General features: G+C 67.2%; 50 protein-coding genes and 2 tRNA genes. 26 read left to right on the top strand and 26 right to left on the bottom strand.

Going from position 1 to position 57,504, the window contains the following annotated elements:
• Nucleotides 1-713 precede the first annotated feature (713 nt).
• The 4 genes from VD997_03975 to VD997_03960 all read left to right on the top strand — a co-directional run bounded on the left by VD997_03975 (nucleotide 714) and on the right by VD997_03960 (nucleotide 5,540).
• Nucleotides 714-1,052: a hypothetical protein gene (locus VD997_03975; protein ID HYE61131.1), complete on the top strand. Its 339-nt coding sequence runs from the start codon at nucleotides 714-716 to the stop codon at nucleotides 1,050-1,052.
• A gap of 69 nt (nucleotides 1,053-1,121) precedes the next feature.
• Nucleotides 1,122-1,640 (top strand): hypothetical protein, encoded by a 519-nt coding sequence (locus VD997_03970; GenBank protein HYE61130.1) that lies wholly within the window; start codon nucleotides 1,122-1,124, stop codon nucleotides 1,638-1,640.
• Between the two features lie 70 nt (nucleotides 1,641-1,710).
• Nucleotides 1,711-2,031, top strand: a complete 321-nt coding sequence (locus tag VD997_03965; GenBank protein ID HYE61129.1) for a hypothetical protein — start codon at nucleotides 1,711-1,713, stop codon at nucleotides 2,029-2,031.
• Nucleotides 2,032-2,195: 164 nt separating this feature from the next.
• Nucleotides 2,196-5,540: a metallophosphoesterase gene (locus VD997_03960; protein HYE61128.1), complete on the top strand. Its 3,345-nt coding sequence runs from the start codon at nucleotides 2,196-2,198 to the stop codon at nucleotides 5,538-5,540.
• On the opposite strand, the gene VD997_03955 is transcribed toward VD997_03960, so the two are convergent.
• The 3 genes from VD997_03955 to VD997_03945 form a co-directional block, all read right to left on the bottom strand.
• The gene (locus tag VD997_03955; protein ID HYE61127.1) at nucleotides 5,527-6,372 is read right to left on the bottom strand and encodes a succinate dehydrogenase/fumarate reductase iron-sulfur subunit; all 846 of its coding nucleotides are present in this window, start codon (nucleotides 6,370-6,372) and stop codon (nucleotides 5,527-5,529) included. The genes VD997_03960 and VD997_03955 overlap by 14 nt on opposite strands.
• 145 nt (nucleotides 6,373-6,517) lie before the next feature.
• The gene (locus tag VD997_03950) at nucleotides 6,518-8,362 is read right to left on the bottom strand and encodes a fumarate reductase/succinate dehydrogenase flavoprotein subunit (protein HYE61126.1); all 1,845 of its coding nucleotides are present in this window, start codon (nucleotides 8,360-8,362) and stop codon (nucleotides 6,518-6,520) included.
• 60 nt (nucleotides 8,363-8,422) lie between these two features.
• Nucleotides 8,423-9,367, bottom strand: a complete 945-nt coding sequence (locus VD997_03945; GenBank protein ID HYE61125.1) for a hypothetical protein — start codon at nucleotides 9,365-9,367, stop codon at nucleotides 8,423-8,425.
• A gap of 176 nt (nucleotides 9,368-9,543) precedes the next feature.
• Here VD997_03945 and VD997_03940 point away from each other — a divergent pair, with 176 nt between their 5' ends.
• The 3 genes from VD997_03940 (at nucleotide 9,544) to VD997_03930 (ending at nucleotide 11,264) form a co-directional block, all read left to right on the top strand.
• Nucleotides 9,544-10,158, top strand: coding sequence for a hypothetical protein (locus VD997_03940; protein HYE61124.1), 615 nt, complete (start codon nucleotides 9,544-9,546; stop codon nucleotides 10,156-10,158).
• 112 nt (nucleotides 10,159-10,270) lie between these two features.
• On the top strand, nucleotides 10,271-10,936 hold the full coding sequence (locus VD997_03935) for a hypothetical protein (protein HYE61123.1): 666 nt from the start codon (nucleotides 10,271-10,273) through the stop codon (nucleotides 10,934-10,936).
• Between the two features lie 10 nt (nucleotides 10,937-10,946).
• Nucleotides 10,947-11,264 (top strand): hypothetical protein, encoded by a 318-nt coding sequence (locus VD997_03930; GenBank protein ID HYE61122.1) that lies wholly within the window; start codon nucleotides 10,947-10,949, stop codon nucleotides 11,262-11,264.
• 137 nt (nucleotides 11,265-11,401) lie between these two features.
• On the opposite strand, the gene VD997_03925 is transcribed toward VD997_03930, so the two are convergent.
• The 4 genes from VD997_03925 to VD997_03910 all read right to left on the bottom strand — a co-directional run bounded on the left by VD997_03925 (nucleotide 11,402) and on the right by VD997_03910 (nucleotide 17,179).
• Nucleotides 11,402-13,738: a hypothetical protein gene (locus VD997_03925; protein HYE61121.1), complete on the bottom strand. Its 2,337-nt coding sequence runs from the start codon at nucleotides 13,736-13,738 to the stop codon at nucleotides 11,402-11,404.
• Nucleotides 13,739-14,078: 340 nt separating this feature from the next.
• Nucleotides 14,079-15,737 carry a right-handed parallel beta-helix repeat-containing protein gene (locus VD997_03920; protein ID HYE61120.1) on the bottom strand — a complete coding sequence of 553 codons (1,659 nt, stop codon included), beginning with the start codon at nucleotides 15,735-15,737 and terminating at the stop codon, nucleotides 14,079-14,081.
• A gap of 80 nt (nucleotides 15,738-15,817) precedes the next feature.
• Nucleotides 15,818-16,174, bottom strand: a complete 357-nt coding sequence (tatA, locus tag VD997_03915) for a twin-arginine translocase TatA/TatE family subunit (GenBank protein ID HYE61119.1) — start codon at nucleotides 16,172-16,174, stop codon at nucleotides 15,818-15,820.
• A 93-nt stretch (nucleotides 16,175-16,267) separates the two neighbouring features.
• Nucleotides 16,268-17,179, bottom strand: a complete 912-nt coding sequence (locus tag VD997_03910; protein ID HYE61118.1) for a bifunctional 5,10-methylenetetrahydrofolate dehydrogenase/5,10-methenyltetrahydrofolate cyclohydrolase — start codon at nucleotides 17,177-17,179, stop codon at nucleotides 16,268-16,270.
• Nucleotides 17,180-17,249: 70 nt separating this feature from the next.
• On the opposite strand from VD997_03910, the gene VD997_03905 reads away from it, so the two are divergent.
• Genes VD997_03905 through VD997_03880 form a run of 6 tightly spaced genes read left to right on the top strand, consistent with a single transcriptional unit; the run spans nucleotide 17,250 to nucleotide 21,273 of the window.
• Entirely contained in the window at nucleotides 17,250-17,564 is a 315-nt protein-coding gene (locus tag VD997_03905; protein ID HYE61117.1) for a nucleotidyltransferase domain-containing protein, read from the top strand.
• A 40-nt stretch (nucleotides 17,565-17,604) separates the two neighbouring features.
• Entirely contained in the window at nucleotides 17,605-17,928 is a 324-nt protein-coding gene (locus VD997_03900) for a HepT-like ribonuclease domain-containing protein (protein HYE61116.1), read from the top strand.
• Nucleotides 17,929-17,944: 16 nt separating this feature from the next.
• Entirely contained in the window at nucleotides 17,945-18,205 is a 261-nt protein-coding gene (locus VD997_03895) for a DUF4160 domain-containing protein (GenBank protein ID HYE61115.1), read from the top strand.
• A gap of 3 nt (nucleotides 18,206-18,208) precedes the next feature.
• Nucleotides 18,209-18,475 (top strand): DUF2442 domain-containing protein, encoded by a 267-nt coding sequence (locus VD997_03890; GenBank protein HYE61114.1) that lies wholly within the window; start codon nucleotides 18,209-18,211, stop codon nucleotides 18,473-18,475.
• Between the two features lie 30 nt (nucleotides 18,476-18,505).
• A complete protein-coding gene (gene ligA / locus VD997_03885) occupies nucleotides 18,506-20,731 on the top strand; it encodes an NAD-dependent DNA ligase LigA (protein ID HYE61113.1) in 2,226 nt (741 codons plus the stop codon).
• Entirely contained in the window at nucleotides 20,728-21,273 is a 546-nt protein-coding gene (locus VD997_03880; GenBank protein HYE61112.1) for a class IV adenylate cyclase, read from the top strand. The genes ligA and VD997_03880 overlap by 4 nt, the downstream gene beginning before the upstream one ends.
• Before the next feature lie 168 nt (nucleotides 21,274-21,441).
• Here VD997_03880 and VD997_03875 read toward each other — a convergent pair whose 3' ends face one another.
• Entirely contained in the window at nucleotides 21,442-23,553 is a 2,112-nt protein-coding gene (locus tag VD997_03875; protein ID HYE61111.1) for an OPT/YSL family transporter, read from the bottom strand.
• A gap of 121 nt (nucleotides 23,554-23,674) precedes the next feature.
• On the opposite strand from VD997_03875, the gene VD997_03870 reads away from it, so the two are divergent.
• The 3 genes from VD997_03870 to VD997_03860 all read left to right on the top strand — a co-directional run bounded on the left by VD997_03870 (nucleotide 23,675) and on the right by VD997_03860 (nucleotide 27,346).
• A complete protein-coding gene (locus VD997_03870) occupies nucleotides 23,675-25,936 on the top strand; it encodes a hypothetical protein (protein ID HYE61110.1) in 2,262 nt (753 codons plus the stop codon).
• Nucleotides 25,933-26,418 (top strand): GNAT family N-acetyltransferase, encoded by a 486-nt coding sequence (locus VD997_03865; protein ID HYE61109.1) that lies wholly within the window; start codon nucleotides 25,933-25,935, stop codon nucleotides 26,416-26,418. The genes VD997_03870 and VD997_03865 overlap by 4 nt, the downstream gene beginning before the upstream one ends.
• Nucleotides 26,419-26,707: 289 nt before the next feature.
• Nucleotides 26,708-27,346 (top strand): hypothetical protein, encoded by a 639-nt coding sequence (locus VD997_03860; protein HYE61108.1) that lies wholly within the window; start codon nucleotides 26,708-26,710, stop codon nucleotides 27,344-27,346.
• A 26-nt stretch (nucleotides 27,347-27,372) separates the two neighbouring features.
• Here the strand turns inward: VD997_03860 and VD997_03855 are convergent.
• The 3 genes from VD997_03855 to VD997_03845 all read right to left on the bottom strand — a co-directional run bounded on the left by VD997_03855 (nucleotide 27,373) and on the right by VD997_03845 (nucleotide 28,689).
• Nucleotides 27,373-27,463: transfer RNA gene (locus VD997_03855), tRNA-Ser, on the bottom strand.
• 153 nt (nucleotides 27,464-27,616) lie between these two features.
• Complete coding sequence (locus VD997_03850) at nucleotides 27,617-27,904, bottom strand: hypothetical protein (GenBank protein ID HYE61107.1); 288 nt, start codon at nucleotides 27,902-27,904, stop codon at nucleotides 27,617-27,619.
• A 191-nt stretch (nucleotides 27,905-28,095) separates the two neighbouring features.
• Nucleotides 28,096-28,689, bottom strand: a complete 594-nt coding sequence (locus VD997_03845; protein ID HYE61106.1) for a DUF3553 domain-containing protein — start codon at nucleotides 28,687-28,689, stop codon at nucleotides 28,096-28,098.
• Nucleotides 28,690-28,844: 155 nt separating this feature from the next.
• Here VD997_03845 and VD997_03840 point away from each other — a divergent pair, with 155 nt between their 5' ends.
• Both VD997_03840 and VD997_03835 read left to right on the top strand, forming a co-directional pair.
• Nucleotides 28,845-29,069, top strand: a complete 225-nt coding sequence (locus VD997_03840; protein HYE61105.1) for a DNA-directed RNA polymerase subunit omega — start codon at nucleotides 28,845-28,847, stop codon at nucleotides 29,067-29,069.
• Between the two features lie 51 nt (nucleotides 29,070-29,120).
• Complete coding sequence (locus tag VD997_03835; protein ID HYE61104.1) at nucleotides 29,121-29,741, top strand: flavoprotein; 621 nt, start codon at nucleotides 29,121-29,123, stop codon at nucleotides 29,739-29,741.
• A gap of 127 nt (nucleotides 29,742-29,868) precedes the next feature.
• Here VD997_03835 and VD997_03830 read toward each other — a convergent pair whose 3' ends face one another.
• A complete protein-coding gene (locus VD997_03830) occupies nucleotides 29,869-32,676 on the bottom strand; it encodes an immunoglobulin domain-containing protein (GenBank protein ID HYE61103.1) in 2,808 nt (935 codons plus the stop codon).
• A gap of 234 nt (nucleotides 32,677-32,910) precedes the next feature.
• Between VD997_03830 and VD997_03825 the strand changes: the two genes are divergently transcribed.
• Entirely contained in the window at nucleotides 32,911-34,107 is a 1,197-nt protein-coding gene (locus tag VD997_03825; GenBank protein ID HYE61102.1) for a hypothetical protein, read from the top strand.
• Nucleotides 34,108-34,184: 77 nt separating this feature from the next.
• Nucleotides 34,185-34,272 (top strand) — tRNA-Ser (locus tag VD997_03820).
• A gap of 38 nt (nucleotides 34,273-34,310) precedes the next feature.
• Here VD997_03820 and VD997_03815 read toward each other — a convergent pair.
• The 6 genes from VD997_03815 to atpD form a co-directional block, all read right to left on the bottom strand.
• Entirely contained in the window at nucleotides 34,311-36,749 is a 2,439-nt protein-coding gene (locus VD997_03815; GenBank protein HYE61101.1) for a hypothetical protein, read from the bottom strand.
• Between the two features lie 61 nt (nucleotides 36,750-36,810).
• Nucleotides 36,811-37,629, bottom strand: a complete 819-nt coding sequence (locus VD997_03810) for a hypothetical protein (protein ID HYE61100.1) — start codon at nucleotides 37,627-37,629, stop codon at nucleotides 36,811-36,813.
• A 47-nt stretch (nucleotides 37,630-37,676) separates the two neighbouring features.
• A complete protein-coding gene (locus VD997_03805; protein HYE61099.1) occupies nucleotides 37,677-38,945 on the bottom strand; it encodes a DCC1-like thiol-disulfide oxidoreductase family protein in 1,269 nt (422 codons plus the stop codon).
• A complete protein-coding gene (locus VD997_03800) occupies nucleotides 38,942-39,436 on the bottom strand; it encodes a hypothetical protein (protein HYE61098.1) in 495 nt (164 codons plus the stop codon). Before VD997_03800 ends, VD997_03805 begins: the two co-directional genes overlap by 4 nt.
• The gene (locus VD997_03795) at nucleotides 39,433-40,191 is read right to left on the bottom strand and encodes a sterol desaturase family protein (protein ID HYE61097.1); all 759 of its coding nucleotides are present in this window, start codon (nucleotides 40,189-40,191) and stop codon (nucleotides 39,433-39,435) included. The genes VD997_03800 and VD997_03795 overlap by 4 nt, the downstream gene beginning before the upstream one ends.
• Before the next feature lie 121 nt (nucleotides 40,192-40,312).
• On the bottom strand, nucleotides 40,313-41,752 hold the full coding sequence (gene atpD / locus VD997_03790; GenBank protein ID HYE61096.1) for a F0F1 ATP synthase subunit beta: 1,440 nt from the start codon (nucleotides 41,750-41,752) through the stop codon (nucleotides 40,313-40,315).
• A gap of 1,197 nt (nucleotides 41,753-42,949) precedes the next feature.
• Here atpD and VD997_03785 point away from each other — a divergent pair.
• The 3 genes from VD997_03785 to VD997_03775 all read left to right on the top strand — a co-directional run bounded on the left by VD997_03785 (nucleotide 42,950) and on the right by VD997_03775 (nucleotide 44,861).
• Entirely contained in the window at nucleotides 42,950-43,393 is a 444-nt protein-coding gene (locus VD997_03785) for a hypothetical protein (protein HYE61095.1), read from the top strand.
• A complete protein-coding gene (locus VD997_03780; protein ID HYE61094.1) occupies nucleotides 43,390-43,977 on the top strand; it encodes a hypothetical protein in 588 nt (195 codons plus the stop codon). Before VD997_03785 ends, VD997_03780 begins: the two co-directional genes overlap by 4 nt.
• Before the next feature lie 206 nt (nucleotides 43,978-44,183).
• Nucleotides 44,184-44,861 (top strand): hypothetical protein, encoded by a 678-nt coding sequence (locus VD997_03775; GenBank protein ID HYE61093.1) that lies wholly within the window; start codon nucleotides 44,184-44,186, stop codon nucleotides 44,859-44,861.
• Between the two features lie 71 nt (nucleotides 44,862-44,932).
• On the opposite strand, the gene VD997_03770 is transcribed toward VD997_03775, so the two are convergent.
• The 5 genes from VD997_03770 to VD997_03750 form a co-directional block, all read right to left on the bottom strand.
• Complete coding sequence (locus tag VD997_03770) at nucleotides 44,933-46,084, bottom strand: VCBS repeat-containing protein (protein HYE61092.1); 1,152 nt, start codon at nucleotides 46,082-46,084, stop codon at nucleotides 44,933-44,935.
• A 58-nt stretch (nucleotides 46,085-46,142) separates the two neighbouring features.
• Complete coding sequence (locus tag VD997_03765) at nucleotides 46,143-47,171, bottom strand: hypothetical protein (protein ID HYE61091.1); 1,029 nt, start codon at nucleotides 47,169-47,171, stop codon at nucleotides 46,143-46,145.
• A complete protein-coding gene (locus tag VD997_03760; protein HYE61090.1) occupies nucleotides 47,168-47,758 on the bottom strand; it encodes a sigma-70 family RNA polymerase sigma factor in 591 nt (196 codons plus the stop codon). Before VD997_03760 ends, VD997_03765 begins: the two co-directional genes overlap by 4 nt.
• A 46-nt stretch (nucleotides 47,759-47,804) precedes the next feature.
• Nucleotides 47,805-48,959 carry a hypothetical protein gene (locus tag VD997_03755; GenBank protein ID HYE61089.1) on the bottom strand — a complete coding sequence of 385 codons (1,155 nt, stop codon included), beginning with the start codon at nucleotides 48,957-48,959 and terminating at the stop codon, nucleotides 47,805-47,807.
• 129 nt (nucleotides 48,960-49,088) lie between these two features.
• On the bottom strand, nucleotides 49,089-50,150 hold the full coding sequence (locus tag VD997_03750) for a hypothetical protein (GenBank protein ID HYE61088.1): 1,062 nt from the start codon (nucleotides 50,148-50,150) through the stop codon (nucleotides 49,089-49,091).
• 193 nt (nucleotides 50,151-50,343) lie between these two features.
• Here VD997_03750 and sucC point away from each other — a divergent pair, with 193 nt between their 5' ends.
• Entirely contained in the window at nucleotides 50,344-51,594 is a 1,251-nt protein-coding gene (gene sucC / locus VD997_03745; GenBank protein ID HYE61087.1) for an ADP-forming succinate--CoA ligase subunit beta, read from the top strand.
• Nucleotides 51,595-51,715: 121 nt separating this feature from the next.
• A complete protein-coding gene (locus VD997_03740) occupies nucleotides 51,716-53,203 on the top strand; it encodes an NAD(P)/FAD-dependent oxidoreductase (GenBank protein ID HYE61086.1) in 1,488 nt (495 codons plus the stop codon).
• A 309-nt stretch (nucleotides 53,204-53,512) separates the two neighbouring features.
• Here VD997_03740 and sppA read toward each other — a convergent pair whose 3' ends face one another.
• A complete protein-coding gene (gene sppA / locus VD997_03735; GenBank protein ID HYE61085.1) occupies nucleotides 53,513-54,526 on the bottom strand; it encodes a signal peptide peptidase SppA in 1,014 nt (337 codons plus the stop codon).
• Between the two features lie 111 nt (nucleotides 54,527-54,637).
• Between sppA and VD997_03730 the strand changes: the two genes are divergently transcribed.
• Complete coding sequence (locus tag VD997_03730) at nucleotides 54,638-55,834, top strand: SDR family oxidoreductase (GenBank protein HYE61084.1); 1,197 nt, start codon at nucleotides 54,638-54,640, stop codon at nucleotides 55,832-55,834.
• A 59-nt stretch (nucleotides 55,835-55,893) separates the two neighbouring features.
• Here VD997_03730 and VD997_03725 read toward each other — a convergent pair whose 3' ends face one another.
• Both VD997_03725 and VD997_03720 read right to left on the bottom strand, forming a co-directional pair.
• Nucleotides 55,894-56,400, bottom strand: coding sequence for a DUF5335 family protein (locus VD997_03725; GenBank protein ID HYE61083.1), 507 nt, complete (start codon nucleotides 56,398-56,400; stop codon nucleotides 55,894-55,896).
• A 62-nt stretch (nucleotides 56,401-56,462) separates the two neighbouring features.
• On the bottom strand, nucleotides 56,463-57,504 hold a 1,042-nt coding region (locus tag VD997_03720; GenBank protein HYE61082.1), incomplete at its 5' end, for a hypothetical protein.

Here is a 57,504-nt window from a genome sequence, read left to right as displayed (position 1 = left end):
GCCGCGTGCCCGGGGCCGCAGCCGGGTCCGCGGGGGAAGCCGCAGTTGGCACGGCGAAAGCGGCAGCGGCGACACCCACCGCCGCCGCAACGCGCAAGTTCTGCATGCTTCCCCTCCAGTCCAGTTGACCAGTAGAAGCGGCCGCGCCGCGAGCGTCAAGCCGTCCTCAAGCAAGGACCGAGAACGCGCTGCCCAATAAAAACACCCGCCCTGCCGCCCCAACGCCCCCGCCCGTCCGGCCGCGGGTGTTGCGAGGCTTATGGGGCCCTGCCGTTTGCTCTGCTCCTGGCCCGGTTTGGAGCAAACAGCAGACTATCCGGGCCAAACAGCAGACCTTCCGCCCCGGTCTGTAGACCCTTTGGGGCAGACTGGCGGCCTTCCGGAGCGGTCTGTAGACCTTCCGGACCAGACTGAAGACCCGCCGGGGCAAACTGAAGACCTTCCGGGGCGGTCTGTAGACCTTTTGGGACGGAAGGTAGAGGGTTGGCGACGAACGGTCCGCCGCGTGCGATCAACCTCCGGACGTGCCACCACCCTTTGGCTCTGCAAAGGGTGGTGGAGGAGCGCCGCATCACGCAGTGATGGCCCGCTCCACCCGCGCCCAACCATCACCCTTCCCAGAGCGGAAGGGTGATGGCACGAGGGTGATGCCACCTGTCATTTGACGGCAGGGAAGGTTCAGTTCTGCTCACCCCCATTGGTATGCTCGCGGCATGTACGACCCGAAGATCCACGCGACCACCGATAAAGAGCGGTTCGCCCTGCCGAACGAAACAATCTTCGATCATGTCTACCGCGTGTATGAGAGCTACAGAGCCGACCCTGGCCGGGGGCAGCTCACCTTTGTCGATCTCCCCGCCGACTTCAAGAGAGAGTACCCGGAGGTCTTCGGCCGCTTCAGTGATGAGAGCCTCGGCATCATCTTCTCTCTTGTCTGGCTCTATCTCAAAGGCGCTAAAGGGACGGTCAACGACCGGGTGATCCGAAAGTGGTTCCGCGAGGCCATCGGCGAAGGCCCCGTGCGGGATGCGGCGGGTGGCACCACCGTTTAGAACGTGCCTGGTGCCACCGGCCCACCCCGCCGATTCGGCCGCCCCACGCCGTTAGAATGACCGGCACCTATGAGCAACGCTGACCTCACGACCGGCTCCATCTTCGAGCCGCGCATTCCCGGCCTCGATGTACTCGCGTTCAACGACGCGGTCATCGCCACGCTGCCGGCGCGGGACACGACCGGGCCGGCGCTTGTTCCAGCCATGTTCACGCGCACAGGCGACGACTGGTCGACCGGCTCCGAGAAGCGAGCGCGGGTGCTGCTGGTGGCAGGCTACTTCAACCACTTTTACGACTCACTCGGGCTGTGGCTGGACAAGTTCGAAGCGCTCCTCCGACGCATGCACTGGAATAGCGCCAAGCTCCGCGTCGGTATGGGCTGGATGGGGGCGCTCGTCATCAACTACGACCTGCCCATGGGGAGGGACATCCGCCCGCACTACCACCCCGAAAACCGCAACCCCACGCCGCCGCAGTCGTGGGAGCTGCGATGCTCCTACCCAATCACCAGTGCGGAGGTGCCCGACGACCTGCGCAAACTTGTCTCCGGACGCCCCGGCTATACCGCGAAGGGTTGGGGTGCATGAACGATTGGGGCCGCCGCCGGTTTCGAAGGCTCAGGCGTAACAGCGCCACCCATCCCGTTACACTCCCCCCGTGCAACCCCGCCGCCGCTGGCTCACCGCCCGCAATGTGCTGATCGCCTACGCGGCGCTCGTGGTGGTCAGCACGGTGCGGTTCGGGCTCGAGCGCGGGTTCCGCAACCTGGATCACCACCTGGTGCCCATCGCGTTCCACGCGGTGGTGTGGGGCGGGGTGTGGTGGGCCGCGGCCCGGTACAACCGCCGCCACTTCGGCCCGCCCCCGCCAAACGCCTGCCCCCAGTGCAAGTACCCCCTCGACGACGCCATGCCCCGCTGCCCCGAGTGCGGCCGCCCCACGCGCCCGATCGTGGTGAAGGGGTTTCGGAAGGGTTGAGTGGCTCGGGGCCGAACAGGGCCAGCTGATGAGCGCTCGCACGCTGTCTGCCTAAGGCCGAAGCCGGACAGAGCTCCTGGACGAACGGGCCGAGGGCGCTGCCACCCGCACCACTTCCGACCACCGGTGAACTGGTAGTATGGTTCGGAGCGAGGGGACCCAGCATGCCTGATGTGATCAACTGGCTTCACTTGTCGGACCTCCATCTCGGGCTGGACGGTGACGCGTGGCTGTGGCCCAAAGTGAAACACGACCTTTTCGTCGACCTAGAGAGGATGCTCGCCAGGAATGGCGCCATCGATCTCGTATTTTTCACCGGCGACTTCGTGCAGCGAGGGAATGAGGCCGAGTACGCACAGTTGAACCACCTGCTACAGGAACTATGGGATGTGTTGGGCAAAGGCGGGTCAACCCCTTTTCTTTGCGCCGTGCCTGGAAACCACGACATTGTGCGTCCCGATCCAGGCTCGTCCGTCCTGAAGGCCATGACGTCGCTCTGGTGGGAGGATCAATCAGTTCGCGATCACTTCTGGCGTGATCCGAACGCTGACACTCGCGCGTTGGTTGCCACCGCGCTTGAGAACTACATGCGGTGGCTCGACTCCGTCCCCGTTCCGTTGCTGAGGGATACGGAAGGCTGCATCCCTGGGGATTTCAGTGCGACATTCAACAAGGGCTCGGTATCGCTCGGAATCGTTGGATTGAACACGACTTTCCTGCAGGTCGCGGCGGGGAACTTTCTAGGGAAACTCGACGTACACATGTCGCAAATTGCCCGAGTCTGTGATGGCGATGCGGAGGGATGGGTCCGTGCTAGAACGGCGGCTGTGCTTCTGACTCACCATGCGCCCGATTGGTTCGACCCCAGAGGGCTTCGACGGTTTCAGGACGAAATCTACCCGCCGGGCCGCTTCGTAGGGCACTTTTGCGGGCACTTGCACGAGGCCAATGTCATCGACGCATTCGAGGGGGGCACGGGTGCACGGCGGCTAAGACAGGCCAGCTCGTTGTTTGGGCTTGAAGGCTGGGGCGATGCGCAGGTGCAGAAACGTACTCACGGCTACACCGCGGGACAGTACAGCTTCGACGGCACAGCACTGACAGAGAAGCTTTGGCCTCGCATCGCGGTGCGAGTAAGGGGTGGTGGCTACCACCTCACCGCAGATGCCTCACTTAGACCAGAGGAGGACGGCTCCTTGAGCCGAGTCTTCGAGTCGCCGGGCACCGCGGAGGATCCAACTGGGAAGCCGGAACCGACTCCAGAGCCAGTAGGGGAGGAGTTCCAGCTCCTCACCGCGCCGCCGGGGGAAGCTGATGCGCTACGTATGGTAGTGTCCTGCCCCCGTTTCATTGAACAGCCAGGACCCCAGCACCGCGGCGTACGCTTGGACGAACTCAGCGCTTTCGAACACGCGCTCCGCTCCGATCGATGCGTTTGGCTTGTAGCAGACTGGGGAACGGGGCGCAATGAATTCATAGCGACCGCGCTTGAGCGGTTTAGGAAAGCCACCGTTGCTCTTGAGGCATTCCACCTCAGGTGTGACGAGGCGTCGAGGGTCACAGCATTCGAATCGTTATTCCCCCAACAGTTCGGGCATCCGATTCAGAAGTTCTGCAACATCATCGCTCAGCTACCGAATGCATTCCTATTGCTGGATGACCTACACCCCGAGTTGTTACAGAATGAAGAGCGGCCTAGGTTCGAGCGGTTGATCGGCGCAATACTGGACTATTGCCCCGCGCTCAAGATTGTGATCACAACCCGGCAGCGACCAGGGATCAGCGAATACGACTCTGTCGCGCTGCAACCACTGGAGTTGCCTGACACGCGTACCTACATCACTGCGCATCGGGACGCCCCAGTCTCGGGAGTCGATGCGGAGACGATCGAAGCGATCCACCGGCACTCCGACGGGCTACCGATGCATATCGATCGTCTGCTCAAGGCGATGAAAGTAGCTTCCTTGAGCACAGTGATCGAGGCTGAGTTGGAGGGCTCTCTGCCAGCCGAGTCCCTAGACGGTTCGGATGCAGCTGCGCTGATGAGCGCGGTAAACCGGTTGGCAAGCTCGGAGACTACTAAGAGCAAGCGGAGCTTGAAGCTCCTAAAGGTACTGTCGATGTTGCCCTATGGAGAGACCCTTGAGGTCCTTCGGCACTTTCTGCCGGCAGAGCCCTTCTTCCTTGAGAATGCGGTTGAATTGAACGAGCTCTCATTGTTAGATGTGGTTCCACTTCAGCCGGGTGTCACGGGCAAGAAAAGTGAAAGGGACCTCGCGAAGGTGCTACGGGTGCCAAGGCAAGTCCGCGACTACGTTCAGACACTGTTGAATGAAGCGGAGCGGGAGCAGATCGTCGGATATGGACTCGAGCGGTACTTCGGGCGCGGCTGGCGGGAGGGCAGAGCGAAGGTTCGTGCGCAGGACCTCGCCTATCGCGACTTCATCGGTGGCGGGGCCGGCAACGAGGCGGCACTGGTCCACCAGTACCTGCTGCAGTGCAGGAACAAGGGTGATCAGAGAGGAGTGGGGCAGGCGGCGGCGATGAGTTTGACTTTCGCCCACCATTTGTATGACCTCGACAGGTACCGTGACGCCAGTCTGGTCACCGAACCCCTCCTTGACATGGTCCCTAAGCGGGAGCACGCAGCGTTATGGGCCAGGCTAGTGGCAATACATGGCCGCGCAGTCCGCATGCTCGACGGCCGAAAGGACGAGGCCCTTACTTATCTAAACGAGGCACTGGAGGCCGGGAGCACCTTCCTTTCCAAGGACGAACAGGCATCCATTTGGCTCGGCATCGCGCTGGTGCATGATTTCCAGGGAGACGCTGAAGCTGCTGTCGACGCCGCCAACAAGGTTGTGGAGCTAACATCGAAGAAGGATGCAAAGTACGTCCATGCCCAAGCCATCATCGCTGTGGCAACGCTGTCCGTTGCAGATGCGCGGAAACGACTCGCAGAGCTGGAGGACTCGGCGCGTGCCTCAGGAAAGACCAAGCTGGCGAATATTCTCGCGCTTCAACTCGCAGATTTGAGTGGGTCCGACCGGGAGAAAACAAAGCTGGCGGACCGGGTGATAGACTCGAGAACCCCAGGGTACAACAGGACAAGAGCAATCATCCTGAAGGCAGGTGCGATCCTAGAAAACCCAGGCAAGTCGGTGAGGCCGGGCGAGGTCCAAATCTTGACCACCGCCTACTCATACTTGTACTCGCAGCGGTTTTCGAGTCTGTTCGATCGGTGCCATGATGCGCTCTGGTCCGTCTTCGAAGCGGATGGTGACACCGGTTCGCTCATGCGATTGTTCCGCCACTCATCATTTCTTTGGCGCATCCGAGGTGAGGACGCGAAAGAGGCGGAGTACCTGAGCAAGTTACGGGCTCAGCAGGTAGCCGAGGCGAACGCCGCCGCCGCTGGATGGATCATCGAACTGCGGTACTTCTGGCATCGACTTCGTGTAAGAGTTCTGCCCGGGCCCGAAGCCGGCGACAGTCTCACTTCCCCTTGAACACCCGGAACAGCCTCGTCAGCGGGTCGTAGAACTCGTCCACCACGCGTTCTTTCAGGGGGATGATGGCGTTGTCGGTGATGGTGATGTGCTCGGGGCAGACCTTGGTGCAGCACTTGGTGATGTTGCAGTAGCCGATGCCGTTGCGTTCCTTGAGGTCGGCGACGCGGTCCTCGGTGTCGAGGGGGTGCATCTCGAGGGCGGCGGAGTAGACGAAGAAGCGGGGGCCGATGAACTCGTCGTGCTTGTGGTGGTCGCGGAGGACGTGGCAGACGTCCTGGCAGAGGAAGCACTCGATGCACTTCCTGAACTCCTGCACGCGGTCGACGTCCTGCTGCTGCATGCGCCAGGTGCCGTCGGGGGCGTCGGGCTTGCGGGGCTTGAACGGCTTGAGGCGCTTCTTGACCTCGTAGTTCCAGGAGACGTCGGTGACGAGGTCCTTGATGAGGGGGAAGGCCTTCATCGGTTCGACGGTGACGGGGCCTTCCGGCAGCTCGTCCATCCGGGTCATGCACATCAGGCGGGGCTTGCCGTTGATCTCGGCCGAGCAGGAGCCGCACTTGCCGGCCTTGCAGTTCCAGCGGCAGGCGAGGTCGGGGGCCGACTCGGCCTGGATCTGGTGGATGGCGTCGAGGACGACCATGCCGACGGTGATGGTGGTGGTGTAGTCCTGGAAGCCGGCGTTGGTGGAGTCGCCGCGCCAGACCTTGAAGGTGACGGGGCGGCCGGGGCCGGTGTTCATGGCGACGGGCTTCTCCTTCAGCGGCTGGTCGGGCTTGCCGTCGGAGGCGTCGGGGGTGGTGTAGGACTTGGGGACGGCGGGCGTTGCCATAGGAGCGGGTCCTAGAAAGTGGCAAAGTGGCGAAGTGGCAAAGTGGCAAAGTGGGAAAGGCAAGGGCGCGGGCCGCGTGGGGGCGCTCCTGTCTTCATCACTTTGCCACTCTGCCACTCTGCCACTTTGCCACTCCTGCTTCGATTTACTTGTTTTCCTCGATGATCTGCTGCAGCTCGGCGGGCAAAGGCTTCACGGGCTGGCGGGTGAGCTGCATTTCGCCGTTGGGCCCCAGCTTCTGCACGTGGTTGAACTTGGAGAACTCGTTGGACTTCTCGGGGTAGTCGTCGCGGAACTGGGCGCCGCGGGATTCCTTGCGTTCGATGGCCGCGCGGGTGACGGCTTCGGCGACGGTGAGGAGGTTTTGCAGGTCGATGCAGGTGTGCCAGCCGGGGTTGTACTCGCGGTGGCCGTAGGCGGCGGCGTTGCGGGCGCGGGCCTTGAGCTTCTGGAGGTTCTCCAGGGCCCGCAGCATCTCGTCCTCGATGCGGACGATGCCGACGAGGGCCTGCATCATGTCCTGCAGCTCGTGCTGGATGGCATAGGGGTTCTCGCCGCCCTTCTCGCGGCTGAAGGGGGCGAGGGCGTTGTTGACGTGGTGGTCGATCTGGGCCTTGTCGGCGTCGACGCCGCCGCCCTGCGACTTCGCCCACTTGGCCGCGTGCTCGCCCGCGAGCTTGCCGAAGACGACGAGGTCGCTGAGTGAGTTGCCGCCGAGGCGGTTGGCGCCGTGCAGGCCCGCCGCGACTTCACCGGCGGCGAAGAGGCCGGGGACGGTGGACATCTGCGTGTCGCCGTCGACCTTGACGCCGCCCATCACGTAGTGGGTGGTGGGGCCGACCTCCATGGGCTCCTTGGTGATGTCCAGGCCCGCCAGCGTGATGAACTGGTGGTACATGGAGGGGAGCTTCTTCTTGATGTGGTCGGCAGAGTTGGGGACCTTTTCCTTGAGCCAGGAGACGTCGAGGAAGACGCCGCCGTGGGGCGAGCCGCGGCCGGCCTTGACTTCGCGGTTGATGCAGCGGGCGACGTGGTCGCGGGTGAGGAGCTCTGGCGGGCGGCGGGCGGACTTGTCGCCGGTGACGTAGCGCCAGCCCTCTTCCTCGTTGTCGGCGGTGGAGGAGCGGTAGTTGTCGGGGATGTCGTCGAACATGAAGCGCTTGCCGTTGCTGTTGCGCAGCACGCCGCCCTCGCCGCGGACGCCCTCGGTGACGAGGATGCCGCGGACGGAGGGCGGCCAGACCATCCCGGTGGGGTGGAACTGGACGAACTCCATGTCCATGAGCTCGGCGCCAACGCGGTAGGCGAGGGCCTGGCCGTCGCCGGTGTACTCCCAGCTGTTGGAGGTGATCTTGAAAGCGCGGCCGATGCCGCCGGTGGCGAGGACGACGGCCTTGGCCTTCCAGACGCGGAAGCGGCCGCGCTCGCGGTCGTAGCCGACGCAGCCGATGCACTTCTGACCACCGGTCGGGAGACCGGTGCCACCTCCGGACATCAGCAGGTCGGTGACGGTCATCTCCATGAAGACCTGGATGCCCTTGTGGACGCCGTGGTCCTGGAGGGTGCGGATCATTTCGAGGCCGGTGCGGTCGCCGACGTGGGCGAGGCGCGGGTAGCGGTGGCCGCCGAAGTTGCGCTGCAGGATGCGGCCGTCCTTGGTGCGGTCGAAGACGGCGCCCCAGGCTTCCAGTTCTTTGACGCGGTCGGGGGCCTGCTGGGCGTGGAGCTGGGCCATGCGCCAGTTGTTGAGGTACTGCCCGCCGCGCATGGTGTCGGCGAAGTGGACCTTCCAGGAGTCGCGGTCATCGACGTTGGCCATGGCGGCGGCCATGCCGCCCTCTGCCATGACGGTGTGGGCCTTGCCCAAAAGGCTCTTACAGATGAGGGCGACGGAGCAGCCCATGGCGGAGGCCTCGATCGCGGCCCGCAGGCCGGCGCCCCCGGCGCCGATGACGACAACGTCGTGCTCGTAGGTTTCGTACTGGTTCAAGGCGTAGGTCCTATGGGTCCTAGAGGTCCTCGAGGACCTCTACGACCTATCGCAGTTTGCTCAGGAGATCCAGTGGAGGTCGGTGATCTTCCCCATGCTCACCATCCGCACGTAGAAGTCGGTGAAGCCCACCCAGAAGAGGCTGATCCACGCCCACATCATGTGGCGGCGGTTGAGGCAGCTGACGCAGTCGTACCCGGCCTTGGCCCCGCCCAGCTCACTGAGCGCGTCCTTCTTGCCGCCCACGAGGTGGCGGGCGACGTGGCAGCCGAACGTGTAGCAGCCCAGGAAGATGGGGTTGAGGGTGAGGACGATGGAGCCCACGCCGATGCCGAAGGCCTTGGTGCCGTCGGCACGCGGGAAGCTGTAGGAGATGATCGCGTCGTAGGTGAGCAGCCCGATGAAGATCACCGCGATGTAGAAGAAGTAGCGGTGGATGTTCTGGAAGATGAGGGGGAACTTCTGCTCGCCGCGGTAGTTCCGCCCACGGAACTTGGGCTCGCCCACCGCGCAGCTCACGGGGTCGCCCCAGAAGGCCTTGTAGTACGCCCCGCGGTAGTAGTAGCAGGTGAATCGGAACCCGCCGGGCGCCCACAGGATCAGGAACGCGGGCGTCAGCGGCAGCACGGCCAGCATCGTGGGCAGCCAGCTCGGCCACGCCCCGAACCACGCGTGCCCCGAGACCTGCGCCCCGCCCGTGTGCGGGTCGGGCTTCCACGAGTCAAACAGCACCGGCGAGTACATCGGGCTCAGGTAGTTCGTGCCCTTGGCCCAATAGTGCTCCCCCTGCAGCGCGGCCCACGTCGAGTACACGATGAACGCCGACAGCCCCAGGAAGGTGAGCAGCGGGGCCACCCACCAGTTGTCCTTGCGGAGCGTCTTGCCCGCCGGCCGCAGCTGCGGCAGCGACTGGGGCATGGGGAGGCTCTTGCCGGTGTCTTTCAGGCCCGGGTGCAGGGGGTTCGGCAGGCCCGGGGAGGTGGGGGAAGTGGGGGTCGCGGTCATCAAGGCGGCTCCGGGAGGGGCGGCATCATACCGACTAAGAACGTGCTTAGGCGGGCGTTGCGGGGTTTGTTGGGGGTCGGCGAGGCAAACCGGGAGTTGGTCTGGAGGTTGCGTGCAAGGGGGCCGATAAGGCTGTAGGCCGCGGCCCCGTCGCGCCCCGACCCAAGGAGCCACAGATGCAGATCACGACGTCCACGCAGCCGGTCCTGACGCAGCCCATGCAGCAGCCGCTGACGCCCGCGCCCGCTCCCGCGAGCACGAACCAGACGCCCATCCAGCCCGCCCCCGCACCGGTGGACACCGTCGAGGTCTCCGAAGAAGCCACCAACGCCGCGGCCGGCCGCACCAACAAGCAGGGCAAGGCCACTGGCCATGCCCGCGTCGCGCAGAACATCGAGAAGAACGTGGCCAAAATGATCGAGCGCGAGACCGCGCGGGTCGTGGCCGCGGGCGGCGACGCCGCGAGCGTGGACGCGTTCAAGACCCAGGTCGAGGGTCTCGCCGCCGCCTACACGGCCGACCCCAGCACCCCGCCCGCGCGCGTCCTCAGCCAGATCAAGGACGCCCTCGCCGGCTTCCGCGCCCGCGAGACGGAGACCCCGACCGCGCCCACGGACGGGGAGGTCGTCCCGCCCACCGACACCGAGGTCCCCGCGGTCGATGGCGAGATCACCCCCAACACCGGCCCGCTGCCGACGCCCGCTCCCGCACCTACCCCCGCGCCCACCGACGTGCTGCCCGCGCCCGATGAGCCCATCGTCGCGGACCTCAGCGGCCTGCGGTTGCTCTAGCCCGCAGCCCCGGCTCCCGGCTCCCGTCCGCGCTCGGACCGCACGCAACCCACACACGCCCTGAGCCGCGCCTCACTTCACTCGGGTACCTTCCCCGTGAAAGGAGTGTTGCATGCGCACAGGCATTCTGGCGATGGTGATGGCGGGGCTGGTCGGTGCGGCAGGTGTTCCGGCGATGGCGCAGTCGCGCCCCACGCGCGACACGCAGCCGCAGACGCGAGAAACACAGCAGGCACGCGGCAGCACGGCGGAGCGGGTCCGGCAGGCTTCCCGGCTGCCCCGCAAGGCCGAGGAGGTCCGCAGGAAGGGCGTCCCCGCGGGCGAGATGCGCAAGGCTCTGAAGGCCGCTAAGGACAAGCGGGTCCCTGCCGGCGAGATGTCCGACGTCGCCGACGAGCACTCCCGCGCCATCGACGAGCACGGGCCCACCGACAACTTCGGCGCCTTCGTGCAGGGCAAGCTCGACCAGGGGCTGCGCGGGCGCGAGCTGGCCTCCGCCATCCGCGCCGAGCACGCCGCCCGCGGCAAGGGCAAGGGCCGCGGCAACGCCGACGCCTCCCGGCGCGACCCCGAGACACGCGAGCGTGGCCAGGGCCGTGACGACCGCGACCGCGATGCGCGTGAACGGGACAGGGACGCCCGCGAACGGGACGCCCGCAACCGTGAGAAGGACGCCCGCGACCGCGAGCGCGAGGACCGCGAGCGTGCCGAGAAGGCTGCGAAGGAGCGAGACGTGAAGGACAAGGCCCCCAGGTCCAAGGGCAAGGGTAAGAACTGAGGAGGGTGCGATGAAGAATGTGCTGAAGACAACGGTGGTGTTCACGTGTGCGCTCACGCTGGGCGCGTGCTCGTCGGGCGGCTCGAGTGGGTCAGGGCGTGCCGACAGCGGCACGCGCGCCGAGCCCAGCGGAACGCTCTCCCGCGGCGGCTCCTCCCGCGTGGCGAAGGCCGCCGAGATCGCCAAGGCAGTTGACGCCAACCCGGGGCGGGCCGACGAGATCCTCCGCGAGCACGGCATGACGCTCGAGCAGTACGACGACCTCATGTACGACATCGCCGCCGACCCGGCCATGTCGGCCGAGTTCGAGGCGAGAATGTCGCGGTGAGCGACTCGTCCTGGTGCTGAAAGCAACAACGCTCACCCGCGGGGGTGAGCGTTGTCGTTTCTATCCAGGGTCTGCAGCTCTGCGCTCGCCGCGAAGCGCGGCTGTGTCGCTCCCTGACGGTCGCGGTTCTTATGGGATCAGCAGGGGTTCCCCCCCAGCACCCTGAAGAACGCCTCGATGTCCTGGTCCGTCCCCGCGTCGCCGTCGGCGTTGAAGTCGCTGCCCAGGTGCCAGCACGTATCACAGCAGTGCCCACCGATACAGGCGAAGAACGCCTCAATGTCCTGGTCCGTCCCGGTGTCGCCGTCGCCGTTGTAATCAGCCGTGCCGCAGGCGCTGGTCTCGGCGATGTTCACCGCAAAGCCGCCCGAGCTGCTCGCCATGTACAGCCGGCGCGCCCCGTTCACCGTGAAGCCGTACGCCAGGTCCCGCGGCGCCGGGCCGGGGAAGTAGCCCGTGTCGTAGAAGCTGAACGACATCCCGCCGTCGGTCGACCGCTGCGGGCGCGAGTTACCGAAGGAGTCCATCGCGAACAGCGTCCCGTCGGCCCCGCCGTCGGCCGCGATCGAGCGCGAGTGGCTGGTGTTGCCCTGCTGCGTCCAGTTCTCGCCGTCGGGCGAGCGGAAGATCGCCCCGGCCGCGCCGGTGTTGGGCGTGCCGACGAGGAAGAAGTCGGGCCCAGATCCCAGCGTTACGTCCCATGCGTGCCACGTCGCGGGGAAGCCCACCTGCGCCGGGTTCCAGTTGTCGCCGTTGTCGGTCGAGCGCAGGATGCCGCCGACCTCATCGCTGTAGAAGGACATGAACGCCGCCACCGCCGTGCCGTCATTACGGATCGCCAGCGAGTTCACCTGATCAAAGTGCGTGCTCTCGTACTCCATCGTCCACGAGCCCGCGCCCGCGAGGCCGTACGCGAAGATCTGCCCGTACGGCGTAGTGAACGGGATGTTGCGGCTGCCGCTCATCAGCACCACGCCTCCCGCGGGGTAGGCCGCGATGTCACGCCCCAGCGAGTTCAGCGTGCTGGGCGACGCCGGCGTCAGGTTCGTCCACGTGCCGTTCGCGTTGCGCTTCCACAGCCCGTCATCGGCCCGCCCCAGCGGCCCGTCGTGGCACGCGTACAGCGTGCCGTCAGGCCCGAAGTACACCCGCTGCCACCGCGGCAGCGGCGCCGACGACAGCGTCCACGTTTCCCCGCCGTCGGTCGTCGTGTAGATGCCGCCGTCGTTGTCCCCCACGTACGCCGCGGCGATCTCCAGCGGGTTCATCGGGTTCGCCGCGAAGCTCACGAGCTCCAACCCGCTGATGCCCACCGAGAAGGGCGAGAACGCCGCGCCGCTATTCGTGCTGCGCAGAACCGCAATTGAGCCCATGCCGAGATAGATGGTGGATGCGGAAGTGGGGGAGAACTCAACCGAGTTCACCTGATACGTCGCCGTGCTGCCCGCGCTGTACGTCCAGTCGACGCCGCCGTTGGTGCTGCGGGAAATCCCTCCGCGCGTGGTGCCCACGAGGATGTGCTGCGGGTTCGCCGGATCAACCGCCACCGACGTCGCCGCGCGGCTCGGCCACAGCTGGCTCTCGTCCGACCAGTTCTGCCCGTCATCCGTCGTGGTGTACAGGCCCATCAGCTGATTGCCGAAGTCCTGCCCGCCGACGACGTACGCCTTGCCGTTGCTGAACGCGACATCGTTGATCGGCGCATTGAGCGGCGTGCCCGCCGACCGCTCCACCCAGTTCTGCCCGCCGTCGGTCGTGATCCACAGCTCGTTCGCCCCGCCGAAGTTCGGCGTAAACGCGGCGTACACCCGCTGCGGGTTCGCCGGATCCACCTCGATCGTCGTCGCGCCGTAGCCGCTGGTCACCGGCGGCGAGAGGTTGTCCCACGACGCACCGTTGGTCGTGCTGCGCAGCACCACCACCGGCGACGTGCCGCCCAGGAACTGCCCCAGCCCGATCCAGATCACGTTCGGGTTCGTCGGATCAATCGCGAGCGCCTCGACCAGCGCCTGCCCGCTCACCGGCAGCGTCACCTGCGTCCACGTCTGCCCGCCGTCGGTGCTGGTGAAGAGCCCGTTGTCGGTCGCCGCCCAGCCGCGCCCCGTCGAAGCGAAGTCCAGCCGGTTGATCGCGCGCGTGCCCGTGCCCGTCGTCGTGGACCAGAAGGTGCCCGTCGTGCGGTAGATCGCCCCGCCCCCGCCCAGGTTCACGCCCGTGATCACCACGCCCGGCGTCGTCGGGTGCGCGGCCACCGTCACCGCCGTCGCCCCCGCCGGACCGAACGTCGACCACGCGCCCACAACGGAAGAAGTGGGGGACTCCGGCTCCGCCTCTCCGCGCGGCAGCCCCGGCGCGTACGCGGCCTTATTACCATCAACGTCAACGAGCGTGCGCCCGTCATCCGTGAGACGTGCGGTCTGAGCGGCTGCGGTGGTGGTGAGGGCTGCAAGGATCAACGTGGTACGTGTCAGCATCGAGCTCTCCTGATACGAAATGAGAGATGCGCCGGTCGGCGCGAGTGCGAATGCCCCAGCACGCCCAGCCTACCAAGCTGAGGCGGGTGTCAAGCCTTCGGCACCATCGTCCTTCGAGAAATGGCCGCGAAACAAATCGGTATCTGCGTCCGCCAATGAGGGCGCGCTCATGCACTCGGTCTCCGCATTCTGCAATCAACCGGCGTGACGGCTCCCCCAATCCACTCTCTCTGTGGCTTCCGTTCCCCTCCGCCCCCTCCGTGTTCTGCCCTTTCCCTGCCCTCCCTCCGCGAAACTCCGCCCCTCCCGCGCAACTCCGCGTACCTGCCTTCGTTCACACCTACGGAGAAACGCGAGGATCCTTCCCAACATGTTCCCACGGCCCCCATTCCGTCATCACGATGTTGGCGCGCCCGCGAAGGTGGTGCCTGGCGCCCACGGGGGTTCTCACACCGGGGAGCTTGAGCTTGATCTGCGGGATGTGGAGGTCGGGCATCGTGGTGAGGGTGAGGGGCTCGCTGCCGGCGTCGGCGTCGATCTCTTTGGCGTTCTTGGCGGTCAGCGTGACTGTGTTGCCGGCGTAGATGTTGTCCTTTAGGTGCGGGGTTGCGGGGGCAGGCTGGCCCTTGGGCGGGACGTCCCTGAGGTGCAGGACGACGAGCGGGCGGTCCTTGTCTTTGTCGCGCGTGAAGGGGTGGTCGTCGTTGATGGTGATAGTGTTGTTGGCGATGATGTTGTTGCTGACGCCCTTGTCGTTGGCCTTAACCAGCGGCTTCTCGAGGAGTGCTCCGTCGTCGTCCCACCACAGGTGGAACGCGCAGCGGTTGTTGGTGAACGTGTTCTCGGCGATGGTGTTGTCCGAGCCGTGCTCGATGTTGATGGCCCCCCGCTCCAGCCCGTACGCCATGCCGCCGTTGCCCTCGAACGTGTTGCGGGCGATGATCATGTTCCGCGAGTAACCGCCCCAGATCCCGCAGATGGCGTTCTCGACGAAGCGGTTGCCCAGGATCAGGTTGCCCGAGGAGAACGTCATCTCCAGCCCGTGCGCCGGCGCGTACGAAAAGTCGTTCCCCAAGATCGTGTTGTCGTTGCACCCCGCGCTCGTCGGATCGAACGCCCCGTCCTCCGGGTTGTGCGCCGCCTCCCCCAGCGCCACCCTGCCCGCGAACCCGAACAGCCCGTCCCCGCCGTGCGTCACCGAGTTTTCCGCGATCACGTTGCTGCTGCACTGCTCGAACATCAGGATCCCCGCCGAGTCCTGCCCGCGGTTGTACACCCCCTCGCTGTGCCCGCGCACGCAGAAGTCAAACGCGTTGCGGGCAACGGTGTTCTCGCTGGACCGCCACATCGCCAGCCCCCACCCCGACAGAAACGAGCAGTCGTTGTCGAAGACCTTCGACCCCGTCACGCGGTCAAGGATGATCCCGTTCTGCGTCGCCCGCACCGTGATGTTCGAGAGCGTGCACTCCCTGCTCCGCTCCACAACCACCGCCCCGCCATGCTGCGTCATCCACTCCCGCCCGTCGTTGTTGTGCGGGAACATCCAGTCGTCGTTGTGCTCCTTCTGCGGCGTGGACTTGAGCCTCTGGCGGTAGCAGTCGTGAACATTGAGCCGGTCGAGCGTGAGCCCATCCGCGCGCGTCGCGTGCAGCCCCACCTTGAACCCCGCGATCTCGGCGTTCTTGACCGACACGTTCTTGTGCCCGTCGATGCGGATGCCCACACCCTTCAGCTCGTTCCAGTTGTTGTCGATCTTCGCGCCCCGCAGCACCGCCCCCTTCTCGAACTCCACCGTCACGCCGTCGGCCTTGACGTGCAGCACGCCATTCCCGTCCGTGTCCTCGATGATCGCCCCGGGCGCAATCCGCACCACGCACGAGCGCGTGACCTCGGTGTTGTCGCTCGTCACCTCAAGGACCGGTGTGCCTGCGGGTGCATCCACAGCAGTCTGCGAGGCGAGCGCGGGCGACAGGCAGGCGACGAGGGCGAATGTCAGCATCCGCACACGATACCGCGCCGCAAATGAAAAACGCCCGCCCCCGCGGCGAGCGTCATCATCATCAACTCGGGAACATCGCCTTACCGCCGGTCATCCGCCGGCGGCTCCGTCGCCGGCCGCTCAGCCACCGGCTGCTCGTACCGCTCCCGCGACACCCGCCGATCGTCGTACGCCGCGCCCTGCGGCAGCGGCTGCCGCTCCGCCGGCGGCAGGTCGCGCCGGTCGTCGTAACGACGCTCGTCGTACCGCCGCTCGTCACGCCTGGGGTTGTCGATCTCTTCCTCGACCCCCTTCAGCCCCTTCTTGAACTCGACAATCCCCTTGCCCAGGCTGCGGCCAACCTCGGGCAGGCGCTTGCCGAAAATCAGCAGGGCGATGCCCGCGATGATCAGCAGCTCCCAGCCGCTGAACTGTGGGAAGAAGGCGAGGGTGTTCATCGGGAACTCCAGGAATCCGGCCATCATGGCCGTGTGGGCCGAATCGTATGCACCTGATGAGCCAACGCTCATAACCCGTCGCGATTGCCCCTCCTAGAGCACCGGCGCCGGAGCCGCACGCCTCCCCACCCGCCGCTCCGCCGCCTCCACCACGTTCAGGAGCAGCATCGCCACCGTCACCGGCCCCACACCCCCCGGCACCGGGCTGAGGTGCCCCGCGACCTGCGAAACCTCGTCAAACAGCACATCACCCACCGTCCTCGTCTTCCCACCCTCGCCGGGCACGCGGTTCACCCCCACGTCGATCACCACCGCCCCCGGCTTCACCATCTCCGCGTTGATCAAACCCGGCACCCCCGCGGCCGCCACTAGCACGTCCGCCTGCCGCGTCAGGTCCGGCAGCATCGGCGTGTGCTTGTTGCACGAGATCACCGTCGCCTCCTGCCGCATCAGCAGCACCGCGATCGGCTTGCCCACCACATCCCCCGCCCCGACCACGACCGCCAGCTTCCCCTTCAGGAACGGCGTCTTCCCGTCCACCCCATATACATGCTCGAGCATCTTGACGACGCCCAGGGCCGTGCACGGCGCCAGCGAGCTCCGCCCGTACACGATGTTCCCGATGTTCGCCGGGTTCACGCCCTCGACGTCCTTCTCGTGGTGGATCAGCCCCTGGATGCGGTGCGTGTCCACCCCATCCGGCAGCGGCAGGTGCAGCATCATCGCCGACACCGAGTCATCGGTCGACAGCAGCAGGATGCGCCCCGCGATGTCGTCGTACTGCGCCCCCTGCGGCAGGCGGTGCAGCTTGTACTCGATGCCCATCGCGGTGCACGTCTTCGCCTGGTTCTCCGCGTACACCCGCGCCCCGTTATCCCCCGACTCCACCAGCACCGCATCCAGCCGCACATGCCCACCCACCGCGCGCACGCTCTGCACCCGCGCCTTGATCTGGTCGCGGAAGGCATTACTCAGCTGGACGCCGTCAATGGTGCGGGCGGGCATGCACAATGGTAGAGCTTCAGGTCCGCCGGTTGCACCGGCTGGGTCTCGGTTGACGATACAATGACCGAGCATGGTCGCACCCGCCCTTCCCGGACTGGTCCCCGTCGACGGCGCTGCTCTCGCGGCGTTCTGCCGCCGCCACCGCGTGCGCACAGTGCGAGTATTCGGCTCCGCCGTCCGTGGTGAACTCACCCCCGAGAGCGACCTCGACCTCCTGGTCGAGTTCGAGCCTGGAGTAGACCCCGACCTCTTGGAACTCGGCGGAATGCAGCAGGAACTCAGCGAGTTGTTCAGCCGCGAGGTCGATCTCAAGGTCAGCGAGATGTTCAGCCCCGAGAACCTGCGGCGGATCATGAGCTCATCGGTCATCGGCTATGCGGCCTAAGCGAATCCCCGGACCACAGGACCGAGTGCGTGTCGATCACATGATCGCCCTCATACACGAGGCGATCGCCGAGTTTGCGCCTGTGACCGAAGAGCAGTTCCTGTCGCGCAGGCTCTTTCAGACCTCCGCGGCCTGGTACATTCAAGCTGTGGGTGAAGCCGCGGCACGCGTCAGTGACGAGTCCCGCTCTGTCTTCCCATCGATCCCATGGAATCAAGTCGTGGGGATGCGCAACATCCTCTCACACGAGTACGACCAGCTGATGCCCGCAAAGCTCTGGCGCGTTTTGCGCGTGCACTTCGGAACCATGCTCCAGGAACTCGAGGCCAACGTAGACAAGCTCCCCTGGCCCAAGTCGACCTGAAACATCCCGGAGGCACATGCCAGAAATCAGCCGGTTCTACGGGATCGTGATCACCATCTACCACAACGACCACCCGCCGCCGCACTTCCACGTGCGCTACGCCGGCGCGAAGGCGAAGTTCGCCATCGACGACCTCCGCATCATCGAAGGGTCGGTGCCGCCGCGGGTGCGAGCGCTAGTGGTCGAATGGGCGACCATGCACCTCGATGAACTGCGACGGGATTGGGACCTGGCCCGTGCGCAGCAGCCCCTGCTCCCCATCGCGCTCCTAGAATAAAGCATGGCACCAGACGTCGTGAGCGTGCGGCCCGCCGGCGGCACCTGCCTGGACCTGACCTTCGCGGACGGCTCCGAGCGCCGCGTTGATATCGCGCTGCTGGCCCGCCCTGAGGGCGTGTTCAAGGATCTGCACCGTCCCGAGTTCGTCGCTTCGGCGACCGTGAACCCCGACATCGGCACGATCTGCTGGAGCACCGGCGCCGACCTGAGCCCCGACGTGCTCTTCAAAGCAGGCAAGCTGCTCAAACAGGGCACCAGCGCGGCCTAGCCGGCACCGCGTACCCGTTACCATGCTCCCGTGACCAAGCAGACCCAGCACATGGACAAGGTCGCCGCGCGCGTCAAGGACCTCCGCGACCTTCTCGTCCGCGCCAACCGCGCGTACTACGTCGACAGCGCCCCGATCATGTCGGACGCCGAGTTCGACCGCCAGCTCGCCGAGCTCTCAAAGCTCGAGCAGGAGCACCCCGAGCTCGACGACCCCGAGAGCCCCACCCACCGCGTCGGTGGCGAGCCCATCGAGGGCTTCGAGACCTTCGCCCATGCCCTCCCCATGCTCTCGATCGACAACACCTACGAGGAGGCCACGCTTCGCGAGTGGTACGACCGCGTCCTCCGCGCCCTCGACCTGGGTACCCCGCCGCTCCGCGGCGGCTCGTCCCTTTTCGACTCTGCCGAAACGAAGAACCTCCCAACGCTCGCCTGCGACCCCAAGATCGACGGCCTCGCCCTCTCCCTCCGCTACGAGCAAGGCCGCCTCGTCCGCGCCCTCACCCGCGGCGACGGCGTCCGCGGCGACGACGTCACTCACGGCGCCCGCACCATCCGCACCATCCCCCTCCGCCTCGAGGGCGACGCCCCCGACATCCTCGAAGTCCGCGGCGAGGTCTACCTCCCCCTCAAGGAGTTCAACCGCATCAACGCCGAGCGCGAGCAGGAGGGCCTCGAGCTCTACATGAACCCCCGCAACGCCGCCGCCGGCACCATGAAGAACCTCGACGCAAGGCTCATCGCCGCCCGCCGCCTCGCCTTCCTCGCCCACGGCCGCGGCGTGATCAGTGACGAAGACTTCGCCGCCTCCCATACGGACTTCCTGACCAAGATCAAACAAATGGGCGTCGCCGTCAGCGGCACCATCCCCTGCGAGACCATCGACGCGGCCGTGGTCGCCATCAACCGCTTCGACGATCTCCGCCACAACCTCGACTTCGCCACCGACGGCATGGTCGTCCGCCTCGACCGCTACGACCTTCAGCAGCGCCTCGGCACCACCGCCAAGAGCCCCCGCTGGGTGATCGCCTACAAGTACCCCGCCGAGCGAAAGACGACCAAGCTCCTCCGCGTCGAGCACCAGGTCGGCAAGACCGGCAAGATCACGCCCCGCGCCGTCATGGAGCCCGTCGTCCTCGCCGGCACCAAGGTCCAGCACGCCACGCTCCACAACTACGGCCGCATCCGCGACGCAGCCACCGAGACCGAGCGCGACCGCACCGACATACGCATCGGCGACACCGTCTACGTCGAAAAGGCCGGCGAGATCATTCCGCAGGTGGTGGGGGTGGTGCTGAAGGAGCGCCCGCGCAACGCCGAGCCCATCATCGCCCCGGACAAGTGCCCCGAGTGCGCCGGCCCGGTCGAGGTCGAACCACCCGAAGCGGAGCAGACTCCCAGCCTCGAGACCGCCCGCCGCTGCGTCAACCCCGAGTGCCCCGCCCAGGTCTTCGAGCGCCTCGTCTGGTTCGCCGGCCGCAAGCAGATGGACATCGAGGGCCTGGGCGAAAAAACCATCGAGCAGATCCGCACCGAATCACAGATCCCGCTCAACACTTTCGCCGACGTCTTCCGCCTCAGCGAACACCGTGACGAACTCCTCCAGATCGACCGCATGGGCGAGAAGAAGGTCGACAACCTCCTTGCCGGCATCCAATCCGCCAAGTCCCGCGGCCTCTCCCGCGTCCTCGCGGGCATGGGCATCCGCCACGTCGGCGACGTCACCGCCAAAATGCTCGCCCGCCGCTTCAAGGACATTCACGCCCTCCTCGCCGCCGACGAACGCGAGCTCCGCCCCAAGTCCCTCAGCAAGGACGAGGCCCGCGAGCTCGGCTTCCCCGAGGACCCCGCGCAGCGGCCCGAGACCGGCCTGGGCAAGGACACCGCCCCCGTCGTGCACGCCTACCTGCACAGCAAGGCCGCCCGCCGCACCTTCGAAGACCTCGCGAACGCCGGCGTCGACCTCACCTCCAAGGACTACATCGACCCCGCGAAGGCCGCCAAACCCGCCACCGGCCCCTTCGCGGGCAAGACCATCGTCCTCACCGGCGCCCTCGAGAACTTCGAGCGCACCCAGCTCGCCGAAAAGCTCGAATCGCTCGGCGCCAAGGTCAGCGGCTCGGTCTCCAAGAAGACCTCCCTCGTCATCGCTGGCTCCGACGCCGGCTCCAAGCTCGACAAGGCCCGCGAGCTGAACATCGAAGTCTGGGACGAGCAGCGCCTGCTCAATGCCCTCAAGGAGTCGGGCGAATGAACAACGTCGAGCTCAAGGCCGAGCTGCGCGACCTGCCCCTCGCCCGCCTCATCGCCAAGGCCGTGGGCGCCACCTTCATCCTCTCCTTCGACCAGACCGACACCTACTACCGCGTCCCCAGCGGCAAGCTCAAGAAGCGAGAGACCACCGGCGAGCCCGTCGAGTACATTTTCTACGAGCGCCCGCACAAGCCCACCGCCAAGCTCAGCCAGTTCGTCATCTACAGCGAGGAGCAGGCCCTCGAGCGCTTCGGGCGCGAGCCGCTGCCCGTCTGGGTCGTCGTCAAAAAGACCCGCGAGCTCTACATGCACGCCAACGCCCGCATCCACCTCGACACCGTCGAAGGCCTCGGCACGTTTCTCGAGTTCGAGGCCCTCGTCTCCCGCGTCCACGACATCGAAGCCTGCACCCGCCAGGTGCAGACCCTCCGCGAGAAGTTCGCCCCCGTCCTCGGCGAGCTCATCGCCTGCGGCTACTCCGACCTCCTCGCCAGAGACCAGGACAACACGCAAAGCGTTCGCAACGAGCCCCGAACGCAGTGAGGGGTCTCTTGAACGCGAAGAGCGCGAAGGAAGAACGAAGGCGCGAAGAAGAGCGGAAGTGGGAGAGCGCTGATCCTGCCTGAGCCTGATCACCCACTCCTCTTCGCGTCTTCGTCCCCGCTTCGCGACCTTCGCGTTCAACCTCCTCCGCGCTGAACTTACTTCCGATCACTTCAGCACGAACACCCGCACCAGGATGTCCCCGATCCCCACCAGCGCCGCGCCCGCGATGAGGCCCGCACAGATGGGCTCCTGTGCACCGATCCAGATCCGGTGCCCGATCGATAGCGGCTTCGCATTGACCGGTGTGCCCAGCTCGCCCGCGACCCCGCCGTGCTCGGCCCCGGCGCCGACCGCGCCCTTGCCCGCGTACAGCTTGCCCATGCCCCAGAACAGCAGGGCGCCGAAGCACATCGCGATGGTCGATTCCGGCGGCACCACCACGCCCAGCCCGATCGCCAGGGGCGACAGCGGGAACTTGTTGCGGGTCAGGATGCGCGCAACCTCGAACACCAGCCCCGCCGCCGCGGCGATCCCCATCGACCACTGGATCGACGGCTTCAGGCTCCCGAACCCGTTCGAAATCAGCTCGGAGATGCCGAACCACTGGAACGCGGAGGGGAAGCCGAACTGATCGCTCACCATCACCTCGCGCAGGTTCCCCGCCTCGCCCGGGTCGCCCGGCTTGAACTCCGACAGGAACAGCAGGTGGAACAGCGGCACCGCCGCGAGCGCGCCAGCGATGATCCCGATGCAGTGGCCGATCGCCTGCTGGCGCGGCTTGGCCCCCAGCATGTAACCCGGCTTGATGTCCATCAGCAGGTTCGACGCGTTGCCCGCCACCTCCACGCACATCACGGCCGTCATCAGGTTCGTCGCCGGGTGCTTGGGACGCATCACCCCGAAAATGAACTGCGGGATCTTCGACAGCGACCCCGTGGGCGTGATCCCCGTCAGCGCGGTGGAGTTCACCGCGATCAGCGTCAGCACGATGATCAGCGGGATCGCGAGCGCCCCCAGGTACCAGTCCACGCCGAACCAGTCGTGAGCCATCCATACGCCGATCGCGCCGAAGATCGGCACGCCGACGAAGCTGACCCAGGTGGGCAGCTCGATGTGCCCCAGCACATCCGCCGACGCCGCGCGCTTCTTGAAAATGCCCGTGAACGCCGAGATCAGCAGCTTCGGCTTGGCGAACATCGCCACCAGCGACGCCACCACCATGATCGACACACCCCACCACAGCGCCCAGCTGTTCAGGATCCACACGCGGTCAATTGGCTTGAGCTTCGGATTCGCGGCCAGCATCTCGGCGGTGCGGGGAAGAATCTCACCCTCATGGATCATCCACGGCACGATGATCAGGAAGTTGATCGCCATCCCTAGCAGCATGTTCAGCGCTGGCCGCGCCCCCATCAGCCCGCCCGCGCCCACCATCGCCAGGTCCAGCGCCGGGCTCACCCCCAGCTGCCGCAGTTCCACCCCCGCCAGCTTCGGCGTCGGCCACCCCATCTTCGCCGCCAGCGAGTAGTACCACCCGTCCAGCGAGTGGGGGAGGTGCCACGTCGCGTTGAGCTTGTCCTTGTTCGCGGCCAGCGTGTCGGCCCAAGACTGCCCGGTGCGCAGCATCAGGATGAGCCCATGGATCGCCTTGAGGTACGCCTCGCCCGCAATGAACGAGATCAGCCCCGCGAAACCCGCCGCCATCGCCAGCACCTTCGCTTGAAACAGCCCCGACCGGGCATCCGACGTGTACAGCGTGTCGAGCACCACGCCGCACGCACGCCCCTCGGGGAATGGCTGCTGCTCGTCATTGATGAACCGCCGCTTGAGCGGGAACGCAACCAGCACGCCCAGCACGCTCAGCACCACCATGAACCAGAAGATGTGCCATCCGTCAACGATGCGGTTCTCGATCCACATGTAGGCCGCGAACCCCGCGACCAGCGGGCTGGTCATGTACCCCGCGCTGGTCGCGATGCTCTGCATCGCGTTGTTCTCAAGGATGGTGAAGTCCCGTGCCCCCATCCGGCTCAGGATCTTGAACATCGCGAACGCGAGGATGACGCTCGTGAGCCCCACGCCCAGCGTCCACCCCGTCTTTGCGCCCACGTACAGGTTCGTCGCCGAGAGCAGCCCGCCCAGGATGAACCCCGTGAGGGCCGAGCGGAACGTCAGCTGCGGCATGTCCCCGCGGTACACGTTTGCCAGCCACCAGCGGTCCTTCTGCTCGAGTGACCACGTACGAACCTGCTCGTCGGTAAGGTGCTGAAGCGCCATAGGCGGGAACCTTACCACCAACCCCGCTCGCGCGCCTCCCCCATCCCTCTTCCTCCGCCTGTCCCATCCGACCCCTCAGTCTCATCTGTCCCATAGGTCCCATTTCCTCTACCATCCCTCCATGCGCACCGCCCTCCCCCGCACCGCCTTCCTCCTCGCCCTCCTCCTCACAGCCGCGACCTGCCTGGCCCAGGGAGACGCCGGGGCGCTGAACAAGCTCCTGGAGCGCATGACCGCCGCGGCCCAGAAGGCCGACAAGGAAGGCTTCCTCGCCTGCCTTGACCTTTCCGACCCGTTCTTCAAGCAGGAGCAGTCCGCCTGGTGCGACGACCTCGTCAAGAACGGCGTCAAGGACGTGCGCTTCTCCACCAAGGGCGGCCCCACGGTCACCGATGACGCCCTCACCGCCGACCTCGTCATCAACTACACCAGCAACGTCGGCGCGGCCACCAAGGGCACGCAGGCCTCCTGGCCCGCCCGCTTCACCAAGAAGAACGGCAAGCTCCTCTACGCCGGCGAAGACTGGCAGGAGCTCAAGGGTGACAACTTCCGCGTCCTCTACTGGAAGGGCGACGAGCACGCCGCCCGCCTCTCCCTTGAAGCCTTCCCCCCCGCCCGTGAGCACGTGAACCAGGGCTTCAACGTGAACCCCGGCTTCCAGCAGATAAAACTCTTCACGAGCATGGACCACCTCAAGGCCACCGTCTACCTCAACCAGCCCGACCCCATCCTCATGGGCTGGAACGAGCCCGGCGAGTCCATCAAGTTCATGCACAACTACGCCCGCGACGTGAAGGGCTGGACCGCCGCCTACGGCCACGAGTACGGGCACGTCGCCACCTGGGAGTACGGCCCCGGCATGAAGCACGCTCCCTGGTGGGTCAGCGAGGGCGTCGCCGAGCTCGCCGCCGAGGACCTCATCCCCCGCAAGCGCGAAGCCCTCGAGCGTCAGATCCGCCGCATGGCCGCCAACGGCACCCTCGTCAAGTGGGACGAGATCGCCAGCTACGACAATGCCGCGCAGCCCGTGAAGCGCATGGCCTACACCCAGGGCCACCACATGCTCGGCTACATCAGCGAGAAGTGGGGGCGCGAAGGCCGCACCCGCTGGCTCAAGGCCATGGGCGCGGGCAAGTCACTCGACCAGGCCACCATCGACGTCATGGGCCTCTGCTTCGCCGACCTCGACCGCGAGTGGCGCGGCACCCTGCCCCACCCCGACCCCACCGACGACGAGATCGCCGCCGCCGAGGAAGGTATCGACGCCACCCTCGCCGCCATGGAGCAGGCCTGCCTCAAGGGCGACGCCGCGGCCTACATGAAGAACATCTACGAGGGCGACCGCGAGTTCGTCTACGAGCAGAAGTACTTCGCCAACGACGCCTCCAAGAAGCCCGCCCACGAGATCGAGCTCACCTTCAGCGACCTCACCCTCCGTGGCGACGTCGCCGAAGCCAAGCTCACCTGGACCTGGAAGATGGCCGCGGACAAGAACCAGCGCACCGTCTCCTTCGACGCCCGCTTCATCCGCGAGGACCGCGACGGCAAGCCCGTCTGGCTCTACGCCGGTGAGGTCTGGCAGCGCAAGGTCGCCCCCGGCGCCGTCGTCATGTACGACGACGGCCTCGACCAGTCCGGCGAAGAAGCCCTCAAGGGCTTCGCTCTTGTCCGCGAGCACGTCGAGACCGGCTTCAACATGCGCGGCAAGGACCTCCCCAACCGCACCCAGAAGATCAAGCTCTACGCCTCCATGAAGCACCTCCAGCTCTCCATCTGCCTCTCGTACGAGAACGGCCTGGGCGGCTGGAACGAGCCCAACGAGCCCATCAAGCTCCTGGTCCGCCCCGGCAGCCGCTCCGGCGGCCTCCGCAACGTCATCGCCCACGAGTACGGCCACTGCGCCACCTTCGAGCTCGGCCCCAAGGCCAACAACATGCCGTGGTGGATCCTCGAGGGCGTCGCCGACCTCGCCGCCGAGAAGTACTCGGGCAAGGGCGGCCAGTTCATCGAGCGCCAGGCCAAGGCCGGCAAGCTCGCCCCCTGGGATGAGCTCGCCGACTTCGAAACCGTGAAGCCCCAGTACCAGATGTACGTCTACCAGCAGGGCCACCACATGCTCGGCTACATCAGCGACCGCTGGGGCCGCGACAAGCGCGTCGCGTGGCTCACCTCCATGGCCAACGGCAAGACCCTCGACGAAGCCACCCGCGAAGTCCTCGGCCGTCCCTTCGCACAGCTCGACCAGGAGTGGCGCGCCTCCCTCCCCCAGCCCGAGCCGAAGAAGGACGACGCGGACGAGGACAAGGCCGAAGCCGCGGCCCCCGCGAAGAAGGCCGACAAGGAAGCACCCAAGCCCGAGACCGCCGGAGCCGGCGCCCGATGAGGATCGTGGAAGCCGAGTCCGGCCCCGCGCTCGCCGACGCCGCGCTCCTCTTCCGCGAGTACGCCGCCAGCCTCCCCTTCTCCCTCTGCTTCCAGGGCTTCGAGCACGAACTCGCCACCCTCCCCGGCCGCTACGCGAGGCCCGCCGGCCGCCTCTTCATCGCCTACGACGACGCCAACCAGCCCGCCGGCTGCATCGCCCTCCGCGACATCTCGCAACAGGTGAACGCCGCCAACACCTGCGAGATGAAGCGCCTCTATGTCCGCCCGCAGCACCGCCGCGCCGGCCTCGCCCGCAGCCTCTGCGACCTGCTCCTCACCGAAGCCCGCGCCGCCGGCTACACCACCATGAAGCTCGACACCTCCAGCGACATGCACCCCGCCATCACCCTCTACCGCTCCCTGGGCTTCACGGAGTGCGAGCGCTACAACGACGACCCCATGGACGACACCCTCTGGTTCGAGTTGAAGCTCTTGTCTTGAGAGGTGGATCGTGGGGATCAACTGGATTGACCCGTTCCAGTACCGTGCTCTTGCTCGCGCATTCAACACGGGCCTTGAAGAGGTCGGTTACTCGATTCCGCCTGGTTGTCGGCTGCTTCAGGTTGTCAAGGTGGCATCGCGATAGCCTGACATCCTTCGCAATGCCAAGGCCGACCATGAACCCGATGTACTGACGGGCCACGCGTGCATCAATGACATCCGTCAGCTCGCCCCCATCATTCCACTGCTACGGTCAAATCCTCGGGGGTGGTGGCCCACCTTCAAGAGGATGTACTCGGGAGCACTTGAACTCATCGATGAAACACCGGCAACGAGCGATGCTCGGAACGCGCAGTTCGAGTTGGTCACCGCGGCATCTCTCCATCATGCGGGTATTGACGTCCGCCCCGCTGAGCCGGACTTGAAGTGTCGCTTCGGTGGAATGACATTCGTGGTTGCCTGCAAACGTGTGCAGGTGCCGCAGAAGCTCGATCGCGCCTACAGCGACGCGTCTCACCAGATCGAGAAGTCCAAGTTCTTCGGGTTCGTCTCGATCGACATGACCTGTGTGTTCTTCGCGACTCTTTACGGAGGAGAGGCGGTCAAGAAGTCGAACGCCGCGAAACACTGCGTCTTCGAAATACGGGGCGATCCCACCGCGAGGGTGCTCCTGGAGGCGCTGCCCGCGGTTGACGACGACGTGCGAGCTTCGCTCTGGAGAATGAGCGACCGCGTGCTCGGAGCTTTGAATTTCCTGTTTGCCCAGACGAGGAGTTCGGCCCCGATCCACTTTGGTACGTGGCGATCTTCGCGGCTTGTGCCCCGCATGCCCCAGTCCGACCCCAAGATGAGGATCATCCGCTTGCTCTCGAGCGCCCTCAGCGAAGGCATCGCCTCTGAAGAGCGACTCATGTCCGGGCAGCCTTAGCCCGGGTCGCCCAAAGCGGAAAAAAGCGGAGAGGGGGGGATTCGAACCCCCGATACGGATTTTGGTCCGTATAACGGTTTAGCAAACCGTCGCCTTCAGCCTCTCGGCCACCTCTCCGGCGATCAGTCGTTGGGCGGAAATATAGCCCCGTACCCACCCCCCGGGCGTCCCCAACAGAAAACCGGGGCCGCAAAGCCCCGGTTCTCTGGTGCGTGTCTGCGAGTGTGTGAATCTCGCTGGAAGGTTCAGTCTCTCGGTCTCTTCCCGGCCTTACTCGGCCTCGTGCTCCTCGCCGCCCCCGCCGGTCTGGGTGTCGATCAGCTTGCGGAGAAACTCGTTCTCCCGCCGCGTCGCTTCCAGATCGAACACCAGGTACTTGATGCTCAGTCGCAGGTAATCCAGCGACTCCTGCAGGTCGGCCACCGTCTTCTTCATCTGATCATGGCGGGTGCGGGTTTCCGCGGCTAGCTGCTCGATCGGGCCCCGCTCAGACTCGGGCAGGTTGCTGATCTGGCTGATGAGGTCGCCAAGCTTCTGCTGGAAGTCCTGCTCGTTCATCCCTCTCTCCTTTTCAAGTCTTGTGTTGTGGTCGGCTGACGTGGATGAACATGCCCGCACTTGAGCGGGAAGCCAGCCCTTGAAGAACTTGAAGCCGGGGAACAGCAGCCGCCGCCCGTCACAGACGGAACCGCCGGATTCGCCGGGACAGACCCGCCCGGGTTTGAATGGGGAATGGAAGCGCCCCGCGCCTACCGCATCTCCACCCGCCGCACCGCCGCCTTCCCCGCGGGGTTCGTCGTCGCCAGCACCGCATCGATCGTCGCGGGCTCCTGCTTCCGCACATCCCGCAGCAGCTTCCTGAGGTGGTTGTCCAGTTCAATCTTGAACTTGACGAACCACTGCTCCAGCTCGTGCCGGTTGAACCGCGACAGCGGATCCTTCAGCCCCGTCTGAATCGCCGCCCAGTCCAGCAGCGCCCCCCCAGACTCCGTAAACCGGTACAGGTCCAGCGTCGCCGTCAGCCGCGACCGCAGACTGGAGAACGGGTCCGTCGCCCGGTCCGGCAGGCGCGTCATCAGCTCCTCGACATTCGCGTTCAGGGCCGCCTGCGCGATCGGGTCCGGCTCTTCCTCCGGTGATTCCAGCAGCCGGGGCATGTCCGAGGCCGGCCGCAGATCCGCAAACGCCGTCGAGATCGACTTCGTACCCGCCCGGTCGAACCGGATGCTCAGCCGCTGGGCAGGCTTGCCCTCATGCAGGTAGCTCTCCGCCGACAGCACCGCCCCGGCGCCCCACTCGGGCCTGCCGGCATGCACGACACGATCGCCTTTGGAGAAGGACATGGGAGGGGTCTGGCCCGGTCTAAGATGCCCGCACAGAGCAGAGAACGTCAGGATTGTCCCGCGGGTCTGATGAGAATAGCATCACGGCCGCACAAGTGCCGGGCTCGTCGCCCCTTTCCAGGGGGGGCGGGCCGGTGAGGAGTTTGGCCCAGATCATGATTGAGGCACTCAAGAGCGACGAGATCGTCAACAAGGTCGGGGGCCGCTTCAAGCTCTGCTCGCTGATCCAGCGCCGCCTGGTCCAGCTCATGGAGGGCGCCCGCCCGCTCGTCCCCCGCGACGGCCGCAGCGACCTGGAGCTCGCCATCGAGGAGATCCTGCAGGACAAGATCACCCTCGACTTCGACGCCGCCCAGCTGGACCACACCAGCAACACCTGATCGGCGTGCCACCGAGATGTCCTCATCTCGGTGCTCAGCAAACAGTGACCCATGACCGACGCCGCACCCACCCCCGGAGCACCGCAGCCCGGGGCCTTTGACATGCGCCTGCTCGAGCCCGCCCGCGGCAAGCGCATCCTCGTCTGCCTCACCGGCGGCATCGCCGCCTACAAGACCTGCACCATCGTCAGCCGCCTCGCCCAGGCCGGCGCCAACGTGCACGTCGCCATGACAGAGAGCGCCACCCGCTTCGTCACCCCCCTCACCTTCCAGGCCCTCTCCGCCAACCCCGTCTACACCAGCGCCTGGGACCACATCGAGAGCAAGGACCCCCAGCACGTCTCCCTCGCCCGCGACGCCGACCTCGTCCTCGTCGCCCCCTGCACCATGGACTGCATGGCCCGCCTCGCCCACGGCCTCACCGACGACGTCGTCACCCTCATCATCTCCGCAGTCGACCGCGCCAAGACCCCTGTCCTCCTCGCCCCCGCCATGAACGCCGCCATGTGGGGCCAGCCCTCCACCCAGCGCAACCTCGCCACCCTCCTCGCCGACGGCTTCAAGACCATCGGCCCCGGCACCGGCTGGCAGGCCTGCCGCACCGTCGGCGAAGGCCGCATGACCGAGCCCGAAGAGATCCTCCGCGTCGTCGCGCAGACGCTCCGCGCCTGATCCCGACTACGCGCCTGATCGCCCAAACCAAACAAGAGGCTCCCAAAAATGAGAGCCGGGCCATCCGCCGTGAAGCGGACGACCCGGGCTCAGGGGGATTGGTTGTGTTCAGTAGAGGTGTTGTGGTTCAGCAGGTCCCGCCGCCAAGCACGCGGAAGAACGCCTCGATGTCCTGGTCGGTCCCGGTGTCACCGTCGCCGTTGAAGTCGGCGCCCGCCGGCCAGCACGCCTGGCAGCACGTTCCGCCCAGGCACGCGAAGAACGCCTCGATGTCCTGGTCCGTCCCGCTGTCGCCGTCGCCGTTGAAGTCCTGCGGCCCGCAGCACGCCGTCGGCGTCCCCGTGATGTTCAGCTGGAACGCGCCGCTGTTCGGAGCCGACGCCCCGCTGCTCGACACGCGGATGATCACATCCCCGCCCACCACGAGGTCCGCGATCCGGGCCTGGTTGCTGGTGCAGCCCGAAACGCCCGAGCCCACGTTGTCGTGGCACGCCAGCAGGATGCCGGAGCACCCGCTGAACACGTGCAGCATGGGGTTGGTCATGGTCGAGCCGCACGTATCGATCGTGTACGTCCCGCCGCACCCCGCGCTCAACCGGAAGTACACGTCGCGCGTCGAGGTGCTCGCGCTGCCCCCGCCGCACACGTCCACGCCGATCTGCATGTCCTCCGTCGCCTCGCCCAGGTTGAAGTACGCGCTCGGCGTGCTGTGCGTCCCCATCGCGATCGGCAGCGCACCCTCGCACTGATCATTCGGCGGCGCCACCGGCGCCGCGCCGATCGTGAGCGCCCCGCTCGTGCCCGAGTTCGTGAAGGGCGTTCCCAGCGCGCCCACCCGCACCAGCACCGCTTGCCCCGCCGTCACGCTGTGATCCACCACGCTGCGATTTGAGTTGCAGCTCACGCCCACCAGCCCCCGCTGCCCAACGTCGTTGTTGCACGCCAGCAGGCTGCCGTTGCAGTCCGAGTACACCTGCACCGTCGTGTCGAACGTCGAGCCGCACGTCTGGAACCGCGCCGGCCCCGTGAACGTCGGCGTGTACCGGAACCACACGTCCGCGGCCTCCTGGTTGCTGCACGCCGCGAACCCGTCATCCACGTACGCCCCGCACACGTTGAAGTTGGCCGTGCCCTCCCCGATGTCCTGCGCCGTCTGGCAGGTGTCGTTCGCGGGCGTCGGCATCGCCGCGTCCGGAGCCACCGTCGCCGCCACGGTGGTCGCTGTCTGCCCGTTGCAGCCCGTGATCACGCACGTGTACGCGCCCGCATCCGCCGGCATCGGCTTATTGATCCTCATCTGGAACGTCGTCGCCCCGGTCACGCTGGAGCCCGACGCCGTCGTCCCGTCATTGATCGCCACGCCGTCCTTGAACCACTGGTACGTGAAGGGCGCCGTGCCCGACGCGAACGCCGACAGGCTCACGAAGTTCAGCGTGCTCCCCACCGAGCACCGTGAGAAGCTCGCGTTCGAGGGCTGCTGCGTGATCGTCGGCGCCACGCACGCCGTCCCGCCGGTCATCTGCACCAGCCACGGCGTCGCCCCCGGGATCCGCAGCGTCCCGCCCTGCAACCCCGCCACCGCGTTCCCGTCCTGCGAGATCGCCGTCGGGTAGCCCAGCCGCGGCAGGCCGCGTGCCGGGTCGCCGTTGTCACCGATCGGCCCATAGTTCTCCGTGATCCCCGGGGTGCTCGCCGCAACGAGGTAGTCGTACCAGTCCTGGATTGGCCCGTCGAACACCTTGATGAACCCGCCCGACATAAAGCTGCCGCACGTGCTGTACACCGCCGTCCCGACAATGGTCTGGCCGTCCTCGCTCATGCCCGTGGGCGTCAGGTTCGGGGGAATCGCGCACGAGGTGACGCTCCCGGGCAACCAGCTCGCCGGCGTCGTCAGGTTCGACCCCAGGTTCTCAGGGCTGCTCCAGCTCGAGGTCGCGCTGTTCCACGTCCATCGGCCCAGGTACATCCCCGACGCGTCCGCCGCTCTGGCGACGATGATCGTGCCCGCGCTGTTCATCAGCACCGTTCCGGCAGTCGTGCTGTACGTGATCGGGAACCCGCCCGCGTCAACCCCGTTGGGCAGGTACGACATCGTGTACGCGCTGCCATCCCACCGCCACACCACCAGCCGCCCGCCATCCGGATCGACCGCGCCCGCCGCCGACACATTGTGCTCCTGCGCACCCACGATCACGGTTCCATCCGAGCTCACCGCGTACGCCGTGCCCGTGCGCCGCCGCCATGTGTTGCTCGAGGTCCGCATCGGTGTCGGCAGCACCGTGAACGACCCCGCCCCGCCCGCGCCCTGCGCGTCCCACACAAACGGCCGCCAGTTGAAGGTCGACGCCGAGATCGTGTTCCCGCTGGAGTTGCTGTAGCTCGAGATGTACGCCTGCCCGACCACGAACCGTCCCGTGCTCGAGATGAAGTGCGGCGTCATGAACGAACCCGTGCTGCTGCCGCTCGATCCCGAGCCGTACACCATCAACTCGGGGACAATCGGAAGCCCGCCCAGCCGCTGCAGAGACCCCCCACCGAAGCTCCACCGCCCCGCACCAAACTCCGTGCTCGCCGGGTCCGTCGTGGACGCAACCAGTGTCGGGGTGGTGCTGAACGTGGGCGTCACACCCGTCGCCGTATTGCCGAACACGCGAGCGGTGTTGTTCAGCACCACCGCCGTGCTGAACGCGCCATCCGCAGAGATGAACCCGCCGCCACTCGTCCCCGTCGCCGAAGCGCCGCTCAGCGATCCGCCGCTCAGCGTCCACCTCGACGCCCCGCCCCCGCCCAGGCCCGAGCCGCCCACGTACAGCGTGCTCCCGTTCTGGCCCAGCGAGTTGGGCGTGCCGCTGCCCAGCGAGGTGATCACCGGCTGTGCCAGCGCCTGACCCGCCACCATCGCGACAACCGCTCCGACCGTGATGAAACGCTTCATAACGCTGCTCCGTGGAAGGACCGGGGAACCAATGGAAAACGCCGCGAGGTGGACAATACAGCCGGGTCGCCGTGTCTTCAAGATTGTTTGTAGTGAAAATCTCGGAAATATCATCGTCCGTTGTCACCCTGCGGTTTAGAACCGCCGAAACCGTGGTATGATGCTCCCAGTCGGGGTGGCACCGGAACGAGTGGGTGGTCAATGAGTGTTGTTTCCCTAGCAAAACCCGTTCAGTTGGTCGAAGACACCCGCAACGCCCTCCAGGGCGTCCGCCGCTCCCTCATCGAGCTCTACGCCTCCATGGGCGCCGACCCCGGCTCCCCCCAGGACATCTCCCGCAAGTACGGCGTCAACCGCAACCTGACCTGGAAGCTCTCAAAGGTCATCAACGCCCCCTCCCCCTTCGCCAGCCTCAACCACCTCCCGGGCCAGCAGGGCCTGGAGCTCGCAGTGGGGGCCTTCGAGAACGCCGGCGCCCCCAAGCCCGCCGTCGAGCAGGTCCGCGCCGCCATGAAGCACTTCCTCGCCGTCGTTGAATCCCACGCCGGCGACCGTGAGCACCTCGAGCTCACCCTCGAGAGCATGGGCGTCTTCGAGCGCGAGTCCACCGGCGACACGGGGCGCGAGCTCGCCTTCCGCGGCAACAGCGCCGTCTGGGGCGTGCAGGCCCGCACCCGCGTCACCGCCGCGTTCCTCGCGCCGTCTTCACTCGGCGCCGACACGCACAGCGTCGCCTTCGTCTCCGGTCTCGTCGGCTTCCGCCGCCTCCGTCCCAACGTCGAGTGGCGCCTCTTCCGCTCGCAGGCCCACGACGACAGGGGCGGCGAGCTTTCCGGTGGCCGCGAAGAGCTCGAGCCCAAGCGCCCCGGCGACCAGCCCCTCCTCATCAAGGAGTTCAGCTCCGCCAACATGCCGCCGCTGAGCTATATGGACACCCCCGCCGGGCGCGAGTTCTACCTGCCCTCCGGCGAGGTCGGCAACCGCGCCGTCTTCGACTGTTTCTACGGCTACGTGATGCACGGCCTGCCCGCGTACCGCACCCCCGACGACAGCGTCGGCTCCTTCGCCGTGCCCATCACGCTCCCAGCCGAGAACCTGATCTTCGACATCATCTACCACCGCGAAATCCCCATCGGCGAAACCGTCGAGGCGCTCCTCTACGGCTTCCCCCACGGCGGCCCCGACGATGTCACCGAGCAGACCATCCGCAACCAGCTCCCGCTCAGCGAAAAGCCCTCCGAGCTGGCCGGCTCGCCGCCCGCGGTCGCCACGCCCCTCGCCCCGGTGTTGCACCGGATCGCCGAGCGGGTCTATGCCCGGATGCGGTGGAACCCCGCCGACTTCCGCGGCATCCGCCTGCACGTCCCACACCCGCCCATGTCCTCGCGGGTCGTGCTCCGCTGGAAGCTCAGCGAGCGCCCGCAGGCCTGAACCCGTGTGAACACACGTGGTCGCACGCCCCAAGGGTTGACCCACGCCCTCCGCGGTCCAACGATCACTTTCCGCTCGGAGAGGTGGCAGAGCGGTTGAATGCGCTGGTCTCGAAAACCAGTATGGGGCTCGTCCTCATCGGGAGTTCGAATCTCCCCCTCTCCGCTTTCCCCTTCCTACGCGTCATACGGCTCCTCTGAGTCCTATGGCCGCGCGCCGCGACGCAGCAGCTGCGACAACGCGATCAACGCCACACACCAGATCACCGGAATGAACGGCACCCCGAAGCGGTCCGTCGGCGTCCCCACCACGAACGCCGCGGCAAACGTCGACAGCAGCACGATCCCGCCCACCGCCGCCAGCGATACGTCGCGCCGGTACACCGCCAGCCCCACGCCGACCAGGAACAGCCACCCCGCGAACGGGCGCAGGGCCCGCGAGGTGTAGAACCACTCGTTGAACAGGCGCGTCAGCGGCTGGTCCTCCAGGTGGTCGATCCCGCGCCGGTTGTCCGCCACCAGGAACAGCAGCCGATCCTTGCGTGGCTTCAGACGCGCGTTGTTCACCGCCACCACCGTGTCGCTCGGGAAGTTCGTCGGCGCCGCGATCGGCTCCCCGCGCAGCGCCCGCGAGTAGTACTCGTCCGACGGCGCTACCGGCTTCATCGCCCCCGTCTGGATGTTCCACAGCCCCAGCTGGCTGACGAACGCCCGCACCGACGCCCTGTAGAACGCCAGCGGCTCGCGCGCGGTCGCCTCTTCCATGAACGCCCTCTGCTGCTGGTCGCCCTTGTTGGGCCCGGTGAAGCGCGCATCGGTCGCCAGCTTGGACCGGTTGAGCAGCGCGCTCAGGTCGTTGTCCACGAGCGCCCGCTTGAGGTGCTCGTTGCGGAACGTGAGCCACTGCTCTTTCGTAAAGAACTCCGCGAAGTTGGCGTCGTGCGCCCGGTTGCCCTGCGCCGCCAGCAGGCGGTTGTAGTGGATCTTGGGCCGCACCAGCGACAGGTTGCCGTACACCCTGCGGATCGAGAGCACCCCCGGCAGCACGATCAGCGCCGAGACCACGCACACCACGACCGCCGGCACCGCCCGCCGCCGCAGCGTCCCCGCCCCCGGCAGCAGCAGCACCAGTGGCACAATAAACGCCAAGATCTGCAGGTTCTCGCGGGTCGCCGCCCCCGCCGCGCACAGCAGTGCCAGCGACAACGTCCACCCCCACGCCACGCCCAGCCCCTTGCCCAGCCGGTCGCGGATGGTGAGGATCCCCAGCGACACCGCCATCATGATCGCCGCCGAGGGAAGTTCCCGCAGCAGGTGCGCCTCGTACGTGATCAGCGAAGGGTGCACACCGACCACCAGCGCCGCCCCCACCGCCCACCCGTGCGACGCCCGCGCCCGCACGAAGTGGTACGCCATCAGGCTCGTGCCCACCGCCATCAGCGCCATCATCCACGCGAAGGTGTCCAGGAAGTGGTTGGACACCTTCATCGCCGCCGCGATCAGGATGCTGAGCCCAGGCGCCTTGTAGTCGGGGAAGTTCGCAAACCCCTTGCCGTTGGCCAGCCCGTCCGCGGCGTCCATGTAGTCCATTCCGTCGCTGGTGATCAGCGTCGGCACGAACACCGCCACAAGCGTGTGCACCGTCAGCACCAGCAGCGCGATGACCACCGTCGGCGTCCCGCGACACCGCAAAACCGGCGGCACCAAACGGATCACGCCGTACAGCCCCGCGCACACGACAACGAGCACCCCGAACATCGCCAGCGAGCCGGCCGCAAACGCCACCGGCCCCGCCGCGTGATCGACTATGAATCGCACCGTCGGGCGCGCCCCGGTCACGCGCCACGTCGTCTCGTCCACCCGCTCGATGTCCTCCACCGGCTCCAGCGTCGCCCCGCGGCTGAACACCCAGCGGTTCGCGACCGCAAACGTCAGCCGCGCCCGCGTGATCGCAAGCGTGTCCCCCGGCGACGCTGCGCACGCAAACGTCACCTCACCGGTGTCATACACCGGCAGCCGGCGCGTCAGCGTCCCCGACGGCGGCCGCCGCAGGTCGCCCGGAATCACAGCGATCTCCGACCCGCCCGCGCCCCCGGTGGGCAGCGTCACCACCTCGCCGCGGAACCGCACCGTCACCTTCCCGGTCCGCGGGGTCTTCCCGTACCCGACGGCGATCACGCCCGTGTCCACCGGAATCCGCAGTGTTCCCGGCCCCGGTCCCACGTACAGAATCCCCGGCCCGTGCTCGTTGGGCACCCACCCTTTCGCCCGCCCGTGATCGGTCAGCTTCACCAGGTTGTACTTGGTGTCAGCGTCAGTCTTGAGCGAGTACAACCAGAACTCATACGGCTGGTCCGGCGCATCCTCACGCGGCTCGACCGTGATCTCCACCACCCGCGACTGGTGGTCGTCGAGCTCCACGTACGCCCCGTGCCGTGTGCCATCGTCCGCGCGGGTCCACTCCACCGTCCAGTCGCGGGCGGTGGGCGCCGTTACTTCGGCGAACACATGCCGCCGCAGCAGCACCGGCCCGAACCACGCCCACGCGCCGATGCTCGCGAGCACAAGGGCAACAAACATCAGCACCCGCCGGTTGCCGCGGGTGTCGTCCGGGATACGCATGAATCGGTTCGTGGGCGTCAAGCCCGCAGGATAGCGGGAACCCGACCATCCTTGCACCCGCCCTGTGGCCCATCAGCCCCCATCAGGAGGATGCCACGGCCGTGAGCACCACGTCATGATCCCGCACCGTGAGCGTCCCCGGCCCGTTCATCCCCGCCGCGAACACGATCCGCACCTGCGGCGCGCCCGTCGGGTAGAACTCGCCATTCCCAAGGTGGAACAGCCGTCGCGCCGGCTGGGGCTTGCGCTGGAGGTGCAGCGCGCCCTTGTCGATCTTGATCTCGATCAACACGCCCGCCGCGCTCCCCGTCCCTGCATAACTCCCTACGAGCCGCTGCATCTCACCCTCGCTCAGCGGCTCGGACTTCGGCCCTTCGCCCGCATCCTTGAGCGACAGCAGGTACTCGTACACGCCCTTAGCCGCGTCCCCGCCCGCGCGGGCATGATCCAGCAGCGGAATCCCGTGCGGCCCCGGTATCCGCTGGATGCCCGGGCGAGCCTCGATCATCGCCCTCACGCTCGCAAGGTCCCCCAGCATGGCGAACGTGAACAGGTCGGGCCGCGCCCCGTGCTCGATCAGCAGCATCGCGATCTCGCGGTTCCCCACGTGCGACGCCGCGCCCAGCGCAGACTCCCAGTCCCCGAACCCCCAATCCCACGCGCCTTTGGCCAGCGTGGGATGACGCGTCACAAGCTCCCTGACCCGTGCAAGGTTGCCGTGCGACGCGCCCACCATATCCCGAACCAGGTCCGGGTTCTGCCTGGGGAAGTGCTCGAAACTCACCGCCGGCTCCGCACCCTTCGTGCCCGAGCCGGGCTGCATCGCAAGGGCCGCCGGCGCAAGCCCCAGCAGCGAGGACACGGCCAGCATCGAGCGGCGTGACAGTTGATCGGTGCTCATGGTTCGCTCCGTTCTACTAACTAGGAGACCACCCGCCGCCATTCCCGTCACGGCAGCATCCGCGCCCGCAACCCCGGCGGCAGCAGCGGGCACGCCTCTTCCGGCCTCCCCAGCCGACGCCGGTTCCGGGCGACAATGTCGTACGCCGCGTCCGCGATCGGTCGCGGAACAGCGGCGAGCACCACTGAAGCCACCCGCCACAGCCCTCCCAGCGCCCCCAGCACTCGCCCAACCGCCGCCGATCGTGCCAGCAGCTGACCGTCATCGCCGAGGACCGTGAGACTGTCGGGGAGCGTCGCACCCGCGGATGAAACCCGGTCCCGGAACGTCTCCCCGTCCAGCGGGGCGAACACAAGGCCACCGCGGCGGTCCTCCGCCAGCGCGAACCGCACGAACCCGTGGCACAGCCCGCAGTGCCCATCAAAGAAAACCTCCAGCGGCCGCCCGCCGCGTCGAGCCGGAATCCACGCGGGGTTGAACGTGAACAGGTGCAGCAGCACCATCCCGAAGCTCAGGTCCGCGAAGTCGATGAGCACCATCAGGCTCACGTGCATCATGAGCATGGCCAGCCAGATGAACGGCCGGATGCGGCGGATGATCGCCAGCGGCGCAAACGCAAGCTCCAGTCCCAGCCCGCCCCACGTCGCCCACTGAAGCAGCTCCGCCGGCAGTGACAGGAGGAACTCGCGCAGCCACGTCGGGCGTGCCAGCGGGTTCTCCAGCACGTGGTGCAGCGCGGAGCCGTCGACCCACGAGGGGCTGATCAGCTTGGTGTAGCCGCTGTAGGAGTATCCAAGCGCCATCAGGACCCACGCCCCCGCGAAGATTGCCGGCGGGAACCGCCACGATCCCGCTGGGTCCACCCGCCCGCGGGCCACGAGAGAGCCGTACGGCACCACCGGCAGGCACGCGTGCGCCAGCAGCATCCACCCCACGAACGGCAGGCTGGGATTCGCGGTCATCGGGTTGCGCCCGAAAAGACACGCGAGCACGTACCACATGAGGATGGCCGCGACGCGGTCGCGCCACCCCAGGAGGAACGCCACCGCCGCCGCGCCCGCAATGGCCAGCAGCAACTGCACGAACGCCGGCGAGTCATTGATCAGCAGCACGCTGGGAAACAGCTTCATCAGCGGGCTCGCCGCGCCCTCGGGCAGCATGCCCGCGTTCGAAAACGTCTCGCCCGCCCAGGGAATCAGGTGCACGAAGTGCACAAGCAGGTACGCGCCGACAGTGGCGCGGATCAGGCTGTACTGCCCCCCGGTCCAGCCGTTCTCGCCCAATGGACGCCTCGCGGCGGTGGTGGGGGTGCTCATCGCGGAGCCTCCAGCAGCAGCGGAAGGCTCTCGACTCGCTCCGGGTGCAGCGGCGTGTAGCGGATGCGCACGGGCGAGCCCCGCCCGGTGTCGTCGATTCCAAGCTCCTTCAGCAGCGGGGCATCACCCGCGAGCGCATACTCCAGGATTGGCCACAGCATCGGCTCGAGCGCCGGCTCGGTGGTCATCACCGGCGCGAACGCCAGAACCGCACCGTACGCGTTCCGCCGGTTGTACGGCCCGCGCATGTTCGTGTAGATCTCCGGCGTGAGTTCCACCGTCACCAGCGTCCCGTCGCCCCGGTTCCACTCCAGCGCGAATCGCGTCGAGAACGTCTCCAGCCCCTTGGCCGCGGAGAAGACCTTGGGCGCCGGCGACGCGCCCGTGGCCGCGGCCACCCCCTTCAACGCGGGTACACGGAAGATGTCGCCCGCCATCTGCGCGACACCCAGCCCCACAAGAGCGCACGCGGCGATGGTCTCGCGCTTCACGGCTTGCTCCCCTCCATCGGCACCGGCTGCGTCGCGCCCACGCTGGTCACGTCCACGCCCAGCAGCATGTCACCCAGCCGCTGCTCCTGCTCGCCGAACCCGCAGCGGAAGTCCACGTCGCGCGGGTTGTGGAATGTGCCGAACAGCATGTCCCACAGCGGCAGGTCGGAGAAGTTGTAGTGGTGGATGCCCTCCCGGTGGTGCACGCAGTGGCTCTCGGGCCGCTGGATGATGTATCCCAGCCAGTAGGGCGTCCGCACGTTCCAGTGGTAGAACAGCTCCGCGAGCCCTGTCAGCAGCACCGCCCCCGCGGCCTGCTCGGCGTTCAGTCCGCACACCAGGTATGTGATCGTGCTCGAGAGCACGCCGTTGATGAACAGCTCGATCGGGTGCTTGTAGAAGCTGGTGATCACCTCGATCCGCTGCGGGCTGTGGTGCAGCTGGTGCACCCAGCGCCACAGCAGCGGCACCTCGTGCCGCCACCGGTGCCACCAGTAGTACACGAACGTGATCACGAAGTAGCCCAGCAGCGCGCCCCCCACGCGCCCCAGCGGCTCGGCCGACCACGGCTGCCACTGCTTGAACCACCGGTCCCACAGCAGCCCCGCGATGAACACGAACCCCACCTGCACCAGGTTCACGAAGATCGCCCGTGGCCACCACCCCTTCACCCTCGGCCAGTTGCGGGCCGGGCGGAGCGCCTCGACCAGGATCATCACGACGGCGAACGCGAGGACGGTGATGAAGACGAACATGTGGCGGAGTGTATGTTAGTGCATACTAGTCTGTCAAGGGATGTCCTGGGAAATGGAAACGGGCCGCGCCTGTGGAGCGCGGCCCGTGGTGGTTGACGATTCGAAACCCCCGCGAATCGGATCAGCTCGCGGCCATCTTCGCGGCCTTGGCCTTCGCGTCATCCAGCGTGCCGACGTACATGAACGCCGACTCGGGCAGGTCGTCGCCCTCGCCGTTGCACAGCCGCTCGAAGCTGTCGATCGTTGACTCGAGCGTGGAGTCCACGCCCTTGAAGCCGGTGAACTGCTCGGCCACGTGGAAGGGCTGCGACAGGAACCGCTCGATCTTGCGGGCGCGGGACACGGTCCGCTTGTCCTCTTCCGAAAGCTCGTCGACGCCGAGGATGGCGATGATGTCCTGGAGGTCCTTGTAGCGCTGCAGGATGCGCTGCACCCGCATCGCAACGCCGTAGTGCCGCTGCCCGATGATCTGCGGGTCGAGGATTCGGCTGGTCGAGGCCAGCGGGTCCACGGCCGGGTAGATGCCCTTCTCGGCGATACCACGCGCCAGCACGATGAACGCGTCAAGGTGGGCGAAGGTGGTGGAGGGGGCCGGGTCGGTCAGGTCGTCGGCGGGCACGTAGATGGCCTGCACCGAGGTGATAGCGCCCTTGCTGGTCGAGGTAATGCGCTCCTGCAGCTGCCCCATCTCCGTGGACAGCGTGGGCTGGTAACCCACGGCGCTGGGCATACGCCCAAGGAGGGCCGACACCTCGGAGCCCGCCTGCGTGAAGCGGAACACGTTGTCCACGAACATCAGCGTCTCCTTACCGGAGGCGTCGCGGAACTCCTCGGCCATGGTGAGGGCCGAGAGGGCGACGCGGAGACGCGAGCCCGGCGGCTCGTTCATCTGGCCGAACACCATGGCGACCTTGTCGAGCACGTGAGCGGTCTTGCCGTTCTGGTCGGTGTAGCTGGCTTCCTTCATTTCGCGCCAGAGGTCGTTGCCCTCGCGGGTGCGCTCACCCACGCCGGCGAACACCGAGTAGCCACCGAAGTTCTTGGCCACGCGGGCGATCATTTCCTGGATCACGACGGTCTTGCCGACGCCGGCGCCGCCGAACAGACCGATCTTGCCGCCGCGGACGAAGGGGCACAGCAGGTCGATGACCTTGATGCCCGTGGGCAGGATTTCGGTGTTGGGGTTGAGCTGGCTGAACTCGGGCGGCTGCTTGTGGATGGGCGAGGTCTTGGTGGCGTGCACCGGGCCGGCCTTATCGATGGGGTGGCCGAGCAGGTTGAACACGCGACCGAGCACGCCCTCGCCAACGGGCACGGAGACGGGGCCGCCGGTGTCAACGCAGGGCATGCCGCGCCGGAGGCCGTCGGTGGAACCGAGGGCCACAAGGCGGACGCGCCCGCCGCCCAGGTGCTGCTGAACCTCGCCCACGAGGTTGAGGTCGCCGACCTTGGTCTGGGCCTTGATCTCGACGGCGTTGTAGATCTCCGGGAGCTGGTCCTCGGGGAACTGGGCGTCGAAGGTCGAACCAATCACCTGCGTAATCGTGCCGGTCGTGGCCATTTCGGGCGTTCCTTTGCCCCTGGGATGGCCCTGCGAACGGAGCCTGTCCGGTGGGGGGCCAAAGGGTAGGTGTGTTGGGGGCGGGAGGCTAGGGCCGCAGTGCCGTCGCCAATCGCCAACGACGTCGCCACCAGCGGTGGGATCCCCAAGCCATGACTCCTCTTCACTCCTCGGATAGCCCAGGCGGTCTGCCCATCGAGCGAAACCCTCTCGACAGCACGGTTAGTGTTCACTAGGCTAACCCGATGTCCCACCCGTTCCGGTGCAGCACCGTTCGCCTCGTCGTCCTCGCCACGTTGCTGCTCGCCCTCACCGCATGCAGCGGCCCTTACAGCGCTGGCTGGGGCGATGCTGGGGCGCTGCACCGTGCGGCGCATCGCGGGGATGTCCGCGCCGTCGAGGCGGCGCTCGCGATGGGAGCCGACCCAAACGAGGAGGCGCAGATTCCGCGGCGTGACTACACGGGACGAAAGCCCGTTGCACCGGTGGCGCCATTGACGCTAGCGATCCAGAACGGCAAGGTTGTCGCCGCGCGCGCGTTGATGAAGGCCGGGGCCGAGGTGAAGCCGTTCGTCATTCCGCACGCTGTGTCTCACGGGGAACCGATGATCCGCGCGTTGCTGGATGGCGGCCTAGACCCCAACGCCCCCGTTCCCGGGTCGCCCTTCGACGGCGCCACCGCGCTCCACTGGGCCGTGTACTACGAGAACCCTGGCGTGGTGAAGTTGTTGCTGGAACGCGGCGCAGATCCAAATGCACGCGCGAAGGATGGCGAGACGCCGCTGATGTGTTTCTGGTGGCATGAGACCAAACGAGGACCGACGGTTGCGAGGCTTCTCATTGCCGCGGGAGCCGACCCCGCGGGCGAAGAGAATCCGGCCAGCCTCGCCCCGGGGTGGCGTCCACGTCCACGCCGCTCAAGCACGCGCGCGCTTTCAACCGTGGCGACATCTAGCAGGTGCTGGTCGAGGCCATTGAGAAGGGCAAGGCGGAGTCGCGGCAATAAGCGCGACGAGAAACCTGGGGGAGGAAGCATTCATGAGATTGCTAGTCGCCATGCTGTCCGCGGTTTGTGTCACACTCGCTGGCTGTGGCGGGACGACGCTCTACGGTCACCCCTACATCCCCGACGCGATAGACCCAGCGACGGTACCGGAAGCGTGGGCGAGGGCGCCGCTCCCGGGTAACTCCCGCGGGGTGCTGAAGCCGGTCGGCGTGCGGCTGCTGGAGCCGAACCTGCTGATTGTCGACACCCTCTACGTGAGTCGCAGGTGGGACACAGTGAGTTCGCAAGCCCGCGTCGCGAGGTACATCTACAACGGCGAACTGTGGGGAGCCATGGCGGGCAAGGGGCTGACGCTCGAGATGTGCGACGGGGCGCGCGTCGAGGTGCTGCCGATCGATATCTCCTCGCCGTCGAAGTACAGCCGCGACGGGTTCCTGCCCAAGACACTTGAGACGAGCACGCCGGCCCGCATCTACACGGTGTTCCCGCTCGTCTATAGAACGGCGCGGCCGCTTGAGGTGGGGCAGTGTGTGACGGTCCGGCCGTGGCGCGTCGGCGAGCACACCGTGGAGCCCGATACCGACCCGGTGACGTTCACGATCGCGCCCTACCAAAGCGCGGAGGCCCACCGATGACCCGTGCCGCTGTATTACTCCTTCTTGCTCCGGCCCTGTTCCTGCTCACCGCGTGCGCCCTGCGCCACACCACGCCCGACGGCCACACCTTCCGGAGGTCCGCCAACCAGGCCGCTGTACAGAAGGAGCTCGGGCCACCCGACCTCGTGCACGAGGGCGTCGACCCCTTCGGCATCATCGGCGGCCCCGTCAGAACAGCGTCCCTGTACTACCTCTCCCGAGGCTACCGCGTCGGCTTCAGAGAAGACACCCTCCGTGCCATCGAACCACTGGACCCCAACCGCCGTGAGTGGGTTGAGCGGATGATCGCCGTTCAGCGTCTCGCCCCCAGGGGCTCAAAGGCTTCGGAGGTGCTTGAGCGCCTGGGCGACCCCGACTACATCTGGGTTCACCGACACGACGGCCGTAGGTGGACCCATGTCTACGAGGGGCCGTTCTCTGAGTACGGCCACCCGCTCGACCGCCACGAAGTGGTCGCGCTCTGGCGCTCGCTCCACGCCCAAGTCGTCTTCACTTCGGGCGCGGTGACTCGGTCATCGCACGTGAGCGACGAGGAGTTGCTAGCGAGCCATGCGACGCACTGAGCATGGGGCCTCACGAGCCCGCCGCGCAAGCGAGGGTCTCCCGCCGCAATCTCCGCGACATCAACCAGTCCCGACGCCTCCTATGCCGTCCTCTGATCTCCTATGACCTCCTATTCCCCTCCACCACAACCCCTTACATCCACGACCTTGCAAATCCCAAACACACCCCTTGACACCCCAACCAAATCCCGTATTCTCCCCTCGTCATGGTCGCGCCGTCCCCACTCCCAGACCTCCCGCAGCGGCACCTACTGACCGCGCTCCTGGAGCTCAACGCCGACCTTCCGGCAGTCGCTGCCCGCACCCGCACGCCCCTCGATGAACTCACAAGGTGGGCCCACTCCGAAGCGGTCCACGCCTGGCTCGAGGCCCACAACCACTTCGCACAAATCGCCCGCGAGCACCGCGAACTCTCCCGCGTCACCCGCAACCTCGACGACCTCGAAAAACTCGCCGCCACCACCGACAACCCAATCGAAAAACGCCGCATCCTCACCGCCATCCTCCGCGGCGCCACCGCAATCCTCAGCGGACGCGCCTTCCGCCCCCGCACGCCCTCCCGAGAGGTGACCACGGCCGAGTCGCAGAGTCGCCGTGGCGAAGAACGTTTGGCGCGCGACCCACAGCCCGCGTCGACTCCTCCTCGCGAGCTGGCCCCGCTACCGCTCACATTGCAGCCCGCACCCGCGAAGACCTCCGCTCCCGCGACACCCCGCCAAGCAGACCTCGCCGACCGCGCCGACATACCGGCCCTCCCGTCTACACCCCCAATCTCAATCCCACTCTCCCCACCCTTCTACAGCCAAGACCTCCCCCTCGCGCGCACCAAGCGCAAGCACTCCGCCTCCCACCTCCTCGCCACCGCAGGCCTCCCCGCGCCCTAGTTCTCATCACCCCAACGGGACGGCCGACCCAATCTCAATAGCAAGGCGACCGCGCCAAAGCGCGGGGTTGTTCACTTCCCCAGCCACACCGTCACATCCCCGCTCTTGTAGTTGCTCGACGCCACGTCCATCTTCCCGTCGTTGTTGAAGTCCGCGGCGATGGCGTAGCAGGGGGCCTTGCCTGCCTTCAGCTCAACGCGCTCGGGGCCGAGCTGGCCATGGCCGTTCCCGCGGAGGATGAGGATGTGGCCGCGGAGGCCGGCGAGTACGGCGTCGTTGGTGCCGTCGGCGTCCATGTCCGCGATGTCGATGCCCCACACGGGCACGTCAAGCGTGAGCGGTGAGTTTTTGGCGGGCTTGTGCGTGCCGTCGGGCTGGGCGAGGAGGACGTCGATCATGCCGACGTCATCGTGCGAGACGAGCAGGTCGGCGCGCCCGTCGGCGTTGAGGTCGCCGGCGCAGACGTACCCGGGGCGCTCGCCGAGAGTGATGGGGAAGCCGCGGGCCATGGTGAACGCGCCGTGCCCGTCGTTGTGCAGCACGGCCACCGCGTTGCCCTGGAGGTTGGTCACCGCGAGGTCGGGCCTGCCGTCGGCGTTGAAGTCCGCGGCCGTGAGGCCCTCATAAGGATGGCGCCCCGCCGCAAAGGGCGAGCCCTTTGCGGGCGAGAACGCGCCGCCGCCGTTGCTCAGGAGCACGGAGATGGTGTTGTCATTGGCATTGGTCACAGCGAGGTCGGCGCGCCCGTCGGCGTTGAGGTCGGCCGCGACGATGTCGTGCGAGTGGGGGCGCGTGCCGTCGCGCGACTTGACGGTGACGTCGGACTTCGTGAACGCGCCCTTGCCGTCGCCCCACAGGAGGTGGACGTTGTACGTGTCGTGCTCGATGCACGCAATGTCGGCGTGCCTGTCGCCGTTCAGGTCGGCGACGGCCACGCGAAGAGCGGTGGGCCCGACCTTGACGTTGTGGCCCGCGGCGCTGAACGAGCCCTTCCCGTTATTGAGCAGCACGGCCACGTGCCCGGCGTTCGCGTCGTGCTTCTGCCCGCAGCACGCCCCGCACGCGAGCACGATGTCCTTGAAGGTGTCACCGTTCACGTCGGCGCTGACCAGCCGGCCCGCCTGCGGCCCGACAGGGAACGGCGACCCAGGCGCTTCGACGAACTGCGGCTTGCTGGTGTGGTTTGCGGCGACAAGAGCGAGAGCGACCAGTGAGGTCAGCATGCGGGTACTCCTTTGCATGCTGGACGCGCGAGCGCTCGCGGGTGTTATCGATGTTCGCTCAGTTCCGCGTCGATGCGTCCACCGCGGCGTGCCACCAGGCGTCCATGGCCGCGGGGTCGAGCTTGAGGATGAGGTCGGGGTCGACCTTGGTGGGGCCGATGTGGCGGGCGAGGGCGTTGCGGACCTCGCGCCGGTAGTCGGGCGGGACGCGGTGGAGGAGGTTCCACAGCGTGGGGGCGTCGGCGGGCTTGCTCTGGTCGAGGTACTTGAGCAGCATGTCCTCGCCGTACTTGGGGTCCTTGATCATGAAGCGGACGCCGTCGTCGAGGGCTTCGACGGCGCCGCAGGCTTCCTTGGAGGCGAGGACGCTGAGCGGCAGCGAGGGGCCCGAGCGGGCGTCGATCTCGCAGGTGGCGGGGCCGAGCACGCGGGTCTCGCGCTTTGGCCACTGGATGTGGGCTTCGCCGACCTTGCAGATGATCTGCGTGGCGTCGGGGGTGGTGGTGATCGAGGCTGCGGTGCCGGGCTTAAGGGTGATCGGGTTGGCGTGGACGCCGACCATGAGCGGCTGATCGGCGGAGCCGACCTGGGCCATGATGTTGCCGCGGGTGAGGGTGAGCCAGGGGAACTGGTCCGGGCCCTCGCCGATCTCGAGCGTGGCGTTGCCCTCGACCTGCACGCTGGAGCTGGGGCCGGCGGTAAGGGAGACGCGCCCGCCTTCGCCGACGGTGATCGCGCGGAGCGTGGCGGTGGACTTGAGCGGGCGCGGCTCGCCCACCTGCACGTTGCCGGTCGTCGAGGCGATCGCCCAGGTGGTGGTGGGCGCGGGTGGCGGGAGCTTCTTGGGGTGGGTGGTGACCAGGACGTAGCTGGTGAAGCTGACGAGGAGCACTGCCGCGGCGACGAGGAGCGGGCGGAGCGAGCGGGCGGACCACGCACGCGAGGGTGCGCGGAGCTCGCCCCGGTAGCGGAGGGAGGCGAGGGACTCTTCGACGCGCGCGGTCGTGGGGTCGGGCGTGCCGGTGCCGTCCCAGAGGTACTGCTCGTCGGGCAGCAGGGGCGAGTTGTCGCGGCGTTCGTCGCTCACGGCGTGCCCTCCTTGGCGGCTTCGGCGGCGAGGCCGAGCGCGGCGCGGAGCATCGACATGCCGCGGCAGAGGTTGACGCGGACGGAAGCGTGGGTCATGCCGGTGGCGGCGGCGATCTGCGGGCCGGTGAGGCCGGCGATGAGCCGCAGCGCGAGCGTCTCGCGGTACGCGTCGGGGAGCTGTCGCAGATGGTGGAGCACGTGGTCTGGGTCCAGCTTCGGGTCGGGCGTGGCATGCGGTGTGTTCGAGGGTGCGGCGTCGGCCAGTTTCACAGCAACGGACTTGTTGTGTGCCTGGGCGGTCTTCTGCTTGCGGCCCCAGGTGTTGGCCTCGTTGCGGGCCATCTGGCAGAGCCAGGCGCCCAGGGCGCGGGTGTCGCGGAGGTCCTTGAGGCGCGGGAGGGCTTTGAGGAAGACTTCCTGGGTGAGCTCGTCGGCCTCACGCCGCGCGACGGTCATGAGTAGGAGCGAGTGGATGATGGGGGCGTACCAGCGGTAGAGGTCGGACCAGGCGGCGCGGTCCCCGCGCGCGGCCGCGGCGACGAGGTCGTCGCCGGGCTCGGGTGCGAGTGGGGTGTCCGAGGTCAGCCGCAGCAGTGGGGTGCTCCTTGAGCGTGCATCCTACAGGCGGGGCTCAGCAGCCGTCGTCGAGGGCGTCGCGGGCCATCTGGGCCGCGGCGTCGCGGAAGCGGCCGAGCTTCTTGAGCTCGTTCTCGAGGCGGAGCTTGTCGAAGTCGGTCTGCTCGGCGTTGCGGAGGAGGTCGCGGATGGTGGAGAGACGCTCTGGGGTGAGGACCTCGAGGCGGGAGACGAAGACGCGCGTGACCTTGTCCGGCGTGGGGGAGATGGTGAGGGGGAGGTGCTGGTCGATCACTTGCTGGGGCAGGAGGACGAGAACGCGGGTGCCTTCTTCACCGAACCAGTGGTGCTTCCAGGTGGAGACCATGGCCGCGGCCTCGTCGGGGAGGAGGCCGGCGCTGGTGAGGGCGGAGGTCATGGCGGACTCGAGCTGCGAGTCGGTGGTGTTGTCGTTGCCGAGGGTGAGGACGGAACTGTTGCTGACGGCACGGTGCTCGGAGAAGCGGAGCTTGCCATTGAGGCGCTCGAGCGTGAAGGCGTGGGTGATGGGCTTGGCGTTGGGCGTGGTGAGCTTGAACTGGTCGGCGCCGAGGGGGGCGGCGGTGAGGCCGAGGTCGAGGTTGCCGACGCCGCGGTAGAAGAGGAAGCGTTCGGCGTGCTCCTTGCCGTCGTGGGTGACGTGCACGGTGTCGCCCTTGGTCTTGCGGGCGTGGGCGTAGTGGGAGGCGCCGGCGTCGGGGAGGGAAAGGGAGTCGCAGCAGGCCTCGGGGACGACCTTGACGCGTTCCCAGCGGATGGAGGAGCCCTCGGCGGGGATGGTGGGGGACTCGAGCTTGGCGGGGGTGCTGGCGGAGACGGGCGGGTAGACCTCGGTGATCAGGCCCTTGGGCATGTTCACTTGCACGGAGAGTTCGAGGGGCGACTTGGAGTGGAAGTAGATGACCGGCGTCTCCATGCGGTGGGTGCAGCGGAGGGCGTTCTTGATGAAGTCAGGGGTGTCGGCGGGGAACCAGCGGTCGCCGACGAAGCGGGCCTGCACGAAGGGCGGCAGGTCGTCGGCGATGCGGAGGTTGTGCGGGACGTTCTGGGCGACGGGCCCGGAGAAGCTGGTGAACGTGCCCCACTCGTGCACGGTAAAGCTGCGCGGCTCGGTCGGGGTGGTGGCGGAGAGCAGGGTGGCGATCGCGATGGCGGAGAGTGTGATGGGCATGGCGGCCTCCTTTGTGTAGAGGAGACGCGCGGGGGTGCGGGGGTGTTAGCAGCGCGAACGAAGGGCGCGCACGAAAAAAAAGGGCGGGCCTGCGTGGCCCGCCCCGGGGATCCTGCGTTCACGCGTGAGTTACCGCGGCGTGGTGGGGCTGGTGTTGGGGGAGGTGTTGGGCGAAGTGGTCGGCGTGGTGCCGGTCGCCGGCGCGGTTGAGGGCGTGGTGGTGCCGGGGGTGGTGGTCGGCTGGCCGTTGCCGCTGCCGGGGCTGGGGGTCACGGGGGCGTTGGGCCGGCCGGGCGAGGAGCTCGGAGTGTTGTCCTGGCGGCGCGGCGAGGTTGTTGTCGGGCCCTGGAGGGAGCCGGGGACGGTGCGCGTGCCGGGGCCGGAGGGCGTCGCGCCGGGCTGGCCGCTGACGGTGCCGTCGGGGCTGAGGCCGGGACCGGTGTTGTTGTTGCCCTGGTTGTTGTTCTGATTGTTGTTGCCGAAGACGTTGTTGTTGCCATCGAAGCGGTCGTCGAACCCGTCGGTGTTCACCTGGCCGGTGAGGGAGGTGCGGATCTCGACGAGGTACTGGAGGAGGATGCGGTTCTGAAGGAGCGCGTTCTGCACGACGGTGGCGAGGCGGTCGAAGCGGGTGTTGCTGTCGGCGAGCTGACGGGCCTGGCCGAGCTGCTGGAGGATCTGGTCGTTGTTCTGCTGGAGCTGCGCTTCGAGGCGCGCGAGGCGGAGCTGGAGCTGCTGGAAGCGCTGCTCCATCGCGGGGTCAACCGAGAAGACGCGGTTGTTGCTGTTGTTCAGGTTGCCGCCGGGGATGATGGGCGTCTCGATGATGCCCTGGTTGTTCTGCGTGCCGTTGGGCGGGAGGACGGGCTGCACGCTGGGGTCGTTGAAGGTGGGCGGGATATTGGGGTTGTTCTGGTTCTGGTTCGTGCCGGTGTTCTGATTCTGGTTCGTACCGGTGTTCTGGTTGTTGCCAGTATTCTGATTCGTACCGGTGTTCTGGTTCTGGTTCGTGCCTGTGTTCTGGTTGGCACCGGTGTTCTGGTTGGTGCCTGTGTTCTGGTTGGTACCGGGGGTGGTGCGTTGTGGGGTGCTGGGGCTGGTGCGCGGCGAGGTTGTCGTCTGCGCGAAGGATGCGGTTGTGAGGGCGATCGCCGCGAGGCCGGCGAGGCTGGTGAGGGTGCGCGTGGTCATGTCTGGGACTCCTTTCCTGGGTGTTCCTCCATGCACCGTACAGGCGCGGCGGGTGTACGCCCACCGCGCACCAAGTGGGGCAGATGGACGATGAGCCTCGATTCACCGGAGCCCCCAGGCGAGCGGTGTCGCCACCCCGCGCGGGACGCCGCTACCATGGCCCCCACGCCTGAACGGCGGCTGAGGAGTGCTCATGAAGATCCACGAATACCAGGCCCGCGACCTCCTTCGTCAGTACAACATCCCGGTGCCCGCGGGGCAGGCGATCGGCTCCATCGAGGAAGCGGCAGGCGCGTTCAAGAGCGTGACGGCGGGGCAGGCCTCGCCGCTGGCGGTGGTGAAGGCGCAGGTGCACGCGGGCGGGCGCGGCAAGGCCGGTTTCGTGAAGCTCGTGAAGACGGCGGAGGAGGCGACGGCGGCCGCGCGGTTCATGTTCACGAACCGGATGGTGAGCCCGCAGACGCCGCCGGAGGGGCTGGAGGTCACGAAGCTGCTGATCGCCAACGGCGTGGACATTGCACAGCGAAAGGGCGGGGGCAATGAGGAGTTCTACCTCGCGATCACGACGGACCGCACGACGCGCCGGAACATTCTGATTGCGAGCCGCGAGGGCGGGGTGGAGATCGAGCAGGTCGCGCATGACCGGCCCGACGCGATCATCAAGGAGCCGCTGCACCCGCTGCTGGGGTTGCAGGGTTTCCAGGCGCGGAAGATCGCGTTTGCGCTGGGGTTCACGGGGAAGCACGTGAACCAGGCGGCGGCGATCATGCAGAACCTGGCGCGGCTGTACATCGAGAAGGACTGCACGCTGGCGGAGATCAACCCGCTGATCATCACGGCGAGCAACGGCAGCACGCCGGGGCAGGTGGTGGCGATCGACGCCAAGTTCTCGTTCGATGAGAACGGGCTGTTCCGGCACACGGACATCCAGGCGCTGGAGGACCCGACGGAGGAGAACCCGGCGGAGCTGAAGGCGAAGAAGTTTGGGCTGACCTACATCGCGCTGGACGGGAACATCGGGTGCCTGGTGAACGGCGCCGGGCTGGCGATGGCGACGATGGACATCGTGAAGCTCGAGGGAGCGAGCAAGAACATCGAGCCCGCGAACTTCCTGGACGTCGGCGGCGGGGCGAGCGAAGAGGCGGTGACCGAGGCGTTCAACATCATCCTGAGCGACCCCAAGGTGAAGGGGGTGCTGGTCAACATCTTCGGCGGCATCATGCGGTGCGACGTGATCGCGCAGGGGATCATCAACGCGGCGCGGAAGTTCAAGAACCCGGACGGGAGCGTGGGGTTCAAGGTGCCGCTGGTGGTGAGGCTGGAAGGAACGAACGTGGAGGCGGGGCGGCAGCTGCTGTCGTCGGCGCGCGCGGACATCCCCACGATGCAGGCGGCGACGGACCTGACGGACGCTGCGCGGAAGGTTGTGGCGGCGGTGGCGTGAGTCGATCCGGGTGCTCGTTCCTCGTCCTGAAAGAAGAGATCTGAACGCAGAGCTCGCAGGGGGCGCGGAGGGTGCGCGCTGTCAGTGAGCATTCAATGGATAGATTCGTTAGTCTGCGTGCATGGCGAGGTCGCTTTACGCGCAGCTGCACCAGCGTTTTTCTGACGGCGACCATCGGCTCTCGCGGCGCGAGGTGATCGGCGCGGCTTTAGCCGCGTCGGCTTCGCTGCTGATCAGTTGTCGCAGTCAGCCGAGAGGCCGGGCGCAGGGGCCGCGGGTGGTCGTTGTGGGGGCGGGGTTTGGGGGGCTTGCGTGCGCGTACGAGCTGCGGTGCGCGGGGTGTGATGTGGTGGTGGTCGAGGCCCGCAAGCGGGTGGGCGGGCGGGTGCTGTCGTTCAACGCGAAGAACGGGAATGAGTTCGCGGCGGGGCGGAACGTCGAGGGCGGGGGCGAGCTGATTGGGAGCAATCATCCGACATGGCAGCAGTACGCGCGGCGGTTTGGGCTGAAGCTGCTGGATGTGACGGAGAGCGAGGACCCGGGGCCGATCCACCTGCGGGGCCGGGCGCTGTCGGATGGTGAGGCGCGGGATCTGTACAAGGGGATGGAGCCGATTTTCGCGGAGCTGACGCGGGAGGCGGCGGGGGTGGACGCGGAGAGGCCGTGGGAGATGGGGCCCGAGATCGACATGGTGTCGGTGGCGCAGCGGCTGTCGCGGATCAAGGGTGATGAGCTGGCGCTGTACGCGGCGGGTGTGCAGCTGGCTGCGGACAACGCGGTGCCGACGGCGCGGCAGAGTCTGCTGGGGATGCTGGCGTGCATCAAGGGCGGCGGGCTCGAGCGGTACTGGACGCACAGCGAGACGCACCGGTGCGAGGGGGGCAATCAGCGGCTGGCGTTGGCGCTGGCGCGGGAGGTGGGGAAGTCGCGGGTGCTGCTGGGAACGCCGGTGGCGGAGATCGATACGGAGGAGGCGGTTGGCCGCGTGACGCTGGCGGACGGGTCGGTGCTGGAGTGTGATGAGGTGGTGCTGGCGGTGCCGCCTTCGGTGTGGCAGAAGATTGCGATGAGGCCGAAGCTGCCGTGGCAGTTGTCGCCGCAGATGGGCGAGGCGAGCAAGTACCTCGCGGCCGTGAAGTCGCGGTTCTGGGAAGAGGCGCGGCGATCGCCGGATGCGTTCAGCGATGGTCCGATCAACGAGACGTGGGATGGGACGGATGGTCAGCGCGGGCCGGGGCCGGCGGTGCTGGTGGGGTTCAGTGGGGCGAGGGACTCAGAGCCGCGGTTGGCTGATCCGATGCTGGGGAAGAGAAGCGGGACCGATCGGCGCATGCAGATGGAGGCGTTGCACCCTGGGTTCGAGGGGCAGTTCATGCGCGAGGCGCACATGGATTGGCCTCGCGACGAGTGGACGGGGGCGGGGTACTCGTTCCCGTCGCCGGGCGAGGTGACGCGGAATGGGCCGGTGCTGCACGAGGGACTCGGGCGGCTGCACTTTGTGGGCGAGCACGCGTGCTACCGGTTCTGCGGGTACATGGAGGGTGGGTTGAGCTCGGGGGCGGCGGTGGCGCGGCGGATTGCGGGGAGGAGTGGGGTGGGGGTGGGGTGAGGGGGTGGAGGAGTGGAGGAGTGGAGGAGTGGAGGAGTGGAGGAGAGGAGGAGAGATGTGGGATGTGGGATGTGGGATGTGGGAAGCCTGCAGACGCAGCCATTGAGTGTCAAGGGCGGGCGCTGGCGTGGTGCATCGGTGTGATTCACCCGCCCCGCTGGGGCGGCGATTGGGGTGTGACTGGTACCGGGGGCGTCGAAGCGCCGCCCCCGGCTAAGACCGTGCGCGGCTCTGCCGCGAAGAGGGAAGGCACCGTCCGCCGCGAAACAGAGGGCTTCCTGAACCAGCCAGCCTCGGTTTCGCGCGGGCCTATTCCATGCCGGGGTACCAGAGGTAGTAGACGCCGGCGGTCTCTTGGGTGGTGAGGTCGGCCAACGGGTTGTTCAGGTCCATGCGGAGGGAGAGGGTTGACTTGGCGGGCTCGGTCGTGGGGGCGACGGCCCAGGGGGTTCGGGCGGGGTAGTTTTCGTCGGAGTACTTGACGAGGGTGGCGCGGGAGAGGCCGGCGAGTTTTTTGGCGGCGGCGAAGGCCTCGCGGACGCCGCCGAGCTCGTCGATGAGGCCGAGCTCGAGGGCCTGGGCGCCGGAGAAGACGCGGCCGTCGGCGACGGTGTCGACCTTGGCGGGGTCGATCTTGCGGCGGGCGAGGACGAGCGAGCGGAAGCGGGCGTAGTACTCGTCGACGAGGCCCTGGAGGATGGCGAAGTGGCCCTCGCGCGGGGCCTCGAAGGGGTTGGCGATGTCCTTGTTGGCGGCGCTCTTCACGGAGCGCGAGGAGATGCCGATCTTCCGCATGCCTTCGCTGAAGTTGAAGGTTGGCATGATGACGCCGATGGAGCCGGTAATGGTGGTGGGCTCGGCGACGATGTGGTCGGCGGCGAGGGCGAGGTAGTAGCCGCCGCTGGTGGCGATCTCGCCCATAGAGGCGACGACGGGTTTGCGGCTGGACTCCGCGAAGCGGCGCAGCTCGTGGTACATGATGTCGCTGCCGGTGACGGTGCCGCCGGGGGAGCTGATGCGGACGACGATGGCGCGGACGCTGGGGTCGTTCTCGGCCATGGCGAGGCGGACGGTGAAGCGGTCGACGGGGTTGGCGCCGGCGCCCAGGAGCGAGGGCTTGTCGGCGTCCATGATGAGGCCCTTGACGTCGATCATGGCGACGCGGAGGGAGCCGGCGTTCTGGTCGGCGAGGACGGTGGCGGGCTTGAGGTTTCGCTCGGGGAACTCGCCGATGCCGATCTCCACCCGGGGCGAGCAGGCGGTGAGCAGCGTGGATGCGAGGGTGGTTAGGAGCAGCACGAACGCGGCGTGAGCGGTTCTCATGGGGCGAAGTGTAAACCGCGTGAGAGTGGGGCGGCAGATGGTGAAGACGCCGAGATGAAGGCATCTCGGTGGCACGATGTATGGGTCGGACTACACCCACACGGAGTTGCCATGAAGCTCAAGAAGCTCGATCAGCAGGTCATCGTGATTACCGGCGGCACCAGCGGCATCGGCCTGGTGACGGCGCGGCTGGCGGCGAAGAAGGGGGCCAAGCTCGTGATCGCGGCGCGGAACGAGCAGGCGCTGCGGGAGCTGCAGGATGAGCTCGCGTCGAGCGGGACGGACGCGGTGTGCGTGCTGGCGGACGTGGCGAACGAGCACGAGGTGGAGCGGATCGCGGCAACCGCGACGGAGGCGTACGGCGGGTTTGACACGTGGATCAACAACGCGGGCGTGAGCGTGTATGGGAGGCTGGAGGATGTGCCGGCGGAGGACCACCGGCGGCTATTTGAGACGAACTTCTGGGGGCTGGTGTACGGGTCGCTCACGGCGGCCAAGCTCCTGAAGCAGCGGGGCGGGGCGATCATCAACATCGGGAGCGTGCTGAGTGATCGGGCGATCCCGCTGCAGGGGATGTACAGCGCGAGCAAGCACGCGGTGAAGGGATTCACCGATGCGCTGCGGATGGAGCTGGAGGAGGAGGGCTCGCCGGTCAGCGTGACGCTGATCAAGCCGAGCGCGATCGATACGCCGTACACCAAGCACGCGAAGAACTACATGGACAGCGAGCCCAAGAACCCGGCGCCGGTGTATGCGCCCGAGGTGGTGGCGCGGACGATCCTGTACTGCTGCGAGAACCCGCAAAGGGACGTGACGGTGGGGGCGGGGGGGAAGATCCTGTCGACGATCGGGGCGGTGGCCCCGCGCCTGACGGACAAGGTGATGGAGGGGATGTTCTTCCAGGGGCAGAAGAGGAGCGAACCAAATCGCGGCGATCAGGACAGCCTGCACGAGCCGAGCGGGCGCGACCTGGAGGAGCGGGGCGAGTACCCGGGGCACGTGTCGGAGTCGAGCCTTTATACGGCGATGCGGCTGCACCCGTTGATGGCAAGCGTGGCGGTGCTGGGGGCGGCGCTGGCGGTGACGGCGGTCGTGTTCGGGGCGACGGGGCGGGGGCCGATGCGGGGCAGGACGCTGCGCACGCCGGACCTGCGGCGGGGCGTGCCGCGGGCGTTCACGCGGGTGGCGAAGACGTACAACAGGGCCGGTCAGCCGGTCGCGCGGGGGATCCGCACGGCGGCGAAGAAGGCGCCGAGCGCGCGTGCGGCGTTTGAGGAGTGGGTGAGTGCGCGGCCGTTCAAGCGGTAGGGGAGAGGAGTAGGTCAGATAGGACTCATAGGACTAATAGGACTCATAGGACCTATCAGCTACATCGCGCGACGCTCGGTCGGTCTCAGTAGTTGCATGACGAGCCAGACGGCGAGGCCGGCGAAGGCGAGGCCGAGGACGGCGCCGGCCACTGGGAGGCTGGCGGCGCGCGCGGTGGGGAGGCGTGATGGAGTGCGCGCGGGTGGGAGTTCGGCGCGCCGTTGGATGCGGAGGAGCGTGGTGACGCCGCCGAGGGATTCGATCTGCACGTCGGCCTCGTAGCCGGGCTGGGTGTTTACTTCGCGCACGGCGATAGGGGCGTCGGCGTAGTGGTCGTGGACGCCTTCGAGGTCGTCGCCGGTCTGGATGAGCACGGCGGGGGGTTCGTCGCCGCGGGGCTCGAGGGTGATGGCGTAGAGGCGGGCGCCCTCGGCGACGGGCTGGTCGCCCATGTCCGAGCTGAGGACCTCGACAGTGACTCGCCAGCCCTGGTACATGCGGGAGAGGCCGTCGAAGTAGGGGCCCCATATGGCGCGGGGGATATCGTGGGTGAGGGTGTTGGTCATGCCTGCTCCTTCTCTGATGAGGGAGCGTGGCACACGGACCTGAAAACAAGCTGTGGGGGGCGTCAGGCGGGGCGTTCGACGGCGTCGAAGACCATCATGACCTGGGAGCCGTAGAGCGGGTAGTCGATGCGGCAGCGGTAGCCGCGCATGCGTTCGCCGTCGAAGTTGGCGCGGTCGAGCACATGGGCGACGAGCTCGCCGTACCGGCTGATTTCGGCGGAGCGGAAGCCGCGGGGGCCTTTGCCGAGCGCGGTGATGGACTCCATCATGTCGATCTGGTCGATGTCGCGCGTGGGGTCGTTGGGGTTGGCGACGCCTTCGAAGCTGGCGTCGTAGAGGCGGAGCTGGGGTTCCTGGCCTCTGTAGAGGTCCTCGTGCACCAGCAGGTCGAACTGGAGGAGCTGGGCAGGGGTGGTGACCTCGGCGAAGAAGTAGGACTTGCGGCTGGTGCCGCGGGGGATGTAGCGGTTGAGCTCGTCGCGGTTCACTTCGGCGAAGACGAGGTCGACAGCGGAGTCGCCGCCGAGGTCCTCTTCGCCCAGGAGGTAGAAGACGGTCTCGCCGACCTGGCGGACGTCGAGGCGCGGGAGCGGTGAGGAGCAGAAGGGCTCGACGAGCGGGCTGGTGTCGTGGGTGATGGGCTGGCCGGCGAGGGTGAAGGGCTGGCGGGCGGTGGGGCCCTTCGTGAGACGGCGGCTGGAGAGCTTGACGGTGACGCCGGGTCGGACGCGGTGCAGGCCGTGGAGCTGGTTGAGCCAGACGACGTCGATGTGCTCGCCGTCGGTTGATGGGGCGAGGAGGACGGTGGCGCCGAGGACGTCGGCTTGCGCGCCCTTGAGCTGGCTCATGGCTTTGAACGCGGCCTGTTTTCGGCGGAGCTCGAACTCGCGGCGGGCCTCGGGGACCCAGGCGGAGAGCATGGCGTCGAGGAGGCTGCGGTCGCCGAAGTGCGTGCGGATGAGCTCCTCGAAGGCGTCGATGGCGGAGTTGGCGGCGGCGGAATCGCCCTGGCTTGCGCCGCGCTTGCTGGCGGCGCGGACGAGGCGGCGGAGGGGCTCGGGGCCGGGCATGAGGCGCACGGCCGTAAGGGGGTCCTGCGAGCGG

The organism is Phycisphaerales bacterium, from assembly GCA_035627955.1.
Classification (GTDB): Bacteria; Planctomycetota; Phycisphaerae; order Phycisphaerales; family UBA1924; genus JAEYTB01.
Note: the sequence above shows the minus strand (reverse complement) of the source record. Positions and strands in the feature narration are given on the sequence as shown.

Coding starts and splice junctions, on each gene's coding strand:
- VD997_03975 (HYE61131.1), top strand. CDS start 714: ATGTACGACCCGAAGATCCACGCGACCACCGATAAAGAGCGGTTCGCC.
- VD997_03970 (HYE61130.1), top strand. CDS start 1,122: ATGAGCAACGCTGACCTCACGACCGGCTCCATCTTCGAGCCGCGCATT.
- VD997_03960 (HYE61128.1), top strand. CDS start 2,196: ATGCCTGATGTGATCAACTGGCTTCACTTGTCGGACCTCCATCTCGGG.
- VD997_03955 (HYE61127.1), bottom strand. CDS start 6,372: ATGGCAACGCCCGCCGTCCCCAAGTCCTACACCACCCCCGACGCCTCC.
- VD997_03945 (HYE61125.1), bottom strand. CDS start 9,367: ATGACCGCGACCCCCACTTCCCCCACCTCCCCGGGCCTGCCGAACCCC.
- VD997_03940 (HYE61124.1), top strand. CDS start 9,544: ATGCAGATCACGACGTCCACGCAGCCGGTCCTGACGCAGCCCATGCAG.
- VD997_03935 (HYE61123.1), top strand. CDS start 10,271: ATGCGCACAGGCATTCTGGCGATGGTGATGGCGGGGCTGGTCGGTGCG.
- VD997_03930 (HYE61122.1), top strand. CDS start 10,947: ATGAAGAATGTGCTGAAGACAACGGTGGTGTTCACGTGTGCGCTCACG.
- VD997_03925 (HYE61121.1), bottom strand. CDS start 13,738: ATGCTGACACGTACCACGTTGATCCTTGCAGCCCTCACCACCACCGCA.
- VD997_03920 (HYE61120.1), bottom strand. CDS start 15,737: ATGCTGACATTCGCCCTCGTCGCCTGCCTGTCGCCCGCGCTCGCCTCG.
- tatA (HYE61119.1), bottom strand. CDS start 16,174: ATGAACACCCTCGCCTTCTTCCCACAGTTCAGCGGCTGGGAGCTGCTG.
- VD997_03910 (HYE61118.1), bottom strand. CDS start 17,179: ATGCCCGCCCGCACCATTGACGGCGTCCAGCTGAGTAATGCCTTCCGC.
- VD997_03905 (HYE61117.1), top strand. CDS start 17,250: ATGGTCGCACCCGCCCTTCCCGGACTGGTCCCCGTCGACGGCGCTGCT.
- VD997_03900 (HYE61116.1), top strand. CDS start 17,605: ATGATCGCCCTCATACACGAGGCGATCGCCGAGTTTGCGCCTGTGACC.
- VD997_03895 (HYE61115.1), top strand. CDS start 17,945: ATGCCAGAAATCAGCCGGTTCTACGGGATCGTGATCACCATCTACCAC.
- VD997_03890 (HYE61114.1), top strand. CDS start 18,209: ATGGCACCAGACGTCGTGAGCGTGCGGCCCGCCGGCGGCACCTGCCTG.
- VD997_03880 (HYE61112.1), top strand. CDS start 20,728: ATGAACAACGTCGAGCTCAAGGCCGAGCTGCGCGACCTGCCCCTCGCC.
- VD997_03875 (HYE61111.1), bottom strand. CDS start 23,553: ATGGCGCTTCAGCACCTTACCGACGAGCAGGTTCGTACGTGGTCACTC.
- VD997_03870 (HYE61110.1), top strand. CDS start 23,675: ATGCGCACCGCCCTCCCCCGCACCGCCTTCCTCCTCGCCCTCCTCCTC.
- VD997_03865 (HYE61109.1), top strand. CDS start 25,933: ATGAGGATCGTGGAAGCCGAGTCCGGCCCCGCGCTCGCCGACGCCGCG.
- VD997_03860 (HYE61108.1), top strand. CDS start 26,708: ATGTACTCGGGAGCACTTGAACTCATCGATGAAACACCGGCAACGAGC.
- VD997_03850 (HYE61107.1), bottom strand. CDS start 27,904: ATGAACGAGCAGGACTTCCAGCAGAAGCTTGGCGACCTCATCAGCCAG.
- VD997_03845 (HYE61106.1), bottom strand. CDS start 28,689: ATGTCCTTCTCCAAAGGCGATCGTGTCGTGCATGCCGGCAGGCCCGAG.
- VD997_03840 (HYE61105.1), top strand. CDS start 28,845: ATGATTGAGGCACTCAAGAGCGACGAGATCGTCAACAAGGTCGGGGGC.
- VD997_03835 (HYE61104.1), top strand. CDS start 29,121: ATGACCGACGCCGCACCCACCCCCGGAGCACCGCAGCCCGGGGCCTTT.
- VD997_03830 (HYE61103.1), bottom strand. CDS start 32,676: ATGAAGCGTTTCATCACGGTCGGAGCGGTTGTCGCGATGGTGGCGGGT.
- VD997_03810 (HYE61100.1), bottom strand. CDS start 37,629: ATGAGCACCGATCAACTGTCACGCCGCTCGATGCTGGCCGTGTCCTCG.
- VD997_03805 (HYE61099.1), bottom strand. CDS start 38,945: ATGAGCACCCCCACCACCGCCGCGAGGCGTCCATTGGGCGAGAACGGC.
- VD997_03795 (HYE61097.1), bottom strand. CDS start 40,191: ATGTTCGTCTTCATCACCGTCCTCGCGTTCGCCGTCGTGATGATCCTG.
- atpD (HYE61096.1), bottom strand. CDS start 41,752: ATGGCCACGACCGGCACGATTACGCAGGTGATTGGTTCGACCTTCGAC.
- VD997_03780 (HYE61094.1), top strand. CDS start 43,390: ATGACCCGTGCCGCTGTATTACTCCTTCTTGCTCCGGCCCTGTTCCTG.
- VD997_03775 (HYE61093.1), top strand. CDS start 44,184: ATGGTCGCGCCGTCCCCACTCCCAGACCTCCCGCAGCGGCACCTACTG.
- VD997_03770 (HYE61092.1), bottom strand. CDS start 46,084: ATGCTGACCTCACTGGTCGCTCTCGCTCTTGTCGCCGCAAACCACACC.
- VD997_03755 (HYE61089.1), bottom strand. CDS start 48,959: ATGCCCATCACACTCTCCGCCATCGCGATCGCCACCCTGCTCTCCGCC.
- VD997_03750 (HYE61088.1), bottom strand. CDS start 50,150: ATGACCACGCGCACCCTCACCAGCCTCGCCGGCCTCGCGGCGATCGCC.
- sucC (HYE61087.1), top strand. CDS start 50,344: ATGAAGATCCACGAATACCAGGCCCGCGACCTCCTTCGTCAGTACAAC.
- VD997_03740 (HYE61086.1), top strand. CDS start 51,716: ATGGCGAGGTCGCTTTACGCGCAGCTGCACCAGCGTTTTTCTGACGGC.
- sppA (HYE61085.1), bottom strand. CDS start 54,526: ATGAGAACCGCTCACGCCGCGTTCGTGCTGCTCCTAACCACCCTCGCA.
- VD997_03730 (HYE61084.1), top strand. CDS start 54,638: ATGAAGCTCAAGAAGCTCGATCAGCAGGTCATCGTGATTACCGGCGGC.
- VD997_03725 (HYE61083.1), bottom strand. CDS start 56,400: ATGACCAACACCCTCACCCACGATATCCCCCGCGCCATATGGGGCCCC.